Source organism: Streptomyces sp. NPDC050528, assembly GCF_044457795.1.
In the GTDB taxonomy this organism is placed as follows: Bacteria; Actinomycetota; Actinomycetes; order Streptomycetales; family Streptomycetaceae; genus Streptomyces.
This window is the reverse complement of the sequence record NZ_JBITHH010000006.1, coordinates 1-57,671: the sequence shown is the minus strand read 5'-3', so window position 1 is coordinate 57,671 and position 57,671 is coordinate 1. Positions and strand designations below refer to the sequence as shown.

Annotated in this window: 49 protein-coding genes and 1 pseudogene; 19 read left to right on the top strand and 31 right to left on the bottom strand. The window is 71.3% G+C overall.

The window, feature by feature from the left end; translation table 11 throughout:
• Positions 1-111: 111 nt before the first annotated feature.
• Positions 112-1,857, bottom strand: a complete 1,746-nt coding sequence (gene treZ / locus ACIBK4_RS21825; RefSeq protein ID WP_398996557.1) for a malto-oligosyltrehalose trehalohydrolase — start codon at positions 1,855-1,857, stop codon at positions 112-114.
• Between the two features lie 173 nt (positions 1,858-2,030).
• Between treZ and ACIBK4_RS21820 the strand changes: the two genes are divergently transcribed.
• The 3 genes from ACIBK4_RS21820 (at position 2,031) to ACIBK4_RS21810 (ending at position 4,647) form a co-directional block, all read left to right on the top strand.
• On the top strand, positions 2,031-2,582 hold the full coding sequence (locus tag ACIBK4_RS21820) for an FHA domain-containing protein (RefSeq protein ID WP_398996555.1): 552 nt from the start codon (positions 2,031-2,033) through the stop codon (positions 2,580-2,582).
• A gap of 161 nt (positions 2,583-2,743) precedes the next feature.
• The gene (locus ACIBK4_RS21815; protein WP_398996552.1) at positions 2,744-4,225 is read left to right on the top strand and encodes a M14 family zinc carboxypeptidase; all 1,482 of its coding nucleotides are present in this window, start codon (positions 2,744-2,746) and stop codon (positions 4,223-4,225) included.
• Positions 4,222-4,647: an SSI family serine proteinase inhibitor gene (locus ACIBK4_RS21810; protein ID WP_398996550.1), complete on the top strand. Its 426-nt coding sequence runs from the start codon at positions 4,222-4,224 to the stop codon at positions 4,645-4,647. The genes ACIBK4_RS21815 and ACIBK4_RS21810 overlap by 4 nt, the downstream gene beginning before the upstream one ends.
• Before the next feature lie 13 nt (positions 4,648-4,660).
• Here the strand turns inward: ACIBK4_RS21810 and ACIBK4_RS21805 are convergent, their stop codons facing one another.
• The gene (locus ACIBK4_RS21805; RefSeq protein ID WP_398996548.1) at positions 4,661-5,953 is read right to left on the bottom strand and encodes a M14 family zinc carboxypeptidase; all 1,293 of its coding nucleotides are present in this window, start codon (positions 5,951-5,953) and stop codon (positions 4,661-4,663) included.
• A 509-nt stretch (positions 5,954-6,462) separates the two neighbouring features.
• Here ACIBK4_RS21805 and ACIBK4_RS21800 point away from each other — a divergent pair.
• Positions 6,463-7,557: a cytochrome P450 gene (locus ACIBK4_RS21800; protein WP_398996546.1), complete on the top strand. Its 1,095-nt coding sequence runs from the start codon at positions 6,463-6,465 to the stop codon at positions 7,555-7,557.
• Here the strand turns inward: ACIBK4_RS21800 and treY are convergent.
• Positions 7,554-9,911 (bottom strand): malto-oligosyltrehalose synthase, encoded by a 2,358-nt coding sequence (gene treY / locus ACIBK4_RS21795; protein WP_398996544.1) that lies wholly within the window; start codon positions 9,909-9,911, stop codon positions 7,554-7,556. The two genes, ACIBK4_RS21800 and treY, sit on opposite strands and share 4 nt — an antisense overlap.
• Before the next feature lie 91 nt (positions 9,912-10,002).
• The gene (gene glgX, locus ACIBK4_RS21790) at positions 10,003-12,120 is read right to left on the bottom strand and encodes a glycogen debranching protein GlgX (protein ID WP_398996542.1); all 2,118 of its coding nucleotides are present in this window, start codon (positions 12,118-12,120) and stop codon (positions 10,003-10,005) included.
• A 198-nt stretch (positions 12,121-12,318) separates the two neighbouring features.
• Between glgX and ACIBK4_RS21785 the strand changes: the two genes are divergently transcribed.
• The 4 genes from ACIBK4_RS21785 to ACIBK4_RS21770 all read left to right on the top strand — a co-directional run bounded on the left by ACIBK4_RS21785 (position 12,319) and on the right by ACIBK4_RS21770 (position 16,711).
• Entirely contained in the window at positions 12,319-13,128 is an 810-nt protein-coding gene (locus ACIBK4_RS21785; protein WP_398996540.1) for a Tat pathway signal sequence domain protein, read from the top strand.
• Between the two features lie 73 nt (positions 13,129-13,201).
• Positions 13,202-14,518 carry a copper amine oxidase gene (locus ACIBK4_RS21780; RefSeq protein ID WP_398996538.1) on the top strand — a complete coding sequence of 439 codons (1,317 nt, stop codon included), beginning with the start codon at positions 13,202-13,204 and terminating at the stop codon, positions 14,516-14,518.
• 104 nt (positions 14,519-14,622) lie between these two features.
• Positions 14,623-15,864, top strand: a complete 1,242-nt coding sequence (locus ACIBK4_RS21775) for an SAV2148 family HEPN domain-containing protein (RefSeq protein WP_398996536.1) — start codon at positions 14,623-14,625, stop codon at positions 15,862-15,864.
• Positions 15,865-15,988: 124 nt separating this feature from the next.
• On the top strand, positions 15,989-16,711 hold the full coding sequence (locus tag ACIBK4_RS21770; RefSeq protein ID WP_398996534.1) for a 3'-5' exonuclease: 723 nt from the start codon (positions 15,989-15,991) through the stop codon (positions 16,709-16,711).
• 145 nt (positions 16,712-16,856) lie between these two features.
• On the opposite strand, the gene ACIBK4_RS21765 is transcribed toward ACIBK4_RS21770, so the two are convergent.
• Positions 16,857-17,720: a phosphotransferase enzyme family protein gene (locus tag ACIBK4_RS21765; RefSeq protein ID WP_398996532.1), complete on the bottom strand. Its 864-nt coding sequence runs from the start codon at positions 17,718-17,720 to the stop codon at positions 16,857-16,859.
• Between the two features lie 174 nt (positions 17,721-17,894).
• On the opposite strand from ACIBK4_RS21765, the gene ACIBK4_RS21760 reads away from it, so the two are divergent.
• From ACIBK4_RS21760 to erm, 4 genes are all read left to right on the top strand, one after another.
• Positions 17,895-18,830, top strand: coding sequence for a carbohydrate ABC transporter permease (locus tag ACIBK4_RS21760; RefSeq protein ID WP_398996530.1), 936 nt, complete (start codon positions 17,895-17,897; stop codon positions 18,828-18,830).
• 20 nt (positions 18,831-18,850) lie between these two features.
• Positions 18,851-19,684 (top strand): carbohydrate ABC transporter permease, encoded by an 834-nt coding sequence (locus tag ACIBK4_RS21755; RefSeq protein WP_398996528.1) that lies wholly within the window; start codon positions 18,851-18,853, stop codon positions 19,682-19,684.
• Complete coding sequence (locus tag ACIBK4_RS21750; protein WP_398996526.1) at positions 19,684-20,967, top strand: ABC transporter substrate-binding protein; 1,284 nt, start codon at positions 19,684-19,686, stop codon at positions 20,965-20,967. The genes ACIBK4_RS21755 and ACIBK4_RS21750 overlap by 1 nt, the downstream gene beginning before the upstream one ends.
• Positions 20,968-21,382: 415 nt before the next feature.
• Positions 21,383-22,162 (top strand): ErmE/ErmH/ErmO/ErmR family 23S rRNA (adenine(2058)-N(6))-methyltransferase, encoded by a 780-nt coding sequence (gene erm / locus ACIBK4_RS21745; protein WP_398996524.1) that lies wholly within the window; start codon positions 21,383-21,385, stop codon positions 22,160-22,162.
• Positions 22,163-22,183: 21 nt separating this feature from the next.
• Here the strand turns inward: erm and ACIBK4_RS21740 are convergent, their stop codons facing one another.
• Together ACIBK4_RS21740 and ACIBK4_RS21735 are read right to left on the bottom strand one after the other, a co-directional pair.
• Positions 22,184-22,441 carry an aldo/keto reductase gene (locus ACIBK4_RS21740; protein WP_398997287.1) on the bottom strand — a complete coding sequence of 86 codons (258 nt, stop codon included), beginning with the start codon at positions 22,439-22,441 and terminating at the stop codon, positions 22,184-22,186.
• 35 nt (positions 22,442-22,476) lie between these two features.
• On the bottom strand, positions 22,477-23,340 hold the full coding sequence (locus tag ACIBK4_RS21735; RefSeq protein WP_398996522.1) for a helix-turn-helix transcriptional regulator: 864 nt from the start codon (positions 23,338-23,340) through the stop codon (positions 22,477-22,479).
• Positions 23,341-23,527: 187 nt separating this feature from the next.
• On the opposite strand from ACIBK4_RS21735, the gene ACIBK4_RS21730 reads away from it, so the two are divergent.
• Entirely contained in the window at positions 23,528-24,289 is a 762-nt protein-coding gene (locus ACIBK4_RS21730) for an SDR family oxidoreductase (RefSeq protein ID WP_398996520.1), read from the top strand.
• 85 nt (positions 24,290-24,374) lie between these two features.
• Here the strand turns inward: ACIBK4_RS21730 and ACIBK4_RS21725 are convergent, their stop codons facing one another.
• Positions 24,375-26,621: an MMPL family transporter gene (locus tag ACIBK4_RS21725; protein WP_398996518.1), complete on the bottom strand. Its 2,247-nt coding sequence runs from the start codon at positions 26,619-26,621 to the stop codon at positions 24,375-24,377.
• A gap of 266 nt (positions 26,622-26,887) precedes the next feature.
• Between ACIBK4_RS21725 and ACIBK4_RS21720 the strand changes: the two genes are divergently transcribed.
• From ACIBK4_RS21720 to ACIBK4_RS21695, 6 genes are all read left to right on the top strand, one after another.
• Entirely contained in the window at positions 26,888-27,436 is a 549-nt protein-coding gene (locus tag ACIBK4_RS21720) for a DUF1697 domain-containing protein (protein ID WP_398996516.1), read from the top strand.
• A gap of 93 nt (positions 27,437-27,529) precedes the next feature.
• The gene (locus ACIBK4_RS21715) at positions 27,530-28,552 is read left to right on the top strand and encodes a ketopantoate reductase family protein (protein WP_398996514.1); all 1,023 of its coding nucleotides are present in this window, start codon (positions 27,530-27,532) and stop codon (positions 28,550-28,552) included.
• A gap of 25 nt (positions 28,553-28,577) precedes the next feature.
• Entirely contained in the window at positions 28,578-29,201 is a 624-nt protein-coding gene (locus tag ACIBK4_RS21710; protein ID WP_398996512.1) for a TIGR03086 family metal-binding protein, read from the top strand.
• Between the two features lie 55 nt (positions 29,202-29,256).
• Complete coding sequence (locus ACIBK4_RS21705) at positions 29,257-29,904, top strand: DsbA family protein (RefSeq protein ID WP_398996510.1); 648 nt, start codon at positions 29,257-29,259, stop codon at positions 29,902-29,904.
• 236 nt (positions 29,905-30,140) lie between these two features.
• The gene (locus tag ACIBK4_RS21700) at positions 30,141-31,637 is read left to right on the top strand and encodes a hypothetical protein (protein WP_398996508.1); all 1,497 of its coding nucleotides are present in this window, start codon (positions 30,141-30,143) and stop codon (positions 31,635-31,637) included.
• Between the two features lie 26 nt (positions 31,638-31,663).
• Positions 31,664-31,987 (top strand): hypothetical protein, encoded by a 324-nt coding sequence (locus ACIBK4_RS21695; RefSeq protein ID WP_398996506.1) that lies wholly within the window; start codon positions 31,664-31,666, stop codon positions 31,985-31,987.
• Positions 31,988-32,063: 76 nt separating this feature from the next.
• On the opposite strand, the gene ACIBK4_RS21690 is transcribed toward ACIBK4_RS21695, so the two are convergent.
• From ACIBK4_RS21690 to ACIBK4_RS21580, 23 genes and pseudogenes are all read right to left on the bottom strand, one after another.
• Complete coding sequence (locus ACIBK4_RS21690; protein WP_398996504.1) at positions 32,064-33,401, bottom strand: protein kinase; 1,338 nt, start codon at positions 33,399-33,401, stop codon at positions 32,064-32,066.
• A complete protein-coding gene (locus ACIBK4_RS21685) occupies positions 33,402-34,334 on the bottom strand; it encodes a PP2C family serine/threonine-protein phosphatase (protein ID WP_398996502.1) in 933 nt (310 codons plus the stop codon).
• A complete protein-coding gene (locus ACIBK4_RS21680; protein ID WP_366430176.1) occupies positions 34,328-34,996 on the bottom strand; it encodes a tellurium resistance protein in 669 nt (222 codons plus the stop codon). Before ACIBK4_RS21680 ends, ACIBK4_RS21685 begins: the two co-directional genes overlap by 7 nt.
• Before the next feature lie 52 nt (positions 34,997-35,048).
• Positions 35,049-35,174, bottom strand: coding sequence for a hypothetical protein (locus ACIBK4_RS21675; protein WP_398996500.1), 126 nt, complete (start codon positions 35,172-35,174; stop codon positions 35,049-35,051).
• A complete protein-coding gene (locus ACIBK4_RS21670; protein ID WP_398996498.1) occupies positions 35,171-36,775 on the bottom strand; it encodes a hypothetical protein in 1,605 nt (534 codons plus the stop codon). The genes ACIBK4_RS21675 and ACIBK4_RS21670 overlap by 4 nt, the downstream gene beginning before the upstream one ends.
• Positions 36,772-39,504, bottom strand: a complete 2,733-nt coding sequence (locus ACIBK4_RS21665) for a GTPase-associated protein 1-related protein (RefSeq protein WP_398996496.1) — start codon at positions 39,502-39,504, stop codon at positions 36,772-36,774. Before ACIBK4_RS21665 ends, ACIBK4_RS21670 begins: the two co-directional genes overlap by 4 nt.
• Positions 39,501-40,754 (bottom strand): hypothetical protein, encoded by a 1,254-nt coding sequence (locus ACIBK4_RS21660; protein ID WP_398996494.1) that lies wholly within the window; start codon positions 40,752-40,754, stop codon positions 39,501-39,503. Before ACIBK4_RS21660 ends, ACIBK4_RS21665 begins: the two co-directional genes overlap by 4 nt.
• A 3-nt stretch (positions 40,755-40,757) precedes the next feature.
• Complete coding sequence (locus ACIBK4_RS21655) at positions 40,758-42,923, bottom strand: hypothetical protein (protein ID WP_398996492.1); 2,166 nt, start codon at positions 42,921-42,923, stop codon at positions 40,758-40,760.
• Positions 42,924-43,027: 104 nt separating this feature from the next.
• Positions 43,028-43,768, bottom strand: a complete 741-nt coding sequence (locus ACIBK4_RS21650; RefSeq protein WP_398996490.1) for a sirohydrochlorin chelatase — start codon at positions 43,766-43,768, stop codon at positions 43,028-43,030.
• A gap of 10 nt (positions 43,769-43,778) precedes the next feature.
• Positions 43,779-44,690, bottom strand: a complete 912-nt coding sequence (locus ACIBK4_RS21645; protein WP_398996488.1) for an ABC transporter permease — start codon at positions 44,688-44,690, stop codon at positions 43,779-43,781.
• A complete protein-coding gene (locus ACIBK4_RS21640; protein WP_398996486.1) occupies positions 44,677-45,483 on the bottom strand; it encodes an ABC transporter ATP-binding protein in 807 nt (268 codons plus the stop codon). The genes ACIBK4_RS21645 and ACIBK4_RS21640 overlap by 14 nt, the downstream gene beginning before the upstream one ends.
• A 13-nt stretch (positions 45,484-45,496) precedes the next feature.
• Entirely contained in the window at positions 45,497-46,609 is a 1,113-nt protein-coding gene (locus tag ACIBK4_RS21635; RefSeq protein ID WP_398996484.1) for an aliphatic sulfonate ABC transporter substrate-binding protein, read from the bottom strand.
• Positions 46,610-46,845: 236 nt separating this feature from the next.
• Entirely contained in the window at positions 46,846-48,174 is a 1,329-nt protein-coding gene (locus tag ACIBK4_RS21630) for a sulfate adenylyltransferase subunit 1 (RefSeq protein ID WP_398996481.1), read from the bottom strand.
• Positions 48,175-48,176: 2 nt separating this feature from the next.
• Positions 48,177-49,115, bottom strand: a complete 939-nt coding sequence (gene cysD, locus ACIBK4_RS21625) for a sulfate adenylyltransferase subunit CysD (RefSeq protein WP_398996479.1) — start codon at positions 49,113-49,115, stop codon at positions 48,177-48,179.
• Positions 49,112-49,675 (bottom strand): adenylyl-sulfate kinase, encoded by a 564-nt coding sequence (gene cysC, locus ACIBK4_RS21620; protein ID WP_398996477.1) that lies wholly within the window; start codon positions 49,673-49,675, stop codon positions 49,112-49,114. The genes cysD and cysC overlap by 4 nt, the downstream gene beginning before the upstream one ends.
• Positions 49,672-50,382, bottom strand: a complete 711-nt coding sequence (locus ACIBK4_RS21615) for a phosphoadenylyl-sulfate reductase (protein ID WP_398996475.1) — start codon at positions 50,380-50,382, stop codon at positions 49,672-49,674. The genes cysC and ACIBK4_RS21615 overlap by 4 nt, the downstream gene beginning before the upstream one ends.
• Positions 50,379-50,558, bottom strand: a complete 180-nt coding sequence (locus tag ACIBK4_RS21610) for a hypothetical protein (RefSeq protein ID WP_033281522.1) — start codon at positions 50,556-50,558, stop codon at positions 50,379-50,381. Before ACIBK4_RS21610 ends, ACIBK4_RS21615 begins: the two co-directional genes overlap by 4 nt.
• Positions 50,555-52,252 (bottom strand): nitrite/sulfite reductase, encoded by a 1,698-nt coding sequence (locus ACIBK4_RS21605; RefSeq protein WP_398996472.1) that lies wholly within the window; start codon positions 52,250-52,252, stop codon positions 50,555-50,557. The genes ACIBK4_RS21610 and ACIBK4_RS21605 overlap by 4 nt, the downstream gene beginning before the upstream one ends.
• Before the next feature lie 129 nt (positions 52,253-52,381).
• Positions 52,382-52,465 carry a putative leader peptide gene (locus ACIBK4_RS21600; protein WP_309500612.1) on the bottom strand — a complete coding sequence of 28 codons (84 nt, stop codon included), beginning with the start codon at positions 52,463-52,465 and terminating at the stop codon, positions 52,382-52,384.
• A gap of 127 nt (positions 52,466-52,592) precedes the next feature.
• A complete protein-coding gene (locus ACIBK4_RS21595) occupies positions 52,593-53,165 on the bottom strand; it encodes a GNAT family N-acetyltransferase (protein WP_398996470.1) in 573 nt (190 codons plus the stop codon).
• Between the two features lie 45 nt (positions 53,166-53,210).
• Complete coding sequence (locus ACIBK4_RS21590) at positions 53,211-54,470, bottom strand: hypothetical protein (protein WP_398996468.1); 1,260 nt, start codon at positions 54,468-54,470, stop codon at positions 53,211-53,213.
• 168 nt (positions 54,471-54,638) lie between these two features.
• Positions 54,639-55,928, bottom strand: a complete 1,290-nt coding sequence (locus ACIBK4_RS21585) for a GAF domain-containing protein (RefSeq protein WP_398996466.1) — start codon at positions 55,926-55,928, stop codon at positions 54,639-54,641.
• A gap of 205 nt (positions 55,929-56,133) precedes the next feature.
• Positions 56,134-57,561: pseudogene (locus tag ACIBK4_RS21580) on the bottom strand (acyl-CoA dehydrogenase family protein); the annotation flags it as partial.
• Positions 57,562-57,671: the final 110 nt, after the last annotated feature.

Genomic DNA, 57,671 nt, shown 5'->3' with positions numbered 1-57,671 from the left:
CGCGTAAACGTTCGCGCAAGCGTTTACGCGAACGCAAGCGTTTACGCCGACCGTCCGCAAACGTTCGCGCAAGCGTTTACGCCGTCGGCTCGCGAACGATTGCGCAAGCGTTTACGCCTGCGCCAGCACCACGCACGACTCCCCGGGCAGCCGCAGCAACCCGTCCGCCCCCGGCACCTCCACCGGCTCCCACGCGGCCAGGATCTCCGCCGGGCGCGTGCCCAACGGGATCGCGGCCGGTTCCTTGCCGAGGTTCACGGCGACGCGTACGTCTCCGCGGCGCAGGGCGAGCCAGCGGGCGTCCTCGTCGTAGGCCACCTTCGTGTCGGTGAGGTCGGGGTCGGTGAGGTCGGGTTCCTGGTGGCGGAGGGCGATGAGCCGGCGGTACCAGGCCAGCACGCGCGCGTGGGGCTCGGTCTGCGGCTCGGTCCAGTCGAGGCAGGAGCGGTCGCGGGTCGCCGGGTCCTGCGGGTCGGGCACGTCCTCCGCGGCCCAGCCGTGCGACGTGAACTCCCGCCGCCTGCCCTGCCGTACGGCCTCCGCGAGGTCCGGGTCGGTGTGGTCGGTGAAGAACTGCCAGGGCGTGCCCGCGGCCCACTCCTCGCCCATGAACAGCATCGGTGTGAAGGGTCCGGTCAGGGTCAGCGCGGCGGCGCAGGCCAGCAGGCCGGGGGAGAGGGAGGCCGAAAGGCGGTCCCCCTGGGCGCGGTTGCCGACCTGGTCGTGGGTCTGGCTGTAGCCGAGCAGGCGGTGCGCGGCCACGCGCGTGCGGTCGAGGCGGCGGCCGTGATGCCGGTCCCGGAAGCTCGAATAGGTGCCGTCGTGGAAGTAGCCGCCGGTCAGGGTCTTGGCGATCGCGGAGAGCGGGGCCCGTGCGAAGTCCGCGTAGTAGCCCTGCGATTCACCGGTCACCGCCGTGTGCAGGGCGTGATGGAAGTCGTCGTTCCACTGCGCGTGCAGCCCCAGACCGCCCTCCGCGCGGGAGGTCACCACGCGCGGGTCGTTCAGGTCGGACTCGGCGACCAGGAACAGCGGCCGGCCCGATTCGGCGGCCAACGCGTCGACGGCGGACGACAGTTCCTCCAGGAAGTGGCACGCGCGCGTGTCCTGCAGCGCGTGCACCGCGTCCAGCCGCAGCCCGTCGATCCGGTACTCGCGCAGCCACGCCAGCGCGCTGCCCAGGAGGAACGCGCGCACCTCGTCCGAGCCGGGCGCGTCCAGGTTGACCGCGCTGCCCCAGGGGGTCTGATGCGTGTCCGTGAAGTAGGGCCCGAACACGGGCAGGTAATTCCCGGACGGGCCAAGGTGGTTGTGCACCACGTCGAGCACGACGCCCAGGCCCAGTTCATGGGCCCGGTCGACGAACCGCTTGAGTCCCTCGGGGCCGCCGTAGGGCTCGTGCACGGCCCACAGGGAGACGCCCTCGTAGCCCCAGCCGTGGCGACCCGGGAACGGGCACAGGGGCATCAACTCGACGTGTGTGACGCCCAGTTCGACGAGATGGCCGAGCCGGTCGGCGGCCGCGTCCAGGGTGCCCTCGGGGGTGTACGTGCCGACGTGCAGCTCGTAGAGCACCGCTCCGGGCAGCGGGCGTCCGGTCCACGCGGCCCGCCACGTGTACCGCTCGTGGTCGACGACCGCGCTCAGCCCGTCCGGGCCGTCCGGTTGCCGACGCGAGCGCGGGTCGGGCCGTGGCGGGCCGTCGTCCACCGCGAACCCGTACCGCGTGCCGTCGCTCGCGTCCGCCTCGCCGCTCCACCACCCCACGCGCTCGGGATCGCGCTCCAACGCGCGCGTGGCGCCCTCGCAATGGAGCGTCACTCGGTCTGCCTCTGGTGCCCACACCTCGAACTGCACGGACGGTTCCCCTTCGTCTGCTCACCGGGATGTAGCCCGTCCATCGTGCTTCAAACGAGATCAATCCGCTTTTGAATCCACCCCTTTGACGCAGGTGTCGTCATCTTCGCGCGCGTGCGGGCGGTTTCCGCGTCTTCTGGACACCCGGGGTTCACTGCCCGACAATCACGAGCGTGACGTCGTCCTTCGAGTTCCACACGTACCCCGCGCGGCTGTCCGACGTGGAGCGCGACAAGGCGCTCAAGGTCCTCCACGACGGCGTCGCCATGGGGCGGCTGTCCCACGACACGTTCATCCGGCGCATGGAGCTGGCGCTCGCCGCCCGCCGGTCCGAGGACCTCGTGCCGCTCACCGCCGACCTGCCGACCGAAAACCGCCTCTCCAGGCTGCTGTTCGGCTCCGTGGAGGCCGTCTCCGGCTTCACCGTACGGCTGCGCAGGGCGTGGCAGGCCGAGCGGCTCCCCAAGCTGCTGCTGCCCCACCCGGGCAACGGATACCCGCTGCGCATCGGCCGGGACCCCGCCAACGGGCTGCGCCTGACCCACGAGACGGTGTCCCGAGTGCACGCCGAACTCAGCCGCCAGGGCGGTCTGTGGGTGCTGCGCGACCTCGGTTCGACCAACGGCACGACGGTGAACGGCCGACGGGTCATCGGCGCGGCCGTCGTCCGCGAGGGCGACCAGATCGGCTTCGGACGGATGACGTTCCGGCTCGCCGGCACCTGAGCCGGACCGGGTCACGCGTCACCTCTGGCCTGGGCATTACCCGATGTGGCGATCTTGGGTGTGCGTGAAATCCCTTTGCGTACGGCGGTGTTGACGTACCCCGCAGGCCGTGACTGACTGTGCGTACACCATGCACATCAGGTGAACCGACGGCACCATATTTGTGGAGGTGTGCCCTGCCGCCACTCCTCCGCTACCCGTCCGTGGACGAGTTGGCCGCCCAGGCCGCCGCGCTCGTCGCCCGCCGCCCCCAGGACGCCCGGCTGCGCCGCGTCGGCACCTCTCGTGCCGGTACGCCCCTGTGGCTGCTCTCCGTGGGCCACGGCAGCCGCCAGGCCCTCGTGGTCGCCGGACCGCACGCCAACGAGCCCGTGGGCGGCGCGACGGTGCTGCGGCTGGCCGAACGGGTCCTCGTCGACCCCCGGTTGAGCGAGGGCGCCGACGCCACCTGGAACCTGCTCCTGTGCCTCGACCCCGACGGCTCGCGCCGCAACGAGGGCTGGCTGCCCGGCCCGTACAGCCTCGGCCGGTACTTCCGGAACTTCTTCCGCCCCGGCTTCCTGGAACAGCCCGAGTGGCTGCCGGACGGCGCGGCCGGGGCCCGACTCCCGGAGACCCGCGCCCTGTTGGAGGTCCAGGACGAACTGAGGCCGTTCCTCCAGTGCTCCCTGCACGGCGTCGACGTGGGCGGCGGCTTCGTGGAACTGACCCGCGACCTCCCCGGCCTCGCCCGCCGCGTCGCCCACACCGCGACCCGCCTCGGCATCCCGCGCGAACTCGGCCCCTACGACACCCTGTACTGGCCGAGCCTCGGCCCCGCCGTCTACCGCATCCCGCCCCCGCGCCCGGGCGACCTCGTCGCGGCCATCACCGAGGCCGCCGTCGAGTCCACCTGGTACCACCCGCACCGGCACGGCACGATCACGGCGGTCGTGGAGGCCCCGATGTGGGGCGTGGCCGGCGTGGAGAACGGCGCACCGCCCGCCGACGCGGACGCGTTCCTCCGCACGGTGAGCCACACCCTGCGCCACGACTCCCGCATCCTGGAACAACTCCTCGCGCGGATACGGCCGTTCGTGCAAGGCGCGACCGAGGCGGGGACGGGCGTCGGGCTGATGGACGCCTGGCCGCGGCCCGCGGCCGCATCGGTGGTACCGCCCGCGCGGGACACCGCCGACACCCGCCCCCGCACCCTCGTCGTGCCCGACGCGGCGCGGCTGCTCGCCCCGGTCGACGACTATTTACTGGTCTGTCCCGGGCTCGCCGACGCGTGGGATCCCGATGTCGACGCCGGCGCCGCCCGCCCTCTTCCGCTGCTCAACACCGCCCACCTGGCCGCCCTGCGCATCGCGGGGCGGCGGTTGGCGCTGCGCACGGCGGGGCTGCTGTACCAGCTCGTGATCGCCTCCGGGCGTGATCAGGCCGATGTGCTCCCGGAGTTGGACCGGCTGATCGACGAGTGGTGCGCCGACTACCGCGACGGCTGCGGGGCCCGCTGGATCTCGGTCGCGCGCCAGGTCGAGTACCAGTCGCGCGTGGTGCTCAGCGCGTTCGAACTGGCCCGCCGGCACGCGCCCGTGCGCTCCCGTTCGGGTGAGCCGGGCTGGGGTACGGAGACCGTGGTGCCGATGCACCGGGAATGACCTACACCTTCAGAACGACTGTGCTCCGGAGTGCCCTGCTTCCGGCGGCACTTGTGTTCCTCGCCGCCGGACAGGCTCCCGCCCAGGCCGCCGCTCCCCACCACGGCATCCAGGGCGACTGGCTCTACCTCACCGTCACCCGGGGCGACAGCCGGTCCAGTGACACGCGCGGGACGCTGCTTCTGTGCGACCCGCCCCAGGGGCACGCCCACGCGGCCGAGGCCTGTGCCGAACTGGGAGCGGCGGGCGGCGACATCGACGCCGTCCCGGCCAAGGGCGTCATGTGCCCGATGATCTACGCCCCGGTGACCGCCCACGCGCGCGGGGAGTGGAAGGGCCGTCCGGTCGACTACAGGAGGACGTTCTCCAACGGGTGCGCCATGGCGGCGCACACGGGAGAGGTCTTCGCGCTGGACACCTGAGGCGCGGCCGGCGTCAGGCCGAGCGTTGGGCACGCGCGCGGGAGACGTCTCCGCATCCGTCCGCCGACTCGCGCGCGTACAGCGCGGCCGCCACGACCGTGCGGGCCTGATGCTCGACCTGGTGCTCCAGGGGCACCCAGCGGGCCCGGAAGCGTTCCGTGAAGGCGTCGCTCCAGGACGCCACGAGGTGTTCGAGCAGGGGCGCCGCACGGTCGTCGGTCTCCCGCAGGACCCGCAGCAGCATCGCCGCGGCCCGCAACGGCAACCGGCGCCCGAACGCGTCCACGCTGCCGACGTACGCCATCGTCGTGTCGGCCGGCGGTGTGTGCATCCAGTCGGCGGCCAGGCCGGGCACCAGCTCCAGCGCCCACTTCGCGGCCCGCAGCAGCGGTGTGTCGACGCCCTGGAGGCGCGGCAGCGCGTCGGCGAGCACCCACTCCACCTCGCGCGTGTCCCGCAGCAGCCGGCGCGCGAGCCGCCGTATCGCCGCCGCCGGGGCGGGATGCGGGGCCGGGTCGTCCACCAGGTCGCTGGCCCACATCGGCACCTCCACGACCGCCGTCAGGCCGCCGTAGCGGTGCGCGTGGTACCAGGTGCTGTGCCGGGCGTCGTCCGGCATGCTCGGGTACGCCGCGTCCGCGCCGGGCGCCGGCATCACATGCACCCCGGGGCCCGAGGCGGGCCAGCCCGCCGCGTCCGAGGCGCCCGTCTCCACTGGGATGCGCAGCTCCGCCGCCGACTTGGCGAAGGGCTCGGCCAGCCCCGGTATGTCCTTCGTCAACTGCACCCAGCTGCCGCCCAGATCGGTCCCGTGCAGCGTGACCTGGAGGTAGGGCCGCAGCTCGTCGATCACCCGGGTCAACGCACGCGTCTCGGGCGGCAGTTGATCGGGCGGCAGTACGGACGGCGCCCACTCCGGCTGCTCGGGCCCGGCCGGCCGGTAGAAGCCCAGGTGGTAGTCGAGCAGACTGCGCGGCGCCGGCGTGACATGCAGACTCGCCCCGTCCGGATCCGCGCAGAGCAGGAAGTGCCAGGAGGTGTCCGACCTCAACTCCCTTTCCCGTACGACCCGTTCGGCCAGGGCGAGGAGAGTGGAGCCGCCCGTCGGCTCGTTGGCGTGGGCGCCCGCGACCACCAGTACGGCGCGGTGGGCGTGCCCCACGGACAGCAGATGGAGTGGTCTGCCCGCGCGGGAGACACCCACCTGCCTCAGGGTGCACAGTGCAGGCCGATGCGCGGCCAACGCCCTTGCGGACGAGACCAGTTCGGTCACACTGGGGTATCGCAACTCCGGCAGGAGACTCACCCCCGACTAGTCAGCCCCGGCTTCGCAACGGCAGTACCCCACGGCCTCTGTGAACTGTCAAGAAGACCATGGGGGAGGCTACCGGGGGCGCCCAGGCGCTTTTACCGGCAGCCGGTAGGGGCGTTGGTGCCAGCAGGGGGCAAGGGTTTTCCAGGGGGTTTCGCGGGGCCGGACGGTCACGGCAGGTGACGTCCCCTGCGGGCACACGCGCGTACCCCCGCACCGGGGACACCGACACCGCGCCACGTCACCGCACGCCCGCCGGCCGGACCGCACCCCGGGTCCGTACGCGGGTGCGAGCCGGTGTCCGGGACAGTCGTACGGCGTGCGGCCGGGCCGCGTACGCCGTACGACCACGGGATGCCTGCTTCACCCGTACGGCCGTACGAGGGCTGCGTCCCGCGCGGTGCGGTGGTGGGCTGGGGGCAGCCGCGTGTGCGCATGGCGCGGACGACCGGCCGCGCGCCCCACGGCGCGGGGCGGAGCGACGACCACGGGAGCGGACGGCGGTGCTGTGTCTCACGGACGTGCTCGTCACGCGGACCGCGGGCACCCCGGCCCGCCCACCGGGCCCGCCGAGCCTGCGGACGGCCGAACGGGACCCGTATCCGCTCTACCGCACCCTCCGCACACACCACCCGCTCGTGTACGACGAGCCCTTCGGCGCCTGGCTCGTCAGCCGCTACGACGACGTCCGCGCCGCGCTCGCCGACCCCCGGCTCGTCCCCGTGCCCGGCGAGGGGACGTCGGAGGCCGATCAACGCCTCGAAGGGGCGCTGCGCGGGCCCGCGTCGGCCGCCCTGACCGCCGCCGTCGAACGCGGCGCCCATGTCCTCGCCCGCCGGCTGGCCGCCCGTGAACAGGCCGATCTGGTGGCCGAGTTCTGCGACTGGCTGCCCACCGCCACGGCCGTGGCCGCGCTCGGACTGCCGTACGAGGAGACCGCGCGCGTGCACCGCTGGTGTCGCACGGGACTCGGCCCCTCCGGGGGCGGGCGTGCCGAACTGGGCGTCTTCCTGCGGCCGTTGACGGCCCGCCGTCGTGCGCATCCAGGCGGTGACCTGCTGTCCGTCCTGTGCGCCGAGCGGTCCGACGAGACCGTCACGGGGCTGGTGGGCACGCTGCTCGGCGCGGCGGGGGAGACCACCGCGCGGGCGCTCGCTTCGTTCCTCGCCAACCTCCTCGACCACCCGGGTCAGTTGGCGGTCCTCCGTGACCGTCCCGACCTCACGGCCGGTGCCTGGGCGGAGTCGCTGCGCCGCGATCCGCCGCTGCATGTCGTGCTGCGCCGGGCCGTCGAGCCCGTCGGCGCGATCCCGGCCGGGGCCACCGTCGCCTGTCTTCTCGGCGCCGCCGGCCGCGACCCGGAGCGCTTCACCGACCCCGACCGCTACGACGCCTTCCGCCCCGACCCGGCCCCGCTCGCCCACGGCACCGGGCGCCACACCTCCTCCGACGCCCTGCTCGCCCGTCTCACGGCCGAACACGGTCTCCGAGCCCTGCTGGCCGCCCTGCCGGGTCTTCGCCGCGCAGAGGGCGCCCGGGCGGCGCCCGAGGACCTGGTACGGCGCTCGCCCAAGATCCTCAGGGTCCACACCCGCTAGGCGCTCTCGTCCACCCGCTCCAACAGTGCCACCGGCGCTTCCCCGAAAACGTCCGCCACGCGTGCGTGCCCCGTGAACTCCCGCTCCGGAGCCAGCACATCGGCCCATCGCCCCGGCGGCAGCGCCAGCACCGTGTCGCGCCAGCCGCCCGCCTCCGCGAGCCGCGCCGACAGCCGGGTCACCGCCGTGACCGCACTCCCGGAGCGCGCGAACGCCACACAGTGCGCCGCCGCCGGACCCTCCGCCGTCAGCGGGGCGTACGTCGCCGCGTCCCCGAAGACCTCGGGGCGACGGGCCCGCAGCCGGAGCGCGGCGGCCGTGAGCGCGCCCTTGTCGCCGGGTTGCGGCGGCGGGAAGGGCACCGGGCGGCGGTTGTCCGGGTCGACCAGGGCCCGGTACTCGGTCTCCGTGCCCTGATAGAGGTCCGGTACGCCGGGCATCGTCAGCTGGACCAGGGCGGCACCCAGCATGTTGGCCCGGATGTGCGGCTCCAGCGCCGTCCGCAACGCGGCCACGCGCTCACCCGGCGCCCCGCACGGACCCGCCGCGACGAACGCCGCCACCGCCTCCTCGTACGGCGGCTCCTGCTCCGTCCAGCTCGTGTACAGGCCCGCCTCGCGCACATGCTTCAACAGGGCCTCCTGGACGCGCTCGGCGTCCGCCGGGCCGAGCCCGAACACCGTCTGCCAGGCCGCCCACGCCAGTTGCGCGTCCGGCACGCCCTCCCCGGTGCGGGTCACCTCGGCCAGCACGTCCGCCCACCGCTCCGGCACTTCGGTGAGCACGGCCAGCGCGGCCCGTACGTCGGCACTGCGCTTGGTGTCGTGGGTCGACAACACCGTGCCCATGGCGGGCCAGTCGCGCTGCACGCGCGCGCAGTACGCGTGGAAGTCCTCCGGGGACACGGCGGGATCGCCCGGGTTCCCGCCCACCTCGGTCGCCGACAGCAGCGGCACATAGCGGTAGAAGGCCGTGTCCTCAACGGACTTGGCCCGCAGCGCGGACGCGGTCTGCGCGAACCGCGTACGGAACTCGACCTGTTCGGGCCCGTCCCCGTACCGCCCCAGCAGCAGCTCCCGTACGACGTCGACGGCGCCCGCCTCCTCCGGGACGACGAACGCCTGCCGGGCCTCGGCCGCCGCCTCCTCGGTGACGACGGCAGCGGTGTCGCCCGAGGTGTACGGCCGGTACACCTCCAGGCGGACCAGCAACTCCAGCAGCGCGGTGCGCAGCGCCCAGGGAGCCCGGTCGCGCAACGCGGGCTCCGGGGACGTGGCGCACAGCCGGACCGCGACCCGGGTCAACCGGTCCATCTCGGCGACGAGTTCGTGCGTGAGCACCTTGTACGCCGCCCGCCGTACCGTCGCCTCCCACTGGCCGCCCCGGTCGGTCTGGGGGGCCGCGAACCTCCGGTACTGGCCCAGGAGTTCACCGACCCCCGCCGGGTCCGTGAACAGCCCGTCGACCTGCCTCAGGGCGTCGTAGCCGGTGGTGCCCGCGACGGGCCAGGACGCCGGCAGGGGCTCCCCGTCCGCGAGGATCTTCTCGACGACCGTCCAGCGGCCCCCGGTGGCCTCGTGCAGCCGCGCCAGGTAGTCGTCGGGGTCGGCGAGGCCGTCGGGGTGGTCGACGCGCAGGCCGTCGACGACGCCCTCGTGCAGCAGGTGCAGCATCTTCGCGTGCGTGGCGTCGAAGACCTCCGGGTCCTCGACACGCACCCCGATCAGCTCCGAAATGCTGAAGAACCGCCGGTAGTTGAGCTCGGTGCGGGCCAGCCGCCACCACACGGGGCGGTACCACTGCGCGTCCAGGAGTCGCGGCAACGGCAGCTCCGCGGTGCCCTCACGCAGCGGGAAGACGTGGTCGTAGTAGCGCAGCACGTCACCGTCGACCTCCAGGTGCTCCAGCTCCGCGCCGACCGGACCGCCCAGCACCGGGAGCAGCAATTGCCCGCCCTGGGCCTCCCAGTCGATGTCGAACCAGCGCGCGTACGGCGACTTGGGGCCCTCTCGGAGGACCTCCCACAGGGCGTGGTTGTGGCGCGGGGCCATCGCCATGTGGTTGGGCACGATGTCGACCACCAGGCCGAGACCGTGCTCCCGCGCGGTGCGCGAGAGGGCCCGCAGGCCGTCCTCGCCGCCGAGTTCGTCCCGTACGCGCGCGTGGTCCACGACGTCGTAGCCGTGCGTCGAGCCCGGGACGGACTCCAGGACGGGGGACAGGTGCAGGTGCGAGACGCCGAGCGACGCCAGGTACGGCACGGCCGCAGCTGCCGCCGTGAACGGGAACTCGGGCTGCAGCTGCAGCCGGTAGGTGGCCGTGGGCACTGCCGGGTCGGGTCGCTCAGGTGTCATGCAGACCTACGTACCCGCCCGGCCGTCTTTCGTGTCATCCACTCCGGCATCCGGTCCGCCGATCGGCCGACCGGGGTGCCCGCCCCTCTTTCTAGGTCGGCCGTTGCAGCACCGTCATGCTGCGGTCCACCAAGGTCAGCCGGTCACCGGCCTTCACCTTCGCGCCCGTGCCCGCCGGCACTCCCTCAGGGCGGCCCGTGTCCACGATCACCTCCCACTGGCGGCCGTGATTGACCGGCACGACGAATTCCAGCGTCTCCGGGGAGGCGTTGAACATCATCAGGAAGGAGTCGTCGGCGATCCGCTCCCCGCGCGGACCGGGCTCCGAGATGGCGTTGCCGTTCAGGAACACCGACAGCGCGGACGCCTGCGCCGAGTCCCAGTCCCGCTGGGTCATCTCCTTGCCCTCCGGGGTGAACCAGGCGATGTCCGACAGCTCGTCGTGGGTGCCCTCCACGGGCCGCCCGTGGAAGAACCGCCGGCGCCTGAACACCGGATGCTCCTTGCGCAGCCACACCAACGCGCGCGTGAAGGCCGGCAGGCCGGCCGACTCGGCGTCGTCCTCGGGCCACTTGACCCAGGCCAGCTCGCTGTCCTGGCAGTACGCGTTGTTGTTGCCCTTCTGGGTGCGCGCGAACTCATCCCCGTGGCTGATCATCGGCACGCCCTGGGACAGCATCAGCGTGGCGACGAAGTTGCGCATCTGCCGCGCGCGCAGCTCCAGGACGGCCGGGTCGTCGGTCTCGCCCTCGGCCCCGCAGTTCCAGGACCGGTTGTGGCTCTCGCCGTCCCGGTTGTCCTCGCCGTTGGCCTGGTTGCGTTTGTCGTTGTACGACACCAGGTCGTTCAGCGTGAACCCGTCGTGGCAGGTCACGAAGTTGATGGACGCCAAAGGACGACGGCCGTCGTCCTGGTAGAGGTCGGACGAGCCGGTCAGCCGGGACGCGAACTCCGCGAGCGCGCGTCCCTCGCCCCGCCACATGTCCCGTACGGTGTCGCGGTACTTGCCGTTCCACTCGGTCCACAGGGGCGGGAAGTTGCCCACCTGGTAGCCGCCCTCGCCGACGTCCCAGGGCTCCGCGATCAGCTTCACCTGCGAGACCACCGGGTCCTGCTGGACGAGGTCGAAGAACGACGACAGCCGGTCCACTTCGTGGAACTGCCGGGCCAGGGTGGCCGCGAGGTCGAAGCGGAAGCCGTCGACATGCATCTCGGTGACCCAGTAGCGCAGCGAGTCCATGATCAGCTGGAGCACGTGCGGGGACCGCATGAGCAGCGAATTGCCCGTCCCCGTGGTGTCCATGTAGTAGCGGGGGTCCTCCGTCAGCCGGTAGTACGAGGGGTTGTCGAGGCCCTTGAAGGACAGCGTCGGCCCCAGGTGGTTGCCCTCGGCGGTGTGGTTGTAGACGACGTCCAGGATGACCTCGATACCGGCCTCGTGCAGCGCCCGTACCGCCGACTTGAACTCCAGGACCTGCTGGCCGCGGTCGCCCCAGGAGGCGTACGCGTTGTGCGGGGCGAAGAAACCGATCGTGTTGTAGCCCCAGTAGTTGTTCAGCCCCATGTCGACCAGCCGGTGGTCGTTCACGAACTGGTGCACCGGCATCAGCTCCAGGGCGGTCACCCCCAGCTCCACCAGGTGCTCGATGACCGCCGGATGCGCGAGCGCCGCGTAGGTGCCGCGCAACTCCTCCGGCAGTCCCGGGTGTTGCATCGTGAGGCCCTTGACGTGGGCCTCGTAGAGCACGGTTTCGTGGTAGCCGCGCCGGGGCAGCCGGTCGTCGCCCCAGTCGAAGTACGGGTTGACCACGACGGACGTCATGGTGTGCGGCGCCGAGTCCAGGTCGTTGCGCTTGTCGGGCGCGTCGAAGTGGTAGCCGTACACCTCCTCGCCCCAGGCGATCGATCCGCTGACCGCCTTCGCATACGGGTCGAGCAGCAGCTTCGCGGAATTGCACCGCTGGCCGCGCTCGGGGGCGTACGGGCCGTGCACACGGAAGCCGTACCGCTGCCCGGGCATGATGCCGGGCACGTACGCGTGCCGCACGAACGCGTCGCTCTCCCGCAGTTCCACCGCCGTCTCCGAGCCGTCGTCGTGCAGCAGACACAGCTCTACTCGGTCCGCGGCCTCCGTGAAGACCGCGAAGTTGGTGCCGGCGCCGTCGTACGTGGCACCGAGTGGATACGCCTCTCCAGGCCAGACCTGCATGGTCACGACTCTTTCAGCCGGGCCCCGCCACCGGGGCGCCTTGGCCATGAGTCTCCCCGAAAGTGAGGGAACCACCTATGACTTACGTCCCTCTTACCAAATGACCAGTGGATACGACGTATGCCGTATCCCGAACCAAGTGGGACACACACCACTCCCAGCGGTCCGGGGAAGGACCCAGGGGGAGTAGGGGGAAAAGTGCGAAGGACAGTGCACCGCCACCTGGGCAAAGTGGTGGCGGGTACGGCCATAGCGGTGGCCGGGACCGCCGTGATGGTCGCCGTCACCCTGCCGGGTACGGCGGGGGCCGACGAGTCGGGCGGCACCGGAAAGATCGCCGGATCCGCTCAGCAACAGGCGGCGGACGGACAGGGCGCGGCACCCGGAGTGGTGCAACAGGCCCCCGCCGAAGGCGAGAAGGGCACGGGCCGTGACCCGCTCACCGACGACGAGACCAAGCGCGTCGAGCGGATCGCCGTGAACCAGCAGTTCCTCAACTCCAGTGAGAACGTGGACGGCAAGCGCGGCCCGCAGCGCCTCGACGTGGAACTCGCCGACCCCGAGACCGGCGAGCTGGACAACCCGAACGCACCCCGCCGCGCGGACGTGACGTTCTACGACTACAAGGACGACACGGTCGTCACCAAGACCGTCAACCTCGACACCGGCAAGGTCGAACAGACCGGCACCCAGCACGGGGTGCAGCCGCCGGCGAGCCACGCCGAGAACGTCGAGGCGGCCGAGCTGCTGCTCGCCAGCCCGCTCGGCGCGGGCCTGAAGGCCGACTACAAGGACGCCACCGGCAACGAACTCACCTCGCCCGACCAGCTGTTGCTGATGGCCATGGTCTACAAGGCCACTCCTGGACGGCAGTCCGGCGACCTCGACCAGTGCGGCGACCACCGCTGCGTACGGCTGTTCCCGAAGGTGAAGAACGGGCCGTGGATCGACGCCCGTGACTTCGTCGTCGACCTGAGCGCCCGCAAGGTCGGCAAGCTCACCGGCTGAACAGACCGCGCCCACCGCACAGTTCTTCGTCCACTGTCCCAACTTGCTTCTCCTGTAAGGGAGTCACTTCTTCATGCGCGTCAACAGAATCAGCCGTGCCCGCAGGCGGGGGGCCGTCGGGCTCGCGCTCGCCACCCTGGCCGCCGGTGCCACGGCCGGCGCGGGACCGGCCGTGGCCCAGCCGAAGGCCGCCCCGGCGGCCGCCGCACCCGGCTGCAGCGCCGCCTACACCATCGAGCAGAAGCTCTCCACCGGCACCACCTGGCGGATGTGCTGGCACTACGAGCGCGAGGCCGGCCTCGTCCTGGAGAACATCTCCTACCAGCCGCCCGGCCAGGCCACCCCCATCAAGGTGCTCGCCGACGCCAAGCTCGCCCAGATCCACGTCCCGTACGACGACGGCAAGAACGAATACAGCGACCTCACCCAGTACGGCTTCGGCACCGGCCTGATGAACATGCAGCCCGGCGAATGCCCCGGCGGCACCATCAAGACCGTCAAGGTCCCCGATGCCATCGACCCGGCCCACCCGAACGTCAAGGGCCTCTGTACGACGACCCGTTCACGCGGCCACGCCTTCCGCATGCAGGGCGACAGCGCCAACAAGGTCTTCCAGACCCAGGGCAAGGACTTCCTCGTCTACACGGTCAACCAGGTCGGCTGGTACGAGTACATCACCGAGTGGCGTTTCCAGGACGACGGCACCATCAACATGAACGTCGGTGCCACCGGCAGCCTTTCGCCCTATGACTACGACGCGGGCGACGGCCGCGGCTGGCCGCTCGGCAAGGGCGCCACCGCGTACGCGACGAGCCACCAGCACGACGTCTTCTGGAAGTTGGACTTCGCGCTCGACGGCTCCTCCAAGGGCCGCGTCGAGCAGTACGACTCCGCGGTCACCACGCACGGGGCCAACACCCCCACGAACAAGACCACGTTGACCAAGGTCACCAAGGAACTCGCGGGCGACGCCAAGAACATGCGCTGGTGGCGCGTCGTCAGCGCGACCGGTAAGAACAAGGACAACCACGCCCGGTCCTACGAGATAGTCCCCGGCCCCACCACCAAGTACCCGGGCCGCAGCTTCACCCAGCACGACGTGTACTTCACCGAGTACAACAAGTGCGAGCAGTTCGCCAGCGACAACCTGCCCAACTGCGGTGCCGGGCACCCGAAGCAGGTCGACAAGTGGGTCAACGGACAGACCCTCACCCACCCCGTGGTCTGGGTGAACGTCGGCTTCCACCACATCGCCCGCGACGAGGACCAGCAGCCGATGCCGGTCCACTGGCAGGGATTCTCCATCGCCCCGCGCGACGTCACCGCCATGAATCCGCTCACTCCGCCCGCGCTCGCCAACCAGAACGGCAATGTGAACGGCGGAAGTTGAGAAATGACCCTGTCCATCCGGCTGCACCGCCGACCGGTCCCGGAGTACCCTTCCTTGATCGTTGAGACTGGGGAGAGCTCGGGGGAGCGGAAGGCGGTGCACGGGTGGGCTCGGGAGGGCTGGAGTTGCCCCCTGGTGACGAGGGTCACGAGGGGAACTCCGCAGAAGTCCCGCCCGGCGCGGTGTCCCTGGCACGTCCGATGGACGCGGCTGGTTCCATCGGTCCGGAGCTGGACTGGGACGCCGACGCCTGGCGCGAGGTGCGTACGCGCGCCCAACGAGCCGGCCGCGCCTACATCTGGCTGAACCTCGTCGAACAGCGGCTGCGCGCCGTCGTGGCCGCCGTCCTGCGTCCGATCTACGAACCCGTCCACGGCGACGAATGGGTGGTCGCCGCGGCCGGGCCGGCCGGCCAGGAGTGGGTGCAGCGCGCGGTCGCCGTCCGCGAAGTCAGCCGCCGCAAGGGCTACTTGCTCGACCCGGCCGATGACAACGTCCTCAGCTTCCTGACCCTGCCGCAGCTGCGCGAGCTGATGGTGCAGCACTGGCCGTGCTTCGAGCCGTACTTCGACGAGCGCCGCGACGTCGAACTCGCCCTGGACGAGCTGGAGGTGACCCGCAACGTCGTCTCCCGCAACCGCGCCCTGTCCGAGGCCGTCCTCAACCAGGCCGAGCGGGCCTCCGCGAAACTCCTGGAGACCCTCGGCGCCGGCAGCGACGTGCCCTCGGCGCGCCGACTGCCCGTCGACGCGGTCGAGGAACTCATCGGCGACCGCTTCGCGGACGTGGTCGCCGTGCACCCCGACCGGGTGCGCCTGATGCGGCAGTTCCCGGCCGAGGACATCTTCGGCGGGGCCCGCCGCGTCGACGCCATCGGCATCGGCCTCAACCTCCTCGTGCAGAACTTCTCCGGCCGCCGCCTGGTCCGCCTCGCCGAGTCGGGTTGCCGGGTACGGCTGCTGTTCCTCAACCCCGCCTCCAGCGCGGTGAAGCGGCGCGAGCGCGAACTCGGCATCAAGCGGGGCGAGTTGAGCCGCGCCGTCGAGATGAACATCCTGCACATGCGGCGGGTGCGGTCCCGGCTGCGCGACCCCGCGGCCTTCGAGATCCAGGTCTTCGACGAGACCCCCCGCTTCACGGCGTACCTCGTCGACGGCGACGGCTCGGACGGCATAGCCGTCGTGCAGTCCTATCTGCGCCGCAGCCGCGGCATGGAGGCGCCGGTGCTGGTGCTGCGGAACGGCAGCCGGTTGGTGAAGTCGGACGAAATGGATGACAGCGCACTTTTCCCCACATATCGCGACGAGTTCGAGCAGATGTGGGCGGACTCGCGACCGGTGTCCTGACTCGTCCTACGGCCGCTACCGGGGTCCGCCCCGGCGGTAAGCGGAACGCGGTCGTCGGATTGTCAGTGGCTCATGCGATCGTGGAGACCACTGGGGGAAAGCACCACCGAGAAGGGGGGCCGTCATGGCCTGGCACCAGGAGCTGCTCATCGGCTTCGACCTGGAGACGACGGGGACCGAGCCGCGCGAGGCGCGCATCGTCACGGGCGCGGTCATCGAGGTCAAGGGCGGACGGCCGATAGGCCGCAAGGAGTGGCTGGCCGATCCGGGCGTGGAGATCCCGGCGGACGCCGTCGCGGTCCACGGCATCACGAACGAACGGGCCACCACCGAGGGCCGCCCCGCCGACCAGGTCGCCGAGTCGATCGCGGACGTCCTCGTCACGTACTGGAAGACGGGCGTCCCGGTCGTCGCCTACAACGCCGCCTTCGACCTCACCCTGCTCTCCGCCGAGCTGCACCGGCACGGACTCCCGTCCCTGCGCGACCGGTTGGGCGGCACCGACCCCGCCCCGGTCATCGACCCGTACACGATCGACCGCTCCGTGGACCGCTACCGCCGCGGCAAGCGCAACCTCGAAGCGGTCTGCCAGGAGTACGGCGTGGTCCTCGACGCCGCCCACGACGCCTCCGCCGACGCCCTCGCCGCCGCCCGCCTGGCCGGCGCGATAGCCGACCGCCACCCCAAGGTCGCCGCCCTCGGCCCCGCCGAACTCCACCGCCGCCAGATCGAGTGGTACGCGGAATGGGCCGCCGACTTCCAGAGCTTCCTGCGCCGCAAGGGCGACCAGGACGCGGTGGTGGACGGCACGTGGCCACTCCGTGAGTTGACGGACGAGACGGTCTGACCCCGGCGACTCCGGAAGCGCCCCAAGGGGCAGCGCCCCAAAGGGGCGCGGGGCTGTATCGATGTGCGGCTCCGCCGCGTGGACGCGACCAGCCACAACGAACTGGTAGTCGCCCAATACCAGTCAGCCCCTGTTCATCAGGCGCTCAGAACGGAAACCACCGCACCGTCTCATCCCCGTCCCGCAAAGACGCCACCCGCCGCCGAAACTCCACCAGCGCCTCAGGGTTGCTCGGCGCATGCTGAGCAACCCACGCACAGCTGGCCGTCTCCCGGGCACCCCGCAGCACCCCACACCCGTCCCACTCCCGCACATCCCACCCGTACGCCTCGACGAACGCGTCATAGGCCCGGGCCGGAAAGGCATACCGGTCGCGGGAAAGAGCCATCACCACAAGATCATGCTCACGCAGATCCGAGGAGAAGGTCTCCAGATCGACCAGCACCGGCCCGTCCGGCCCGACATGCACATTGCGAGGCAGCGCATCGCCGTGGATAGGGCCGGGCGGCAGGTGCGGGGTGAGCGCGGCCGCCGCAGCCGCGAACCCGTCCCGCCGCTCCCGCAGATACGCCGCGTCAGCCGGATCGATCGCGTCACCCGCAAGCCGCAACCACCGCTCCACCCCGCCCAGCAACTCGCGGGGCGGAAGCCCGAACGAAGGGGAGGGAAGGGCATGGACGAGGCGTAGCAGTTCGGCCAAATCCCGGGACTCGGCAGGACGTACGGATTCGGCCAGCCGGTGCCACACCGTCACCGGGTGCCCCTCGACCAGCCGCGCTTCCGACTCCGCGGCCCGCACCGCGGGCACCCCCGCGTCGGCCAGCCACAGCGCGACATCCAGCTCGCGCCGAGCCCGGTCGAGGAGTTCCGCGTCACGGCCCACCTTGACGACCAGGTCACCCGCGGCGAACACCGCGTTCTCGCCGAGGGCGAGGAGCCGTGCGTCCCGCGCCGCGCCGGGCAGTACGTCCGCCGCGGCCAGTACGTCCCGGGCCCGTGCCTCGTCCATCGTCGTCCGCCTCCGTGTGGTCCCTGTGCGTGTGCGGACGGCGTCGGGTTCCCGCCATCCGACGGCCAGTGTCGCATTCGCACAGGTGGGACGGCATGCGAGGTGCCTTGACGCGGTACGACGTGTTCACGACCATGACGGGGCCCGACCGGGCCGCGCAAAGGGGCTGATTCCATGACATTGGTGACGGAGGCGAGGAGGCCGTCGAGCCGCGCGCCGAGCCGGGACCGCCGGCGACGAGCTCCCGACCACGCGGCCTGGTTCCTGGTCCTACCCGCGCTCATCCCGATCCTCGTGCTCAGCGTCGGCCCCCTCCTCTACGGAATCCTGCTGGCCTTCACCGACTCACAGTCGGGCCGCACGGCGCCCACCCAGTGGATCGGCGGTCTCAACTTCCGGGACCTGCTGCACGACACGCTGTTCTGGGAGTCGTTCCGGATCGGCCTGGTGTGGGCGGTCGGCGTGACCGTCCCGCAGTTCCTGCTCGCCCTCGGCCTGGCCCTGCTCCTCAACCAGGATCTACGGATGCGCTGGCTCGCCCGGGCGCTGGCGATCGTCCCGTGGGCGATGCCCGAGGTCGTCGTCGGCATCATGTGGCGGATCGTCTACAACCCGGACGCGGGCATCCTCAACGAGACCCTGCACGACCTCGGCCTCGGCAACGGCCGGGACTGGCTCAGCAGCCTGACGACCGCGCTGCCCGCCGTGATCGTCGTCGGCGTCTGGGCCGGCATGCCCCAGACGACGGTCGCCCTGCTCGCCGGCCTGCAGAACACCCCGCGCGAACTCCACGAGGCGGCTGCGGTCGACGGCGCCGGAGCCTGGCGCCGCTTCCGCACGGTCACCTGGCCCGCCCTCAGACCGGTCGCGCTGGCGATCACGGCCCTCAACCTGATCTGGAACTTCAACTCGTTCGCCCTGGTCTACGTCCTGACCAACGGCGGACCCGGCGGCCGCACCCGGCTGCCCATGCTCTTCGCCTACGAAGAGGCGTTCCGCTACGGCCAGTTCGGCTACGCGGCGGCGATGGGATGCGTGATGGTCGCGGTGATCTCGGTGCTCCTCGCCGTCTTCCTCGTAGGCCGTCTGAGGGGAGGGGACGACTCATGAGGACCGGCAACACATCAGGGATGAGGACAAGCACCGGCGCCCGCGCAGGCCAGTACGTCGCCCTGCTCGCGTACCTCGTCTTCCTCGCCTTCCCCCTCCTCTGGCTGATCTCCACCGCGTTCAAGTCCCCACGAGAGCTGGGCAGTCTGCATCCCACCTGGATCCCGAGGCACCCCACCCTCGCCAACTTCCGCCAGGCCTTCGACGAACAGCCCCTGCTGCACGCCGCGTTGAACTCCCTGATCGCGGCGCTCGGGGCCGCGCTGATCGCCGTGGTGATCGCGACACCGATGGCATGGGTGATGGCCCGGCGCCGCACGCTGCTCGCGCGGGCCGCGACCGGGTGGGTGGTGGTCAGCCAGGCGTTCCCGTTCGTGCTGGTGATCATCCCGCTGTTCCTGGTGCTGAAGAACCTGCGGCTGATCGACTCCCTGGCCGGGCTGGTGCTGGTCTACGTGGTGTGGTCACTGCCGTTCGCGCTGTGGATGCTCGTCGGCTATGTCCGGGCGGTACCACCGGAGTTGGAGGAAGCGGCGGCGGTCGACGGAGCCGGGAGGCTCCGCACGCTGGTCTCGGTCACGGCGCCCCTCCTCGCGCCCGGGATCGTGGCGACGGCGCTCTTCGCGTTCGTCACCGCGTGGAACGAGTTCTTCTTCGCCCTGGTCCTGCTCAAGACCCCGGAGAAACAGACCCTCCCGGTGGTCCTCACCCACTTCATCGGCGCGGAGGGCGTAGCCGACCTGGGCCCACTGGCCGCAGCCGCGTTCCTCGCGACCCTGCCCTCCCTCGTCGTCTTCGCGCTGATCCAACGGCGCATCACCGGAGGCATGTTGACCGGGGCGGTGAAGAGCTGATGCGACCGCGCTGGATCCTCGCCCTGATCCTGACCCTGCTCCTCGCCGGCTGCACGAGCGGCGGCGGGAACGGCTCCGCGAACGGCCGGATCACCCTCCGTTTCCAATCCCTGGCCTGGCAGGACGAGTCCGTCACCGCCAACAAGGAACTGGTCAAGGAGTGGAACGCGACCCACCCGGACGTCAAGGTCGAGTACGTCCAGGGCAGTTGGGACAGCGTCCACGACCAACTCCTCACCTCCTTCGAGGGCGGCGAGGCACCCGACATCATCCACGACGCCTCCGACGACCTCGCGGACTTCGCCTACGGCGGCTACCTCGCCGACCTCCGCGACCTGCTGCCCTCCAGCCTCAAGTCGGAAATCCCGCAACGCAGTTGGGACACGACGACGTTCGGGGACGGCGTCTACGGCGTGCCGTTCCTCCAGGAACCGCGGGTACTCATCGCCAACGCCACCTGGCTGAAGAAGGCGCACGTACGCATCCCGACCCCCGAACACCCGTGGACCTGGCCCGAGTTCAGGGACATCACCCGGCGGCTGAGCGGCAACGGCAAGTACGGCGTGGCCTGGCCGCTCAAGGAGCCGGTGTCCGCGACGCTCAACCTGTCGCTGTCGGCGGGCGGCGAGCTGTTCCACCGGGGCGCTGACGGCAAGGTGACCGTCCGCTTCGGCAAGGCCGACGAGGTCGTCCCCCGGACGATCCACGACCAGGCGAACGTGGACCACAGCGCCTCACCCACGACCCTCGGCAGCGGCGGTTCGGACACGCTCCCCGGCTTCTTCGGCGGCAAATACGCGATGATCCCGCTCGGCTTCTCCTACCGCCAACAGATCGTCCAACAGGCCCCCAAGGGCTTCGACTGGCAGGTCCTGCCCGCCCCCGCCGGAGCCAACGGCCTCACCCAGGGCGTCAGCCCACAGACCCTCTCCATCGCCGAGGACAGCCCCCACAAAAAGGAAGCCGCCGAGTTCATCGCCTTCCTCCTCCAGCCCAAGAACATGGTCCGCCTGGCCCTGGGCGACTGGATGCTCCCGACCGGCACGCAGGCTCTCAAGTCCCCGGCCCTGCACACCACGAAGGACGACTGGGCGACGGGTACGGCACTGGCTCCCGACCTGGTCTCGGCCCCCGCACAGTCGGTACGCGGCTACCCCGAGTGGAAGGACAAGGTGGCAACCCCGGCCTTCCAGGAGTACTACAGCGGAGCAATCACCCTCGCCGAACTACGCCAACGCCTGGAGCGGGACGGCAACTTGGTACTGGCGAGATACCAACGCTGAGAGGCGCCCTTCAGAGGAGCGTCCCAAAGGGGCGCGGGGCTGTATCGATGTGCGGCTCCGCCGCGCGGGCGCGACCAGCCCCCACAGGCGGGCGCGCACTCGCCAACCAACCGCACCCCCTCCCCGGATGGCGCCCACACCACAAAAATCCCGTTGCCCCACCCCACCCAAACCCCCTAGCGTCCCCCACATGTCAGCCGCGAACGCGATCACGAACTCCGGTCTCAACCGGAGCTGCACGCATGCGATCCGCATCCGCCGCAGCCCCGGTGCCTTGACCGGCCCGGGCGCACACGCACACGCCCGCTGACACCCCCGCCAACTCGCCACGCGCGACCCGCGGTTCCTCCTGTCACTTCCGGTCAGGGCCTTCGTCTGCCCGTACGCCCGTCACGGAAGACAAGGACCGCAGGCCATGGCCCGCCCCACCCCCGTTTCCCGCACGCTCTCGCAGAACTTCCTGGCCGACCAAGCCACCGCCGAATACGTGGCCCGCCTGGCCGTCCCGCACGGACACCCCGTACCGCTCCTCCTCGAAGTAGGCGCGGGAAAAGGCGCGTTGACCGCGAAACTCGCCCCCCACTGCCACGAACTGCACGCCCACGAGATCGACCCCCGCCTCGTACCGAAACTCCGCACCCGCTTCTCCACGACACCCCAAGTACGCGTCGTCGCCGGTGACTTCATGGACACCCGGCCCCCACGCACCCCCTTCGCCGTCGCCGGAAACGTCCCCTTCTCCCGCACCGCCGACATCGTCGACTGGTGCCTGCGCGCCCCCACCCTCACCGACGCCACCCTCCTCACCCAGCTCGAATACGCCCGCAAACGCACCGGGGACTACGGGAGTTGGACCCTGCTGACGATCCGCAGCTGGCCCCGCTACGCGTGGCGGCTGGTCGGTCGCGTCGACCGGCGCCGGTTCAGTCCCGTGCCGCGCGTCGACGCCGGGATCGTACGGATCGAACGGCGTCGGACCCCGCTGCTCGAACCGGCCGAGCTGTGCGACTGGCGGCATCTGGTCGAGCTGGGCTTCTCGGGGGTCGGCGGCTCCCTGCACGCCTCGCTGCGCCGGGCCCACCCGAGGCGCCGCGTGGACACCGCGTTCCGTGCGGCGCGCCTCGATCCCCGCGTCCTGGTGGGCGAGGTGTCCCCGGACCACTGGCTACGGCTGCACCGGGAGCTGACGTCGTAGAAAACAGGAGTGCGGGGTTGCTCAGGCGTCCGGTGTCAGGGCGTCGATCGTCCCGACCTCCTCGGCGGTCAGGTGGATCGTCCCGGAGGCGATGTTCTCCTGGAGGTGGATGGGGCTGGTGGTGCCCGGGATCGGCAGGGTCGCCGGTGAGTGGTGCAGGTGCCAGGCCAGGGCGGTCTGCTGGACCGTGGTGTTGTGGCGGTGCGCCGTCATGGCGGCGATGTCGACGACGGCGCGGGCGGCCTCGAACTGTTCGACGGCGACGTTGGACAGGCCGATGCCGGGCGGCCCGGAGTCGGGGGAGGCCCGGAGAGTCAGGAGTGGTGGGCGTCCGCCGGGCCGTCCGGGGCCGCGTCGGCGGGCTCGGGGTGGGAGAGGGCGGCGAGGAGCCGTAGTTTCTCGTCGCTGTCGCTGTTCTTGTCCGGGTAGTAGACGACGAGGATGACGTCGTCGACGGGGAGTTTGTCGCGGTGGAGGCGTAGGTCACCGACGACGGGGTGGTGGACCGTGGTCGTGCCGCCGTCGAGACCGCGGACGTCATGGCGGGCCCACAGGGTGCGGAACCGCTGGCTGGACAGGGCGAGTTCGCCGACGAGCTCGACGAACCGGGGGTTGTCGGTGTCGTCCCCGATGGTGGTGCGCAGGGCGGCGATGAAATCGGCGGTGGCCCTCGTCCAGTCCTGCTGGAAGGCCTGTTCCTCGGGATCGAGGAGGAGGGAACGCAGCCGGTTCTGGCCGGGCCGCAGCCGCGGGGAGAGCGCGACGGCCATGGAGTTGGAGGCCAGGACGTCGAACGCGCGCCCCTCGACGAACGCGGGGATCTGGAGGTGGGCGAGCAGCTCGTGCACCCGCGCCGGTACGTGCTCCGGCCGCATACGACGCGGTGTCCTGGGCCGGGTCGCCGCGAGGCCGAGCAGATACGTCCGCTCGATGTCGTCGAGCCGCAGGACGCGCGCGAGGGAGGCGAGCACCTGGGGCGAGGGGTTCTTGTCGCGTCCCCGTTCCAGGCGCAGGTAGTAGTCGGGGCTGATGCCGGCGAGCAGGGCGACTTCCTCGCGGCGCAGGCCGGGCACGCGGCGGTTGCCGCCGGGCGGCAGTCCCGCCTGCGCCGGGGAGACCAGCTCGCGCCGGGCACGGAGGTAGCTGCCGAGCCGGTTGCCGGATTCCTCGTCCTTCATACCGACACCGTAATGCGGTGCGCGTGGCTCAGAGAGGGCCCTGTCAGGACCAGGGAAGACGGGGGTCCTGTCACGCCCGGCGCATACCGCCAAGACTGCGGTGACACCGTTCTGGAAGAGGCAGAGAACATCGCTGTCCGCGTCGGGCTCGAACGCCGTCGGCGCTCTCAACTGAAGGGAAGATCCCGTGGATCTCTCCAACCGCACCGTTCTCGTCGTCGGCGGCACCTCGGGCATCGGACGGGAGCTGGCCCGCCGGTTCACCGCGGCGGGCAGCACCGTGGCCGTCGGCGGCCGTAGCCCCGAGGCGCTCTCGGAACTCGCCGGGGAAGGGTTCGGCACGTTCGCCGTCGACGTCACGGACGGCGCCTCCGTCGCGGCCGCTCGTGATGCCGTGCTCGCCCGTTACCCCGAACTGGACACCGTGGTGACCATGTCGGGGGTCATGCTCCTGGAGGACCTGCGCGACCCCGCGCACTTCGAGGCGGCGGAGACGACGATCGACACCAACCTGCTCGGCACCATCCGCGTCGTCGACGCCTTCACCCCCCACCTGGTCCGGCGGGGCGCCGGCACCTTCATCACCGTCACCTCCGGAATCGCCTTCCTGCCGTTCCCGCCCATGCCCGGTTACGCCGCCTCGAAGGCCGGGGTGCACGCCTACTCGGAGGCACTGCGCGCGCAGCTCGACGGCACCGGTGTCGACGTCGTCGAGCTCGTCCCCCCGGCCGTCGCCGTGGCGGGCCAGAAAAAGGTGAACCCGAACGCGCTGCCCCTCGACGACTTCGCCACCGAGGTCATGCAGCTGCTCTCCGAGAACCCCACCCCGCGCGAAGTCCTCGTGAAGGGCGTCCTCATGCACCGCTGGGCCGAGCGCGACGGCACCTACGACGACCTCGTCGCGCGGCGCTCGCAGGCCCTGTCCATGCTGCCCGGCCGCGCAGGCTGACATCCTGCACGTGCCGAAGGTCCGCCGAGTCGAGCGACTCGGCGGACCTCTTCGCGCGTACCAACAGGCCCTTGGCCAACGGGAGTTACACCCGCACGCGCTCACCCTCGTCCGTCACCGTGGGCGGTGTGATCTCCTCAGGGGACTCGTCGTGCGTGAGGTCCGGGAGGCGGTGGAGCCACTTCGGGAAGTACCAGTTGCGCTCGCCGAGCAGGGCCATCACCGCGGGCAGCAGGACACCCCGGATGACCGTGGCGTCGATGAGGACCGCCGCCGCGAGGCCCACGCCCATCTGCTTCATGGACTGCATGGACAGCGTGCCGAAGATCGCGAAGACGGCGACCATGATGACGGCGGCGCTGGTGACGACACCGGCGGTGGTGACCACCCCGTGCTGGATCGCGTCCTGCGTCGACCGGCCCCGCAGCCGCGCCTCGCGGATCCGGGAGACGACGAACACGTGGTAGTCCATCGACAGGCCGAACAGGATCACGAAGAGGAACAGCGGCAGCCAGGTGACGATCGCGCCGACCCCCTCCGCGCCCACCAGTGAGGCGCCCCAGCCGTGTTGGAAGACGGCGACGAGGATGCCGTAAGCGGCGCCCACGGAAAGGAGGTTGAGGACGATCGAGGTGATCGCGACCGTGAGCGAGCGGAACGAGAGCAGCATCAGCAGGAAGGCGAAGACCACCACGAACGCGAACACCGGGACGACGGAGCCCAGGAGTTGGTCGTTGAAGTCCTTCGATCCCGCGACGTTTCCGGTGATCGGCGCCTGGACGCCGTCGACCTTGCCGAGGGTGGCGGGGCGTACCTCGTCGCGCAGTTTCTCCAGGCTCTTCGCGGCCTTGTCCTGGTCCGAGCCGCCGACGAGCGGGACGTAGACGAAGGCGACGTTCTGCGCGTCGTGCAGCTTGATGTCGACCGGGCCGCGCGAGGCACCCGAACTGACCGCCCGCGCCTTGAAGTCGGCCAACGCCTGCTTGACGTCAGGTGCGTTGATGTCCTTGGCCTTGACGACCACCTCGGCCGGATCGGAGCCGCCGGGGAAGGCGTCGTTGACGCGGTTGTAAGTCCCCACGATCGGGAGGGAGTTGCCGAACTCCTGGTCCAGGGTGAGGTTTTCGGTCTTCATGCCGACGGCCGGAGCGGCGATCGCGAGCAGCGCGCCGGCCGCGACGAGCACGGAGACGAGGGGCTTGGCGAGGACGCGCTTCAGTACGGCGGTCCAGAACCGGCTCTCCCCATTGCCCCGGCGACCACGCCGGCGCAGGAACGGGATACGGCCCTTCTCGACCCGCTCGCCCAACAGCGAGAGCAGCGCGGGCAGTACGGTCACCGAGCCGACCATGGCGACCGCGACGACCATCAGCGAGGCCAGGCCCATCGCCTCGAACTCGGCGAGCCCGGTGAACAGCATGCCCGCCATCGCCACGCACACCGTGACACCGGAGACGATGATCGCGCGGCCACTGGTCGCGGCGGCGATCCGCAGCGCGGCCCCGGCATCCCGGCCGGCCTCGCGCTCCTCGCGTTCGCGGCGCAGATAGAACAGGCAGTAGTCGACGCCCACGGCCAACCCCACGAGCAGCATGACCGAGTTGGCGGTGTCGCTCATCGGCTGGATGTGGCTGACCAGACCCATCAGGCCCATCGTCGCGATGATCGCCGTGAGGGCCAGCGCCACCGGCAGCAGCGCCGCCACCAGCGCGCCGAAGGCGATCAGCAGGATGCCGAAGGCCACGGGTACGGCGGAGTACTCGGCCTTCTTGAAGTCGTTGCCGAACGCGTCGGAGTACTGCTTCGCCATGCTCGCGCTGCCGATCTCCTCGATCCGCAGCGAGCCGTGGTCCTTCTGCACCCCGGCGACGGCCTTCAGCACCGGCTCCACCCGGTCGCCGGCGGTGTCCGCGTCGCCGCGCATGTCGAACTGGACGAGCGCGCTCCGGCCGTCCTTCGAGATCGTCTTCGTGTCGTACGGCGAGGTCACGTCCGTGACCCGGCCGGTCCCCTCGACGGCCTTGACGACCGCGGTGACCGTGGAGCGGAACTCGCTGTCGGTGGACGTGACCGACGCGTCCTTCGACTGGATCAGGATGGTCTCACCGGCTGGTTCCTTGATCCCGGCGTCGTCGATGATCGTGGCGGCGGTGTGCGTCTCGCCCTTCAGCTGGTCGCTCTCGTCGACGTCGACACGGCCCGCAGCCGAACCGATCCCCATCGCCAGCACCACGAACAGCACCCAGATGCCGACCGCGGCCCAGCGGTGCCGGGCGCTCCAGCCGCCGGCCCGGGCGGCGAGCCCCCGTACCCGCGAATCTCCGTTCCCCATGACGGGCTTGCCCCCTTGTGCACGGTGACAGCCCCCTGCCGCCACCTCATGGTTCGAAGGTATGTGCGGGATAAGAGCGTCTCCTCGTGCTGACCGGTGAAGTACCGGGCGCCCGGCTCCTCCGCACGGACCGCAGCTCCTCACCACTGGGGAGGACGGCGGGCCCTTACATCTATCGGGGCGGCTCGGGGGTGGTGATCAGGGTGCGGGAGGTGTCGGTCCGTGCCCACCCGCCCGGGGCGGGAGGGCCGCTTTATGGTGTGCGGATGACGACGACGTATGCGGCGCTCCTGCGCGGAATCAACGTGGGCGGCAACAAGAAACTCCCGATGGCCGAGCTGCGCACGCTCCTCGAAGGCCTCGGACACGACGGCGTCCGCACGTATCTGCAGAGCGGCCAGGCCGTGTTCGCGAGCGGCCGCGGCGACGAGGAGTCCCTCGCGGCGGAACTCGCGCGGGCGATCGAGAAGCGGTTCGGCTTCACGGTCGACGTCATCGTCCGCGACCACGCCTACCTCAAGGCGATCGCCGACAACTGCCCTTTCCCGGCCGCCGAGTTGGAGGGCAAGCAGCTCCACGTCACCTACTACTCGGCGCCGGTCGCCGAGGACCGTTTCGCGGACATCGACCAAGTCGCGTACCTGCCCGAGGAGTTCCGCCTCGGGGACCGCGCCCTGTACCTCTACGCCCCCGACGGCCTCGGCCGCTCCAAGCTCGCCGCGGAACTCTCCCGGCCGCGGCTCAACAAGGGGCTGATCGCGACGTCCCGCAACTGGAACACGGTCCTCAAACTCGTGGAGCTGACCGGGAGTTGAGCGCGATCTCGGCGCGGCGCCCGCGAGCGGCCCGGTGGAGAGTTAACGAGATTGTCAATGGCAGCTACACGTAGCTGTGCGAGGCTCCTGGGTATGCGCTACATCATCATCGGAGCAGGGGCGGTCGGCGGGACCATCGGTGGTCGGCTGGCCGGGGCGGGGTGCGAGGTCGTACTGGTCGCACGGGGTGCGCAGCGGGCGGCGCTGGCCGAGCACGGGCTGCGGCTCAAGGTGCCGGAGGGGGAGTCGACGTATCGCTTGCCGGTCGTCGAAGGGCCCGCCGAACTGGGCGAGTTGAGGACCGACGACGTGCTCGTGCTCGCCGTCAAGACGCAGGACAGCGAGGCCGCGCTCGCGGTCTGGGGTCCGGTGCCGGTCGCCGGCGGCGGTACGGCCGCCGAGCGGCTGCCGGTCGTCTGCGCGCAGAACGGGGTGGAGAGCCAGCGACTGGCGCTGCGCCGCTTCCGGCGGGTCTACGGCGTCTGCGTCTGGCTGCCCGCGACCTTCGTCGAGCCGGGTGTGGTCGCCGCCGAGGGCACCCCGCTCACCGGCATGCTGCACCTCGGCCGCCACCCGCACGGCACGGACGAGACCGCCCGGCTGATCGCCGCCGATCTGGAGAAGGCGAGGTTCGAGGCGCCGGTCGTGCCGGACGTGGCGCGCTGGCAGTACGCCAAGCTGCTCAGCAACCTCGTCAACGCGATCGAGGCGGTCGTCGAGGTGCTCGACACCGAGGACCACCTGGCGTTCTACGGGCGGGTGCGGGACGAGGGCGTGGCCGTGCTCGACACGGCCGGTATCGCGTACGCGAGCCCCGAGGAGGAGAAGGCGGTGCGCGGCGACAGGATCCGGCTGGTGGAGATCGACGGCACCCCGCGCGGCGGCGGCTCCTCCTGGCAGTCGCTCAGCCGGGGCACCGGCACCATCGAGGCCGACTACCTCAACGGCGAGATCGCGCTGTTGGGCCGCCTGTACGGCGTACCTACACCGCTCAACGATCTGCTGCAACGGCTCGCGAACGAGTTCGCGCGCGAGCGCAGGGCGCCCAGGTCGCTGCCGTTCGGCGAGCTGCTCCGCCTCGCCGACGAGGCTGTCGCGTTTGTTCAAGAGTCCTGACGACCGGCTCCCTAGCGTGGGAGCCATGAGCAACCACGACGAGCACCCGCACCCGAACGACCTGCACCCCTACATGATCGAATGCGCCGCCGAGGCGGCCCGCGTCGCGCGCGGCGTCACCTCGGCACAGCTCGACGACCCCACGCACTGCCCCGACTGGGACGTCCGCACGATGGTCAATCACTGGGTCCTCTACACCTCGCACGGCCTGGAGCACCGTGCGCTGCGCAAGCAGCTCTCCGAGGAGCTGACCGCGCGCGACTTCACCGCCGATCCGGACTGGGCACAGGCCTACGCCGCCCAGCTGGACCGGGCCGTCGCCGCCTGGGCCGACCCGGCGGTGTGGGAGGGAGAGGTCGACCTCGGCATGGCGAAGATGCCCGCCGACGAACTCGCCTCGATGATCATCAAGGAGCTGGCGGTGCACGGCTGGGACGTCGCCACGGCCACCGGTCAGACGTACCGCGTCTCGGAGGGCGCGGCCCGCCTGGTCCTCGCCGTGGTCGAGAAGCACGGCGACCTCTACCGCCAGTACGACGGCTTCGCCGACCCGGTGCCGGTGGCGGCCGATGCCCCCGTCTTCGACCGCGCCCTCGCGGCCGGCGGGCGGAATCCTCGGCAACAGGCCCTGGGCAAAGTGGACCAGTGAGAGAGTGCCGTATTGGGTCGAGCGCTCGGCCTAATCGACGGTTAGCGTGGTCCGTATGAGTCACGACAACCCGGTCCGCGTCGACTTCTACTTCGACCCCGCCTGCCCCTTCGCGTGGATCACCTCCCGCTGGCTGCTGGAGGTCGAGCGCGAGCGCCCGCTCGACCTCCGCTTCCACGCGATGAGCCTCTACCTCCACAACATCGGCAACGAACTCCCCGACTGGTACCGCGAGTTGGTCGACAAGTCGATCGGCCCGGTACGCGTCGCCGTCGCCGCCGCGGCACAGCAGGGCGACAAGGTCCTGCGCGACCTCTACACCGCCTTCGGCGTCCGCATCCACGAGCGGCGCCACGACGACTTCGACGCCGTCATCGCCGAGTCCCTCGCCGAACTCGGCCTCCCCGCCGAACTGGCCGACGCCGCCCACGATCCGTCGTACGACGACGCCGTGCGCCGCAGTCACGAGGCGGGCGTCGAGGAGGAGTCGGGCGGGTATGTGGGGACACCGACCCTGCACGTGGACGGAACGGTGTGGTTCGGGCCGGTGCTGCGGGCCATTCCGCGCGGTGCGAAGGCGGCCGAACTCTTCGACAGTTTCCGGGTGTTGGCCACGTACCCCGACTTCTTCGAGCTGAAGCGGGCCCGTACCGGAGGGCTGTCCTTCGGCTCCGAGGACCGACCCGGTGTGACGGGGGAGTGACAAGAACGCCGGACGAGGCGCAGTACAGAAAGCGGCCCCCCGTAAAGGCACCTGCCTGCCGGGGGCCGCTGCGCGGACGGTCGTCCGGGGTCCGACATCACAGGGGAGTGCCGGAAACCGGACGACCCCCGCACGCCCTGCGACCGTCACCCCGCCGACTCGCCTAACTCCGGGACAAAACAGGCTTGTTGTCCCTAGGGTGAAGTGCGCGAGTTCGGACGGAAGGGCAGGTCACCGTGGCGGGGAGAGTCCTACCGTCGTTGCCGCAGTACCGCAAGGACGGGGTGACCCGACGGCTGTGCGCGTCGGTCCATCTCGACGAGGAGTTCGCCCGCGAGGTCGACGAGGAGCTCACCGGGGACCGGTTCAACGCCCTGGGCCTCACGCTCGGCATCAACCTGGTCGCGCTCGCCCGGCACGCGCGCGTCGCCGTGCTGCGCCGTGCGGCCCTGGACCGCCAACTCGCCTGGCTCGGCGCGGCGTTCGGCGCCTCGCTGCTGGTGGCGCTCTGGGGACTCGCGAACGGCCTCGGCTCGGTCGCCCTGGTGGGCCTCTACGGTCCCGTCATCGTCCTCGGCGCCTCGTGGTGGCTCGTCCACCATGCGGAGGCCCAGGCCCGCGAGGCGGCGCAGGAGGTGTTCCGCAACCCCGACAAGGTGGAGGAACTGGCCCCACCGGTGGACGCGGCGGCGGAGGCCTGGCTGCAGGAGCACGCGAACAAGCGGGCCAACGTGCTGCCGTACGCCGACGCGGCGGCCCTCACCAACCCGTTCGTCGGCAGCGGCAGGAAGATCAAGGAAGTCGTCTGGCAGCCGATCGACGTCAGCAAGCCGGCCGACGCGCCGCAAGGCGGCAAACTCACCATCCGCCCCTTCGACGCCGTCGAGCTCCACACCTATGTGGCCAAGGAGATGGAGGCCCTCTCCGGCCTCGACGGACTGCGCACCAAGAACCGGCTCTACGTCCTCGGCAGCAACGCCTTCATGCTGCCGGAACTGCTGCCCGACCGCACCGCGCGCCCCCTTCCGAAGATCCCCAGCCAACTGGTGCAGGCCGGTGTGCAGAGCCCGGGCGCCGGGATGCGGACCCATCTGTGCCTGGAGCGGGTCGGAGACGGCGGGCGGATCATCGTCTCCATGTACCTGCGGGCGATCCTCAGCGGGCCCAGCCTCACCTGGGAGGTCGCCGCGTACGCGATCCCGCCGCTGAGCGGGCGTTTCCACCTGGTGGACCGCCTGCCCGTGACCCCTTCCAAGCGCTGGTGGAGCCTCTTCCGGTACGCCAACGCGCGTACCTGGCCCGAACTCCGGGGCGCCGTCGGGCGGTTGCGGGCGCTGCGCCGAGCGCGGCGGAACCGCGAGAAGTTCATGGCGGAGCGGCGGCGGGAGATCCAGGACCACCACGTCATCCAGGACGTCGGTGCGACCGACAGCCTGCGCGAGCGGATCGGGGACTGGGCCGAGGCGGGCTACGCGGAGCGCATCGACTCCCAGGACTTCCTCTTCCGGCTCCAGGGCGGTGTGCTCGTCGCCACCGAGAAGTTCCTCAAGGCCCACCATGTCGACACCAGTTCCTTCGACAAGGCACAGGCCAACATCAGCACACAGACCTACAACATCTCCGGGGACATCACGGGCAACAGCAACTTCGGCAACCACGGCCAGATCAACATGAACGGGCAGCAGGGACAGGGGGGTTCGGGGCAGGGCGGGGCACCACAGCCCCCGCCGTGAACCGGGCACGGAACAGGAGCGGGCACATGAGCACGTACAATTTCAACGGCAACATCAGTGGGCCGTCCAACTTCGGGGACCACGGCCGGATCGAGATCAACAACGGCACGGACGCGGCCGACGTGGTGCGCATCGCCGAACAGCTCGTCGACCGGCTGCGCGGTGAGAACCCCACCCTCGTCCCCCAAGCGCAGGTCATCCAGGGCGAGTTGGTCCAGGCAGGCGAAGAGGGCCGCGCCGCCAACCGGGGCCGGATCCGCGCCGCGCTGGAGACCATCACCATCGGCGTCGGGGCCGGCACCGGCGGGATCGCCCTCGTCGAGCAGCTGAAGCACGCGCTCGGGCTGTGAGGCGGTAGGGCGCCCCGCCTCAACAGGGCGCCCCGCCTCAACAGGGCGCCCCGCCTCAACAGGGCGCCCCGGGGCCTCACTTGGCCTTGACCACCGCCCGCGCCCCGCCCCCGAGGTCCAGTTCGAGCCCCGCCCGCAGCGGCACCGTTTGACCCGGCCCGACCTGCTGCGAGGTGCCGTCGGATCGCGTGCCCGTCCAGGTCTGCCGGGAGCGGTTGGCGATGCCGAACCGGCCCGGTTTCGAGGGGTGTTCGACCAGTTCGGCGACCAGGCTCGCGTCCGAGCAGTCGTGCCGGGTCGGCTCCGGCTGGAGGTGGTGGGCCTGGACCCGGGCCGCCCGGCCCAGCCGGATGTGGTGCTCGGCGCGCGGCGGGGGAGTGGTCACCACCAGGCGCGGCGGCAGGACGAGTTGGGTGCCGCAGCCCCAACAGGCGCGCGGCGGCGGGTTCTCACCCGGCTCCGTCATGTTCTGCCGGCCGCACGAGGCGCACTCCACGACCGAGTCCAGTACGGCCCGCAGCGCGTCCCGCCACTCCGTCTCGCGGACCCGGGCCGTCGGATCGTGCAGCCCGACCGTGAACTGGCGCCGGAACAGGTCCTGGAGCTTCCCCGCCGCCGCGCTCCAGGTGGCCAGCACGGTCGCGTGCTCCATCGGGTCCGGCGCGTTCGCGTCGTCGGCCGGGTCGAAGACGAACAACGGACTCTTGCCGTACAGCTTGCGCTCGGCCGCCTCGTCGAGACAGTGGATGCCCAACTCCCGCTTGCCCTTCAGCGGGTGATGGTTCATCAGGAACATGAACAGGAGCACGGCGAGGGAGTGCAGGTCGGACTGGGTGCCGGGGCGGGCGCCCGGCTCGGCGCGGACCAGTTCCGGGGCCATGAACTCCATCGTCCCGGAGATGCCGCTGACGTCCCCCTCCACCACCGCGTTGTCGTTGTCGCAGACCAGCACGGCACCCGTGTCCGGGTCGAAGAAGATGTTGCCCCAGGAGATGTCCCGGTAGGCGATGCCCCGCGAGTGCAGCGCCTGGTACGCCTCCACCGTGTACAGGCACGCCGTCAGCAACGCGCGCGGTGAGGTGCGCAGTTGACGCCGGAACAGCGCGGGCAGCCCCTTGAAGTGGTCCGGGCGCAGCCCCATCAGGTACCCGAACGAGCCCTTGTACGCGGGGACATACGCCTCGGGCCACAGGAACCGGTCGTCGTCGAAGTCCCGGTCGACCAACTCCCGTACGATCGCCTCCTGTTCGCCGGTCGCACACGTCGGGTAGTACCACTTCAGGGCCTTGTCCCCGCCCGGTGTCCTGGCCCGGTACACCTCGCCCTGGCCGCCCGCGCCCAGCATGTCGACGATCTGGATCTCTTCGCCGTTCTGCGCGGTCAGCCGCGTACCGCTGTCGAGCATGCCGCTCATCTATGTCTCCGTGTTCCGTTCCGTATCCATGGGCGGGGTGTCCTGCGCGGGGTCCGGGGCCTCCGGCGGGCCGTCCGGCGGTCCGCCCGTCACCGTCGACACGTGCCGCAGCGCCGCCGTCAGCGTCGTGTCGTCGCCCGAGTACTTCGAGGCCTGCTCCAGCCACTGGGGGAGCACCTCGCGCACCCCCGCGCTGCCCTCCGACGCCAGCCGGCCGTCCAGGCCCTCGACGAACTGCCGGTAGCCGTCGGCCGAGGCGAAGCTCTTCGACAGGCCGTCCGTCGACAGGACGACCAGGCGCGGGGTGCGGGACTGGTCGAACACCGGGGCCCAGTGCATCCGCACCGCGCTCCACGCCTCCCGGCCGCACAGCGACTCCGTCTCGTCGCCGAGATCCTCCTCGGCGGGCGCCAGTGGCCGGCTCAGCGTGCCGTCGTGCTCGACCACCGCGATGTCGCCGTCGCCGATCTGCCAGGCCACGAACAGCCACGGCGTGAGGACCGCGCCGATCAACGTCGTGCCGTAGAGCAGGAGTTTCTCGCTCTGGCGTGGTTCCGGTGCGCCCGTGTCGGCGACCGGGCGGTGGCGGTCCCAGTGGCCGAGGGCCGCCTCGCGCCAGTCCTGGACGAGGGCGCGCGGGAAGTCGTCCCGGGCATAGGTCATCAGCCGGGCGAGTCGGCCCGGTTCATGGCAGTCGACGGCCGCGCGGGCGAACAGTTCGGCCCGGCCGACGAACCGGTCCACGGCGATGCGCGCGCCGATCTCGCTGCGGGCATGGGCGGCCGAGCCGTGTCCGTCGGCCACCGCCAGCAGCAGCGGGTCAGCGCCGGAACCGGTGCCCTGGCACGTGAACCAGTCCTGGTTGCGCTTCTTTCCGACGCCCTGCACGCTCCCGGACAGCGTCTCCCACCGTCGTACCCCGAGCGTCACCACACGTCGTCGTCATCGTCGTCGTCGATGACCGGCGGAGCGTACGGCTGCTTGGTGAGGGTCGGCGCGTTCGCGTCGCCCGCGACGGGCTGCGAGGCCGCCTTCACCGCCGCCGTCGACGCCCAACGGATCGCCGCCGCGAGCTGTTTGGGGCTGTTGGCGTCGAGCGGCTGCAGCTCGGGGTTGCCCAGGAACTCCTGGAGCACACTGCGGTCCGCGTCGTGGCCGATCGCGATCGCGACCCGGACCGCCTTGCGGCCCCACGGTGTCGCGTCGATCGCCTTGAGGCCCGCCCGCCAGTCGTCGGTGGGTCCGCCGTCCGACACCAGCGCCAGCACCGGCTTCAGCGCGCGCTGCGGCATCGGCGGGCTCTGCAGCTCGCGCGAGACCACGTGCAGGGCCTCGCCGAGGTTGGTCATGCCGTCCACCTCGACGTCCTGCCAGGTGAAGTCGTCGACGGGGACGGGGGTTTGGTGGTGCCACTGGGCCGTGGTGGAGAACGTGACCGTCCGCAGCAGCAGTTGGGCCGCCGGGTTGTCGTGCGCCACTGACCGCATCTCCGGAATCGCTTCTCTGATCGCGTAGTTGAGCCGGGCGATCTTCTCACCCTGCATCGAGTACGAGCAGTCGAGCAGCCAGATGAAGTGGACCGGCCGGTTCGCCATGGGCCCGCCGGGAATGTCGCTCACTCCGTGTCCTTTCTGTGAGGTGGGGAGGCTATGAGAGGGGGAGGAACAGAGAGGCCACGTAGGCCACGGTGGCCGCCGTGAGCACCAGAGAGGTGACGAACAGGCCTGCCAGCAGCCTGCGTCCGTGCGCGATCGGTGGGGTCACCTTCGTCATGCCGGGGTGTACCTCTTCTCCGGTTCGGCGCCGGGCGCGCTGAGCGCGGCGGTCTTCAGTCCGGAGGCGGCGAGCAGCCACAACACCGGTTCCGCGGCCCGGCGTTGCTCGCTCTCCAGCGGTCCGGTGCCGGTGGCCGCGTGCGCGCTCACCGCCCAGTAGCGGGCCTCCTTGAAGTCGTGCCCGAGGGCCCGGACGAGTCCGCCGAGGCCGATCTCCGCCAGCCAGGAATCGACCCGCGCGCCCGGCACCGGCAGGGTGACCAGCTGGTCCAGGACGTCCCGCTTGGTGACGACGGTGGCCACGGACAGCCGCCCGCGCCGCCGTCCGGTCAGCGCGTTCAGCTCGCCCGTGAGCCGCTGGTACGTCTCCCACGGGCCCTGCGTCGAGGGGCGGGCCGCACCGGCCCGTTCGGCGTCCTCGGTGCCGAGCCGCCCGCGCACCTTGAGGTCGGCCAGTACGTCGGCGACCAGGACGACACCGTCCGTGTGCTCCAAGTACTTCTGGGCGCGCACCCGTTCGGCGTCGCTCACCGACTCGCCCATCGGGTCGTAGAGGTACAGCAGTCGGCGTCGTCGGCCGCGGGTCACCGTCAGCATCAGGGCGCGCGGCTGGCCGCCGGTCGTGGCGTGGGCCCAACCGGTGCTGTTCAGCTCCTGGTTGAGGTCGTTGAAGGTGCGGCGGTCGTCGGCGGAGGCGTACTCCACGCTCAGATCGCCGTGCCGGGCCCAGGCGTGCAGACCCTCGACCATGGCCGCCATCAGCATCGTCTTCCCGGAAGAGGTGCCGCCGACCAGCGGGGCGTGCACGACCCGGGTGGCGCCCACCGTCTCGGGCAGCACCCGGTCGCAGTGCGGACAGAGCGCCGTGAGCTTGCCGCGCCCCGCGAGCCGGGTCGTGGGCAGCCGCTGCCCGCACACACAGGCGTGCCCCAGCACGCCGTACCGTCCGGGCCGTAGCGCACTGTGCTGTTTCCGGCAGCCCGGGCAGCGGTGCACGGCCAGCGGGACCGGCCGATAGCAGCCCGGATAGGGACACTTGACGCGGATGCCGCGCGTCAGCGCCCAGCCGCGCTCCACCCCGCGCAGCACCGGGACCGCCGTCGCGCAGCCCAGCCACACCAGGCCGACCAGCAGCCCGAGGAACAGCAGGGACACACCGAGCAGGACGGTGGCGAGGACCGCGCCGAGCAGCGCGCCCACGAAGGTGCCGGGCGCCACGAGGACGACGTACCCGATGCGGTTGATCGGCGCCCGGCCGCGACGGCCCGACGGGTGACGGCCGCGGAACAGGTTCCGTACGGTCCGGTGCAGCCACGGATCGGAGAACGCCGTCCACACGACCCGCAAGCCGTAGACGCCGGCCGACCACGCGTCGACCCACAACTGCCGCCAGTAGTAACCGAGATGGGCCGGTTCGGCGCCCGGGCCGACGAGCGGGACCCGCTGGTCGGCGCGGCCCGTCTGCCACGGTCCGAGACCGCGCCACACGGCCCCCACACCGATCCTGAGGAACGTCCACAGCGTCCGGCCCAGGCACAGCCCGACCGCGATGATCCCGGTCCAGACGGCCAGCATCACCACCGGCGACATGACGGTCATCGGCGGCCTCCCTCGGTCGGCGGTTCTACGTCCCCGGGCCACACGTCGGCCTGGTCGGCGCGCCGTCCACGGCCGGACAGCCGTCCCGCGAGACGCCCCAGGGCGCCGGGCCGGTTCCAGGCGCGATAGGCGTCGAGTTTGCCCCGCCCGGCGCGGCCGAGGACCGTCTCGACCTCGGTCTGGTCCTCGGCGGGCAGCGCCCGCACGATCGGCCGCAGCACCCTCGTGAGCAGGGCGTTGCGGGTCTCGTCCCAGGCCGGATGGGTTCCCGGGAACTGGCTCCAGTCGCTGAACCGGGCGGCGACATACGCCGGCGACGTCCGCAGCCGGTCGCCCACCCGGTCGGAACGGCCCGCCTTTTCGTACGTCGCGAGGAGCCGAGGTTCACCCGAACGAGCGAGGGCGTACAGCTCGGTGGTCGGCACCGGTTCCGCGAGGAGCCGCGCCGCGAGGGCCCGGAAAGCCCGCTCGACGACCGGGTCCGGCACCGGCTCGGCGGCACCGGCCTTCAGACTCAGCACCCTGGTGACCCACTCCTCGCCCTCACCCTCGGTGCCCAACAGCCCGGCCAGCTCCAGGAGAAGCAGCGCCGCCCGCTGCCCGGACCGCAGCTCCGTGCTGAAGCAGCGCAGCAGATCGACCGCGAGCGCCGGTACGTCACGGTCGTCCGGGGGCGCGGCGAGGGCCGCCTCGATCAACAGGTCCCGGGTGCCGGCCGCGCGGTGGGTGTCGGAGCCCAGCTCGTTCAGCAGCAGGCTCGCCTCCAGGCCCGTCGGCAACTCGCCGGGCCAGGTGAGACGCAGGGCGGTTTGCAGCACCGAAGGGTCGGTGAGCGACGAGACACTCGCGACGCGGAGCACCTCGTGGAACTGCGCGAGCCGGTCACGTGCCCCGACCGGCGTCACACACATCCGCAGATGCGGAAACCCGGGTTGCAGCCCGACGGGAAGCCCGGACCCCGCCAACGCCCGTGCCACGGCCGCCGGTTCGGCGGCGGCCAGCGCATTGAGCGACCCGAACAACGCCACCCGCAACCCGGGATGGGCGTGCACCGCGTCGAGCACCGCGGGCGGGCAGCCCACGGCGGTACGGGTGTCGCGCCGACGGTCCTCGGGCGCGGGTTGCCCGGGCGCGGGCGGTGCGGCCACGGGGTCGGTGTACTGGTCCCGGCCCGGCTGTCCCGGTGCGCGGAGATCCCGTGACCGGCTCCGGTCGCCGTCCGGCTCGGGCGTCCCCGTCGGGTCGCCCGCAGTGTCGCTCACCAGCTCCCGGGCCAACCGCCCGGCCAGCTCGGGGAGTTGGTCCTGACAGTCGATGTCGAGCAGATCGGCGACCCGCAGCAGCGCGAGCGGCCGGCCTGCGGGCGACTCCGCCGGGTCCGCGAGGCCGGCCCGCAGGGCGGGGGCGAGATCGCGGGCCAGGTCGTCATGGGCACGCGGAGTCAGCGAACCGGCGCGCAGCATGGGCACCGGACCCTTGCCGAGCACCGCCGACGCCAGCACCCGCGCGGCGAGCGGCGCCGACACCGCGGCCGGTACCTGCCCGTCGAGCCGGGCCAACAGGGCGGCGAGCGCGGCCTGTTCGTCGTCCGCCGGGTCCGGGGCGGGCGGCGAGGCGTGTTCGTCGCGCGCCGACCCTCGGGCACCCTGCGCCGACCCTGTGCCCTGCGCCGAACCCCAAGTGGTCGGCGAGGAGCATGCGTTGCCCGCCGAACCCGCAGCCGACGAGCTTGTCAGCGGCCCCGCGCACAACCCGGCGACCAGCGCCGTCAGCGTCTCGTCCGGCAGCGCGCCCGCGTGCTCCGCCGCCCAACGGGCCGCCGCAGCACGGGCGTCCGGGCGCAGATCGACGCCCGCGATCAGCGCGGTGGCCGCCAACTGGCCGATGTCCTCAGGTGCGTTGCGGAACAGGTCGGGCCGGCCCGCGCGCCAGATGCGGGCGCACACCTCGGCCCAGGTGTCGGTGACCGGCCCGGACGGCTGCTGCTGTCCGGTGCAGTCGTGGACGCGGTAGCGGTGGTCGTGGGCCACCGACTCCGAGGACGGCAGCGCGCCGACGAGCTGCTGGCGGGCCTGTTGGGGGCGGCGGGTGTAGGTCGTGAACGTGAGCCGGTGCGCCTGTTCGCGGGGCAGGACCGCGCAGGCGAGCGCGATCCACTGGGCCACGTCGGCGCTGTCGTGCTCCACCACCACGATCTGCCCGGCACCGGGATCGGCCGCGACCGCCCGCAGATCGGCGAAGAACGGCGCGAGCCACCCGGCCCGGGACACCGCGAACGCGACCAGCGCGTCCTTGCGCAGCAGCCCGGACGGCTCGATCCGGTCGAGCGGCGCGGGCCTGCCGTCCGGGGGCGTCGCGTCCGCCCAACGCGGGGACTCCCAGGCGGTGATGGGCAGCACGCCGTCCGGCAGCCGGGTACCGGCCGGCAGATGGACCGCGTGCGCGTGGAAGTTGCCCCACCGCCCGCTGTAGTCGGCGCCGATGTACACGGATCGGCTCAACAGCCGCCCGCCGTCGGAGAGTTCGCTGAAACTGAACGCCTTCGGGAAACCCTTGAGCTGCTCGGCGTCCGGCCGGGCCGGGCAGTCGCGCGGCGGCTCGTACCCGATGAGCTGCTCGGCCTCCCGCAACAGCCCCTGCGGAACGCCCGCGCTGACCGCGGTGAAGCGGAACCCGGAGCCGTCGGGACCGGGCGGCGCCGAGGTGTAGTGCAGCTGGGCCAGGGTCACTTGACTCGCCCCTTCCCGGCGGTACGGACCGGCAGCACCCCGCGCAGCGCCAGCAGCCACAGCAGCGGATCCTCCACCCGCACCGGCTGCGGCCCCGACTTCGGTACGTCGGCGGGTGCGTCGGCGGGCGGCGGCGCACCGAGCGCCGAGAGCCCGAACATCGACAACCGGTCGAAGTCCAGCTCCAGTTGGCGCATCAGCGCCCCCGAGTCCCAGTCCGCCATCAGTGAGCGGATCTCCTCGTGCACGGTCAGCCGGTCGTCCTCGTCGTACGTGCCCTCCGGATGCGGGGCGTTGCGCAGCACCGGCGAGTGCGCGTCGAGCAGCGGCTTCAGCATGTCCGTCTTCGTCACCGCCACCGCGATCGGCGTGCTCACCCGGCCGCGCGAACCGCCCTTGCCGTGGGCGCGCAACTGGGCCGCCAGATCCGCTGCGATCTGCTGCGGCGGTGTCTCCACCATGGGCAGCGGCGGACCGTCCTGGAGCGGCAACCGGTCGCGCACGGAACCGAGTTGGAGCGGGTCCACGAGCAGGATGATGCCGTCGGCCGCGCTGAGATAGCGCGTGTACCGGTCCATCGCCTCGGCGCCCGCGAGGTCCTCGCCCGCCGCGTCGAAGAAGACCAGCGTGGTGTGCCGGGTGCCGTTGCCGAGTCTGCTGCGGCGGGGCACGCTGAGCCGGTACAGCAGCGGGTCGTTGAAGCCGAGCGCCGCCGGACGGGTCGCGTCGGGCAGCCGCAGCCGCTCGTACAGGTCCTCCGCCATCTCCCGGTCCCGCTGCTGCGTGGACTGCCCCATCGCGGCCAGCGAGGCGTGATAGGCCTGCCCGACCCGCTGGTTCAACTCGTTGACCAGCACGGACACATACGTACTTTTACCGGAGGCCTTCGCGCCGACCAGCGCGATGATCCGGCTGTCCTGGTCGCAGTAGTCGCTGGGCAGATCGCTGTGGCACGACGCGCAGACCCGGACCGTGGTCGTCACCCCGCAGTCCGGGCACGGCACGCTGCTGCCGGAGCCGGGGCGCAGCCCGGACGCCAGCGCGCCCATCCCGCGTGCCGGGGCGAACACCGGCCCTCGCAGCAGGGCCGCCGGATTCATGCCGGGACCCACGAACCCGGCCCAGACGTCGTCCCGTTCGGGCCCGCAGGGCGTGCCGCCGCGGACCCCGCTCGGGGTCATCAGACACCGGTAGGGCAGCTTGGCCGCCGAGGTACGGGCGAAGCAGTAGGGGCAGATGACGGTCGTCATGGCTCAGCGCACCACCAGGGTCGCGGGGGACGGTTCTTCGAGTCGTACGGAGGCCGCGTGCTCGCCCAGCAGAAAACCGCGCAAGGTGTACGGCGCCGGGCAGGGCGCGGCCGGCAACTCCTGCTCCACCGTGCCGAGTCGGAGCAGATCGGTGCCGGGGATGCGCACCAGGGTCGTGCCGTCGGCCGCACTGCGCGGCCGGAGCGTGCCGCTGCGCGCGACGCACACGAACTCGGGGGCGTCGTCGTGCTCCCCGCCCTCCGGCGCGGACAGGGTGACCCGCAGCAGGGTGCGCCCCTTCCCGAGCAACCGGCGTGGCGCGCGCACCAGTTGATACCCGATCGCCGTGTCCGGCGGCAGCAGCACCTCGGCCGCGTCCGGTACGACCACGACGGCGCCCGGTACTTGGGGAGCGGCGGCGACCCGGATCCGTACGGCCCGCGGTCCCACCGGCAGCCGCAGCCCGCCCCGGCGATAGGCGTGCGCGGTGACACTGCGCTCCCCGGCGTCCCAACTCACCCTGAGATGAGGGGTGTCACCGGGCCAGTCCAACGACACCTCGGCCTCCCCGCCCGGCAGTCGCCGCGCCGCGAGCCCGGTCACCGGACGCAGTACCTCGACATCGACGACGGGACCGGCCAGCGCCCGCTCCCCGAGCACGGCGACGGCGGCGACCCGGACGTGCAGGCCGGGCGGCGGACACAACGCCCCGTCCCGCTCCGGCCAGTCGAGCCCCACCGGCAGGTCCCGCGTGTGCAGTTCGGCGCCGGGGGCCGGGACCTCGCCGGGCCACTCCACCAGCCGTACGTCCGCGTCCTCGGCGCCGGTCCAGGCGAACCGGACGGTGTCGCCCTCGGGTTGGGCGGCGAGGGTGCGGACGGGGGAGGGCCAGGGGTGGACGGTGCGGGTGGCACGGACGCCGGGGGAGGAGACCGGCTGTCCGCCGGGGGCGCGGTAGTGGCAGACGACGCGGAGGGTGTGCCGGCCGGGTGCGAGGCCCGTGACGGTGAACCCCTCGGTGAGGAGGGTGAGTTGCTCGCCCGCGCCGTCCGGCCCGGTGCGCACGACCGTCACGTCCGTGGCACCCGGGGGCCGCTTCCAGGTGCCCTCGATCCGCTCCGGGCCGTCCGTCAGGGTGAGCGCGTCCACCTCCGGGGTGACGAGCACCTGGTGCGAGACGAGCGGCGGACCGTCCACGAGTCCGTCGCGCAGGGGGAGAGCGGCGTAGCGGACGGTGCTCCCGAGCACCAACGCCTCGTCGCGCGCGGACACTTCCCGCACGGTCGGCACACCCCGCTCGTCGCGGTAGAGGCACAGCAGCCGCCAGCCACCGTCCGAGTCCGCCTCGTCCCACGTCAACCGCACATGGTCCAGGCCGAGTTCGGCGGTCAGCGCCGCCGGCTCACCGCCCCGGGGCCGGTGCACCCGCACCAGCCCGCGCAACGCCCGCCGGTCGTCGCCGATGTCCCGCAGCGCCCGCAGATACTCCGCACCGGCGGTCTCCGCGTCCCGGTCGTCCTCGGCCCGGCGCGCCGCGAGCAGCGCCCCGTCGACCACGGCGAACCGTGCGGCCAACTCGGTCCGCAGCGACCGTAGAGCGGGGTCGTCGGTGCCGTCCGGCAGTCGGGCCAGCAGGGTGCGGACCCGGTGCAGCCGGTGCTGCTCCCACGCCCCGGCGAGGGACTCGGCGGCCTGCCGCTCACGCTTGTCGAGGAGGGGCCGCAGGCGGGCCGCCGCCACGAGCCCGGCGACCTCGTCGGCGTGCACCCCCAACTGGGCCGCCGTCTGCGGACGTTCCTTCACCGGCCGGTCCTGCAACAGCCCGATCAACTGGTACAGCACGACCCTGCGCACCGCCTGCGGATCACGCCGGGCCACGTCGGCCAACAGCCGGGCGAGTCCGGCGGCCGGGGTCGGGGCGCGGGCGAGATCCTCCAGGAACGGAAGGTCCACCCGACGGCGCCCGCGCCCGCCGGACGGCACGTACACCCCGTCGAGGACGCCCAGCCCACCGGTCCAGGGCAGCAGCAGCGCCTCGCCCAAGTGCCGTAGGCCGAGCCTGTGTTGGGCGGCGACGAGCTCGCCGTAGGACGCGACGAGGGGGCTCAGTGGCAGCCCGGACAGTGCCCGGGGCAGCCCCAAGTGATGCCCGAAGTCCCGACCCGCCACGTGTACTGCTCCCCCGAATAGCTACGCGAGGAACCATCCCAGCAGATCCGGGGGCCGGGGGCGACCCTTTTCGGGAATCGGGGCAGGTGGGGACCTGAAACGCGCTATGCGCCGACGGTCGCCAGGGCAGGTGTCAGGGCCGTGTCGTAGCGCTCCAGGACGACCCGCGCCACCTCCGGAGCCGGGCCCAGTACGTCGGCGAGGACGTCGGCCTCCGCCGCGCCCCGGGCGATGCGGTCGGGCAGGAAGCCGGGGGCGAGGACGTACGGCGCGACCGCGACGCGTGCGCAGCCCAGGGCCCGGAGCTCACGGACCGCGTCCTCGGTGCGGGGCAGGGCCGCGGAGGCGAACGCGGGGCGCACCGCGCGCCAACCCGTCTGCCACCAGTCCCGTGCGATGCCGGAGATCACCGCGATCGCCTCCGGGTCGGTGGAGCCCGCCGAGGCCAGCACGATCCCGGTCGAGGACTTGTCGGCGGGCGTCAACCCGGCCTCGTAGAGCCGTCGTTCGAGGGCACGCACCAACAGGGGCGACGGACCCAGCACCTCCGCCTGCGTGATCCGCAGCCGCGGCGGCGCGTCCCGCAGGACGGCCGGGATGTCCGCCTTCGCGTGGAACGCGCGGGTCAGCAGCAGCGGGAGGGCCACCACGTCCCGTACGCCCTCCGCCGCCAATGACTCCAACACCCCTTGCACGGAAGGGATGTTGAAGTCCAGGAAGCCGACCTCCACGCGCAGCCCGGGCCGTCGCGACCGTACCCGCCGGACGAGGGCGTGGACGGTCGCGGCGTGCCGCGGGTCGCGGCTGCCGTGGGCGATGACGAGGAGGACCGGCCTCTGGTGCATGGGACTCAGCTCAGCTCTTCACCAGCAGACCGCGGCTGCGCAGCACCCACCGCTCCAGCGGGCTGAAGATCAGCAGGTCGATGGCGATACCGACGAACAGGATCAGGATGATGGCCTCGAACACCATGGCCATGTCGCTGTTGGTGCGGGCGTTCTCCAGCAACTGGCCCAGCCCCACGCCGAGATCGGGGAAGCTCGCGATGATCTCCGCCGCCATCAGCGAGCGCCACGAGAACGCCCAGCCCTGCTTGAGGCCCGCCACATAGCCGGGGAGTGCCGCGGGCAGGGTGACGTGCCAGATGCCCTTGAGGCCGGTCGCGCCCATCGTGCGGCCCGCCCGCAGGAACAGCGGCGGCACCTGGTCGACGCCGGACACCAGGCCGTTGGCGATCGAGGGGACCGCGCCGAGCAGGATCACCGTGTACATCATCGAGTTGTTCAGACCCAGCCAGATCACGGCCGGCGGCACCCACGCCACCGACGGCAGCGACTGCAGACCGGACAGGATCGGGCCGATCGCCGCGCGCACGAACTTCACCCGCGCCACCAGCAGCCCCAGCGGGGTGCCGATCAGCAGCGCGAAGAAGAAGCCCAGCAGACCGCGCGAGACGCTGGTCCAGATGTAGCCGAGCAGATCGCCTTCCAGCCAGGCGTTCTTGAACGCGCTGCCGACGGCGCCCGGCGAGGGCAGCTTGGTCGGGTCGTCGACGATCGGGGTGAGGGCGAACCAGACCGCGATGACCACGGCGAGCGCGATGATCGGCGGAAGGATCTTGTTGGTGAAGGTCTGACGGAGGGGCGTGCGGGTGGTGAGGACGATGTCCAGGGCGTCCAGACCCGCCTCCACGGAGACGATCTGTCCCAGCGTGCCCGCCGCCAGTTTCCCGGTCGAGTCCGTCGTCTTCGTCTCACTGCTGGCCATGACGGCGGATCTCCCCACGCAGTACATCGGTGATCTCAAGGGACAGTTCGGCCACGGGCGCGTCCTCGATGCGGCGCGGCTGCGGAATGTCGACCGTCCACTCGCGGGCGATCCGGCCGGGCCGCGAGGACAGCAGGATGACCCGCTGCGCGAGCCGTACCGCCTCGCGCACGTTGTGCGTGACGAACAGGACGGACAGGCCCGTCTCGCCCCAGATACGGGTGAGTTCGTCGTGCAGGACGTCCCGCGTGATGGCGTCCAGGGCCGCGAACGGCTCGTCCATCAGCAGGATGCGGCTCTCCTGGGCGAGCGCGCGGGCCAGGGCGACACGCTGGCGCATACCGCCGGACAGCTCGTGCACCCGCTTGCCGTACGCGCCCTGCAGCCGGACCAGTCCGAGGAGCTCCTCGGTCCTGCCGCGCCGCTCCTCCTTCGGAACTCCCCTGAGTTTCAGGGCGAGTTCGATGTTCTTGCCCGCGGTGAGCCAGGGGAACAGGGCGTGTTCCTGGAACATCAGCGCGGGACGGCCGTCCGTCGTGATGGACCCGGCGGTGGGCTTGTCGAGGCCCGCCACCAGGTTCAGCAGGGTGGACTTGCCGCAGCCCGAGGCCCCCAGGAGGGTGACGAACTCGCCGGGCGCGACATCGATGCTGATGTCGTCGAGGACGAGCTGCCGCCCGCCCGGCGTCGCGAAGGACTTCGAGACATGCTCAAGGCGTGCCGCGTGCTCGACCGACGCGGTGGTCTCCTTGGCGAGGGTCGTGGCCATGGTCGTCACCTCCTGGGAAGTCATCGGGATCCCTCGGTCAGCTCGTGCCGAGGCCGGCGGCGTCGACGGCGCTGTCGCCGTCCGCCTTGAGGACCTTGTTGAGGAGCGTCAGGTCGTAGATGCCCTTCAGGTCGGGCTTCTCCAGCAGGCCGGCCTTGACCGCGTGCTCCGCCTCGGTGTTGAGGGTGGAGGCCAGCGGGTCGTTGGTGAACTGGATCGAACTCCACGCCGGATCAAGGACGTTGGCGGGCAGCGCCTTGCCGGAGTCGGCCTCCAGCTGCTTGTTCGCCGCGGCCTTCGCCTCCGTCGGGTTGGCGTTGATCCACTTGTTGGCCGCGACCGAGCCCTTCAGGACCGCCTCGACGACCTTCGGGTGCGCCTTGAGGAACTTCTGCGACACGATGATGTTCGTGATCACGAACTTCTTGTCGGGCCACAGCGACGACTCGTCCAGGAGCGTCTTGCCGCCCTCGGCGACCAGCTTCGACGCGGTCGGCTCCGGCACCCAGGCGCCGTCGATCGAACCGGCCTTGAAGGCGTCCGGGGTGATCTTGTTGTCGGTGCGGACGACGGTCACGTCACCCTTGCCGCTCTGCGCGTCGACCTTCCAGCCCTGGTCCGCGATCCAGTTGAGGAACGCCACGTCCTGCGTGTTGCCCAGCTGAGGCGTCGCGATCTTCTTGCCCTTGACGTCCGCGAGCGACTTGATCTTCTTCGGGTTGACGACCAGCTTCACACCACCGGACGCCGAACCACCGATGATCTTCAGGCTCTTGCCGTCGGACTTGGTGTAACCGTTGATCGCCGGGGAGGGGCCGATCCAGCCGATGTCGATGGAGTTCGAGTTGAGCGCCTCGATCTCGGACGGGCCCGCGTTGAAGGTCGCGTATTCCGCCTTGGTGGCGCCCAATTCCTTCTGGAACAGGCCCTGTTCACGGCCGACCAGCGCGGTCGCGTGCGTCAGGTTGCCGAAGTAGCCGATCTTCACGGAGGCGAGACCCTCGATCTTCGAGGACCCGGCGGCCACCTTCTCCTTGGAGTTGGTGCTCTTGGAGTCCGACCCGTAACCGCAGGCGGCGAGGGTGAGCAGAGGGAGCGCGGCGAACACGGCTATGCCGCGACGCAAGTAGGTCGAGCGGTTGGCAGGCACGGGAGGTGTTCCTCTCGTTGGCCCGGCGGTCACGGTCTCAGGTCGTGGCCGGGAGGTCGGCAGGTCTTCGTTTTCGTCGCGTCCGGGACGTCGGGTGGGGGGACTGGGCGCGCAAGCGGTGCGCGTACGTCAGCACGCACATCGCGCCACCCCGCCCTGCCCGCTGCCGAGGGCGCCGCTGCCGACGCGGCCGCCCTCCTTCGCGAACGTGGAGTAGAAATCAGTCGAGTTCATGGTCAGAAGTCCCAACCGTCTTCGTCCGACGCGTCCTTGACCGGCTCCGGCGCCGCGAACGACTCGCCGACCATGCCGGCGGTGAGCGTGGTGCCGTCCGCCGGGTCGATCAGGATGAACGAGCCCGTACGGCGCGAGTCCGCGTACGAGTCGACCGGCAGCGGCTCCGCGGTGCGGATCTTCACCCGGCCGATGTCGTTGGCGACGAGCTGTCCCGGATGCGGGTGCAGGGACAGGTCGTCGAGCGTGAGCCGGGACGGGATGTCCTTCACGATCGCCTTGACCGTGCGGGTGCCGTGCTTCAGGAGCACCCGGTGGCCCACGGTCAGCGGCGCGTCGGCGACATGGCAGACGGTCGCCTCGATGTCCTGTGTGGTCGCCGGGGCGTCCTTGCTGGGCACGATGAGATCGCCGCGCGAGACGTCGATGTCGTCCTCCAGCAGGACCGTCACCGACTGCGTGGTCCACGCGGTCCGCACCGGCTTGCCGAGCAGGTCGATGCCGGAGATCTTCGTGGTGTTCCCGGAGGGCAGGACCGTCACGGGGTCGCCGACGCGGAAGCTGCCGGCCGCGATCTGACCCGCGTACCCCCGGTAGTCCGGGAGGTCGGCGCTCTGCGGCCGGATCACGTACTGCACGGGCAGCCGCGCGTGGCAGTGGCTCAGGTCGTGGGCGACCGGCACCGACTCCAGGTGCTCCAGGAAGGTCGGCCCGCCGTACCAGTCCATGTTCGCGGACGGCTCCACCACGTTGTCCCCGGCCAGCGCCGAGATCGGGATCGCGGTGATCTCCGGGACGCCCAACTCACTGGCGTACGCGGTGAATTCCTCGGCGATCGCGGCGAACACGGTCTCCTGGTACTCGACCAGGTCCATCTTGTTGACCGCGAGCACCACATGCGGAACGCGCAGCAGCGCCGCGATCGCCGCGTGCCGCCGGGTCTGCTCGACGACACCGTTGCGGGCGTCGACGAGGATCACCGTCAGCTCGGCCGTGGAGGCACCCGTCACCATGTTGCGGGTGTACTGCACGTGACCGGGCGTGTCGGCGAGGATGAACCGGCGCCGGGGGGTGGCGAAGTAGCGGTACGCCACGTCGATGGTGATGCCCTGCTCGCGCTCGGCCCGCAGGCCGTCGGTGAGCAGCGCGAGGTCGGGCGCGTCCTGGCCGCGGTCGGCCGACACCCGTTGTACGGCTTCGAGTTGGTCGGTCAGCACCGACTTGGAGTCGTGCAACAGCCGTCCTACGAGCGTGGACTTGCCGTCGTCGACCGAACCGGCCGTCGCGAACCGCAGGAGGGTCGTCTCGGTGAGTTCCGTGATGGTGCTCATGGTTAGAAGTACCCCTCGCGCTTGCGGTCTTCCATCGCGGCCTCGGACAGCTTGTCGTCGGCACGCGTGGCGCCGCGCTCGGTCAACCGGGAGGCCGCGATCTCGGTGATGACCTGCTCCAGCGTCACCGCGTCGGAGTCGACGGCACCGGTGCACGACATGTCACCGACGGTCCGGTACCGGATGAGCCGCTTCTCCACGGTCTCGTCCGCCTTCGGCCCGCCCCACTCACCGGCGGTCAGCCACATGCCACCACGTGCGAACACCTCACGCTCGTGCGCGAAGTAGATGTCCGGCAGCTCGATGCCCTCGCGGGCGATGTACTGCCAGACGTCCAGCTCGGTCCAGTTCGACAGCGGGAACACGCGCACGTGCTCACCGGCCGCGTGCCGCCCGTTGTACAGATTCCACAGTTCGGGCCGCTGCCGTCGCGGGTCCCACTGCGAGAACTCGTCGCGGAGGCTGAACACCCGCTCCTTGGCGCGGGCCTTCTCTTCATCCCTACGACCCCCACCGAAGACCGCGTCGAACTTCTCGCTCTGGATCTTCTCGGTGAGCGGCAACGTCTGGAGCGGGTTGCGGGTCCCGTCGGGGCGTTCGCGCAGCACACCGCGGTCGATGTAGTCCTGCACGGAGGCCACATGCAGCCGCAGCCCATGCTTCTCGACCGTGCGGTCCCGGTACTCCAGGACCTCGGGGAAGTTGTGCCCGGTGTCCACGTGCAGCAGCGTGAACGGCACCGGCGCGGGCGCGAACGCCTTCAGTGCCAGATGCAGCATGACGATCGAGTCCTTGCCGCCGGAGAAGAGAATCACCGGCCGCTCGAACTCACCCGCCACCTCACGGAAGATGTGCACCGCCTCGGACTCAAGAGCGTCCAGGTGCGAGAGGGCGTACGGCGTGTCCGTACCGTCCTCGGCCTTGGCAACGGTCGTCGTCATGCCAGTCCCCTCTCGGTGAGCAGCGCGTGGAGTGCCGCCGCCGACTCCTGCACGGTCTGGTCCTGCGACTCGATCCGCAGGTCCGGCGACTCGGGCTCCTCGTACGGGTCGTCGACCCCGGTGAGCCCGGTGAGTTCACCGGCGGCCTGCTTGGCGTAGAGCCCCTTCACATCGCGTACGGAGCACACGTCGACCGGGGTCGCCACATGCACCTCGACGTAGGCGGCGCCGCTCTCCTGGTGGCGCTTGCGGACGGCCTCGCGGCTGTCGGCGTAGGGCGCGATGACCGGGACGAGCGCCAACACGCCGTTGCGGGCGAGCAGTTCGGCGAGGAAGCCGATGCGCTGCACGTTGGTGTGCCGGTCCTCGCGGCTGAAGCCGAGGCCCGCCGAGATGAACTCGCGGATCTCGTCGCCGTCGAGCACCTCGACGAGGCGGCCCTCCTCGCGCAGCCGGCCGGCCAGCTCGTACGCGATGGTGGTCTTGCCGGCACTCGGCAGTCCGGTGAGCCAGACGGTGGCTCCGGTCGTCACGTGCGACTCCTTGTCGGTGATGGTCATTCGTGCAGCCCGCACTCGGTCTTGCCGCGGCCCGCCCAGCGGCCGGCGCGCGCGTCCTCGCCCTCCAGCACCCGGCGGGTGCAGGGCGCGCAGCCGACGGACGCGTAGCCGTCCATCAGCAACGGGTTGGTGAGCACGCCGTGTTCGGCGACGTACGCGTCCACGTCGTCCTGGGTCCAGCGGGCGATGGGCGAGATCTTGACCTTCTGGCGCTTCTCGTCCCAGCTGACGACCGGGGTGTTCGCCCGGGTCGGGGACTCGTCGCGGCGCAGCCCGGTCGCCCAGGCCGCGTACTTGGTCAGGCCCTGCTCCAGGGGCTGCACCTTGCGCAGCTTGCAGCACAGGTCCGGGTCGCGGTCGTGCAGTCGGGGCCCGTACTCGGCGTCCTGCTCGGCGACGGTCTGGCGCGGGGTGAGCGTGATGACGTTGACGTCCATCACGGCCTCGACCGCGTCACGGGTGCCGATGGTCTCGGGGAAGTGGTAGCCGGTGTCCAGGAACACCACGTCGACACCGGGCATCGCGCGGGAGGCGAGGTGGGCGACCACCGCGTCCTCCATCGAAGAGGTCACACAGAACTGCTTGCCGAAGGTCTTCACCGCCCACTGGAGGATCTCCAGCGCGGAGGCGTCCTCCAGGTCGCGGCCCGCCTGCTCGGCCAGGGCTTTCAAGTCGTCGGTGGGGCGCGCTTTCTGAGTCGTCGTCATATCTCGTCTCCCCCTGCGTCGGTCTGCCGAAGGCCTCGGGCGAGGAGCCCGAGGAACTTCAGCTGAAAGGCCCGATTGCATGCCGCGCATTCCCACGCGCCATGACCCTGCTCGCTGGGACGCAGGTCCTCGTCGCCGCAGTAGGGGCAGTAGAAGGGGGCGGCCCGCTCGCTCACGACAGTGACTCCTCGCTGGCGCGCGTGGCCCACGTGGCGAAGCGCTCGCCGTCCTCGCGCTCCTGCTGGAACCGGGTGAGGACCCGCTCGACGTAGTCGGGCAGTTCCTCCGAAGTGACCTTCAGGCCACGGACCTTGCGGCCGAAGCCGGCCTCCAGACCGAGGGCGCCGCCGAGGTGCACCTGGAAGCCCTCGACCTGCTCGCCCTGGTCGTTGAGGACCAACTGGCCCTTGAGACCGATGTCCGCGACCTGGATACGGGCGCAGGCGTTCGGGCAGCCGTTGATGTTGATGGTGATCGGCTCGTCGAACTCCGGGATGCGGCGCTCCAGTTCGTCGATGAGCGTGATGCCGCGCTGCTTGGTCTCGACGATCGCGAGCTTGCAGTACTCGATGCCGGTGCAGGCCATGGTGCCGCGCCGGAAGGAGGAGGGCTTGGCGGTGAGGCCGAGCGCTTCGAGACCTTCGACCAGGGAGTCGATCCGGTCCTCCGCCACATCGAGCACGATCATCTTCTGCTCGACCGTGGTGCGCAGCCGGCCCGAGCCGTGCGCCTGGGCGAGTTCGGCGATCTTCGTGAGCGTGGTGCCGTCGACGCGGCCGACGCGCGGGGCGAAACCCACGTAGAAGAGGCCGTCCTGCTGGCGGTGGACGCCGACGTGGTCGCGCCAGCGGGCGACCGGCTGGGCGGGGGCGGGGCCGTCGACGAGCTTGCGCTTGAGGTACTCGTCCTCCAGGACCTGGCGGAACTTCTCCTGGCCCCAGTCCGCGACGAGGAACTTCAGCCGGGCACGGGTGCGCAGCCGCCGGTAGCCGTAGTCGCGGAAGATGCCGATCACGCCGGCCCAGACGTCCGGGACCTCGTCCAGCGGGACCCAGGCGCCGAGCCGGACGCCGATCTTCGGGTTGGTGGAGAGACCGCCGCCGACCCACAGGTCGAAGCCGGGGCCGTGCTCGGGGTGGTTCACGCCGACGAACGCGATGTCGTTGATCTCGTGGGCGACGTCGAGGAGCGGGGAGCCGGAGATCGCCGTCTTGAACTTGCGCGGCAGGTTGGAGAATTCCTTGGTGCCGATGTAGCGGCTGTGGATCTCGTCGATCGCCGGAGTGCCGTCGATGATCTCGTCCTCGGCGATGCCCGCGACGGGCGAGCCGAGGATCACGCGGGGCGTGTCGCCGCAGGCCTCGGTGGTGGAGAGACCGACCGCCTCCAGGCGGTTCCAGATCTCGGGCACGTCTTCGATGCGGATCCAGTGGTACTGCACGTTCTGCCGGTCGGTGAGGTCGGCCGTGCCGCGCGCGAACTCCTGCGAGATCTCGCCGATCACCCGGAGCTGGTCCGTGGTGAGCCGGCCGCCGTCGATGCGGACGCGCAGCATGAAGTACTTGTCGTCCAGCTCCTCCGGCTCCAGGATCGCGGTCTTGCCGCCGTCGATCCCGGGCTTGCGCTGGGTGTACAGCCCCCACCAGCGCATACGGCCGCGGAGGTCGTTCGGGTCGATCGAGTCGAACCCGCGCTTGGAGTAGATCGTCTCAATGCGTGTCCGCACATTGAGACCGTCGTCGTCCTTCTTGAACTGCTCGTTGCCGTTCAGGGGGGTGAAGTGTCCGGCGGCCCACTGACCCTCACCGCGGTGACGGCTCACCTTGCGGCGGGGCGCTGCGGCGGCAGGGTTCTCGGGGGTGGCGGCCATGGTTCTACGTCCTCCGGGACAGGCGGGTGATCGGCTCTGACCTGCGCGTACGGGCGCATGCGGGCATACGCGCGCGTCTTTGCGCAGTATGAGGCAGATACGGGGAAAACCGGCGGTGCTGCGGCTCGGCTAGCCCGCCGGACAGATGGCGCTGGACATGCGGCCGAGGTCGACGTGCCGCCGACTCACCAAGGCAATTCCAGTTCCGGACATGACGGAAGCGTGTCACGGCGTTCTGGACACAGTCCAGCTTCGTCCGCCATGCGGACACCCTGGTCCCGCTATGTGAGACGAGGGTGTCGTCGGTCACAAGCTGCGCACGCTGTCTTGTCGGCGCAGGTCAGGCAGGGTAGGCCCCCGGCCAGGGGCCCGGCGTGGTCACCAGTGTCACTTCCTCGACCTGCGTGTCGTAGAGCTTGAAGCCCCGGCGCTGGTAGTTGTCCATCGCGTGCACCCCGTCCAGGCTGCAGGTATGCACCCACACGCGGCTGGTCGGCGCCCGCCCCGGCCAGCGGTCCGCGAGGTCCCAGGCGCGGGCGGTGCCGTAGGAGAGGAGGTGGCCGCCGAGGCGGCGGCCGCGGAAGGCGGGGAGCAGGCCGAAGTAGGCGATCTCGACGACGCCGTCGTCATGCGCGTCCAGTTCCAGGTACCCGGCGGGCGTGCCCCGGTCGTACACGACCCAGGTCTCCGTGCCCGGCCGGTCCAGGTACTCCTGCCACTGCGCGAACGTCCAGCCGAGCCGGTCGATCCAGAGGATGTCCCCGCCCACGGACGTGTACAGAAAGCGGCTGAACTCGGGGGAGGGCACTTCGGCGCGGACGACCCGCACGTCTCCGTCCGGTGTGATGGCCGGGAGGAGGTCGCGAGGGTCGGTCTGCTCCAGGAACCAGGTCGTCACGGGGGTGTTCGTCATGCCCGTCAGGGAATCATCCGGTCCGGGGATCTGTCGATCGGATGATCAACCCAGCGAGCTGTCGATCGAGTTCAGCGGCAGGGCGAACAGCATCCGCCCGGACACCGACCAGACCTCGCCGGTCTCCTGCCAGTAGGAGAGGGAGTCGGTCCCCGCGCTCCAGCACTGGTGCGTCTCGTCGGCCCCGCACTCGGTGGCCTTGGCGCCCTGCGTGTCCTGGCGCCACATCGAACCCCGGCCGCCGTCCGTCCCGGCCGCGCCGCCCACGTACCAGGCGGACCCGTTCGCGAGCACGCCCCCGGCGCCGCCGACCTTCGTCGTGTACGCCTCCTCGGGCACCGCGCGGCCCGCCGAGTCGGTGGCGAGCAGTCCCGTGCGCGCGGGATCTCCGCTGAAGGGGTAGCGCCACAGCCGCTTCGCCCCGCTCGCGACCAGGCTGTCCGGCACCGTGCTCCGGTCCAGGGACAGACCGACCGGCCGTACGGCCGCCTTGTCGCCGCTCAGCCGGTACGAGCCGATCGCGGGCAGCACATACCGGTACCCGGCCGCCGACCAGCCGTCCCGCACCCGGCCGACCGCGCCGGCCGTCACCGTGGTGCGCTGGATGCGGTTCATGTCGTACACGTACAGCGCGTCGCGGGTCCCGCTCGTCGTGGTGACCAGGAGCTTGTCCTGGTACCAGACCATGCCGGAGATCGTGGAGACGAGCCCGCGGTAGTCGCGTCCGCCGTCCGTCGGTACCGCCAACAGGGCCCAGGTGTACGTGAGATGGGCGGTGTCGGCCGCGTTCACGAAGGCGACCTTGGCCAGGCCGCGGGTGGTCGCGCTCCAGCCGGAGAGGATCACCCGGTTCGAGCCCCACCAGCCGTCCTCGTCGGCGTCGCCCGAGGTGGTCACCGAGCGCGGCGTCCAGGCCGGGTCGGCCGCGTCGCCGCTGTCCCAGCAGTACGCGCGCGTGGCCGCCGGTTCGACGGGCAGTGCCGACTTCTCGTCGGTCGTGCAGTCGGCCGCGTCGCGCAGGGTGTGGTCGGCGCTCTTCAGGACGGTGTCGACGCCGACCGGGCGTCCCATCGCCGAGGAGAGCCGGTCCAGGGACTGCTGTGGCTCCAGGTGCTCCCGCAGCTGCAACGCGCCGAGGTCGGAGGCCGAGGTGAGAGGCTTCAGCGCCCCGGGATCGGAACCGACCGTCGCCTGCGAGGCGCTGATCATCGTCGCGGCCGCGGTGAGGCCGAGCGCGGCCCCGGTCAGCACGGCGCGCAGCGCCCTGCCCCGCTTGCGCCGGCGGTGTCGCCCACGTGCACTCATAGTGTCCTCCCGAGGCGAGCCAACTGCGCCTGGTGATCCGTGCGTTGACCAGGGAGCAGGTGGGGTGGCCCGTAGAGGGATGCTACGGCAGTCATGCCCCCCTCATGGCTAAGACCCTGCAAATATGCGGAAGATGCAGCCGGACGCGCATTTTGCGCCACCTGTCCGCTACGGCGTCCGGACCTGCCCGCGCCCCCGGCTCACCCCCGGTGCGGTCGAGTGCGGCAGCAGCTCGCGCGGGTCGTCCGGCAGCAGCACCTCGACCTCCGCGTCCTCGCGGAAGCGGTAGGGCCGGTGCTCCAGGAGCGCCCCGAGATAGCGCCGTACCCGCGACATCTCGGCCCGCACCGTCACCGTGCGGGCGGGGTCGCCGAACATGTCCTCGGCCAGGGCGGCGGCGCTGCGGCCGGTGCGGTGCAGGGCCAGGAGGTAGAGCAACTCGGCGTGCCGCGGGCTCAGTTCATGGGTCCAGGCGCCCGCGCTGCCGGAGACCGTCACCGACCAGCGGCGCGGCAGCGCCAGGTCGAGGACGATCCGGGCGGCGACGCCGGGCACCGGTTCGTCGGCGACGCGGATCAACCAGCCCCCGGCCAGCGGCTCCAGGGAGCACAGCCCGAGCGACGGTACCCAACGACGGCCCCCGGAGGGCGACTTGGGCAGCGCGATCCGCCGCACGTACGGCATTCCGGTGACCGCCGCGGTCCAGCCGTCCCGGTCCACCACCAGGGCCCGGCCGCCGATGCGGGGCAGGATCGGCGCCGCCACCGCGCGCAGCCGCTCCAGCGAGGTCAGGTGCAGTTCGCGCAGCCGGGCCTCGGCGAGTTTGGCCACCGAGTCGACCCAGGCGAGGGTGGCCGGGTGCATGGTCTCCAGCGGGCCGCTGACATCGACGACACCGATCAGCCGGCCGTCCCTGGGGTCGGTGATCGGGGCGCCCGCGCAGGTGAACGAGGCCAGCGCACGCGAGAGATGCTCGCCGGCGAAGACCTGCACGGGCCGCCGTACGACCGCCGGGGTGCCCACGCCGTTGGTGCCGATGACGTCCTCGCGCCAGTCGGTGCCGACCTCGATGCCGACCTCGTCGGCCTTGCGGAGAACGGCGGCGCTGCCCTCCCGCCACAGCGCGCGGCCCTCGTCGTCGGCGACCAGCACGATGTGGTGGGCGGCGTCCGCGACCGACACCAGACCCTCCCGCAGTACCGGCAGGACGTGTCTCAACGGGCTTGTGCCGCGCCGCCGTTCGACCTCCTCGCGGGAGAGCAGCCCGGTGCGCAGATCGTGGTCGGGGTGGGTCCCGCCGCGTAACGCGCGCTCCCAGGACTCCTCGATCACCGGGCGCGGAGCGGTGCGGGCGCGCTGTCCGGAGTGCGTGGAGTGCCGGGCGTCGCTCAGCATCCGGGCCGTCCGCGCCGCGTCGACGGTGGTGCGCTGCGGCAGTCCGGCCGGCGGGTTCGCCATGGGTCCTTCTCTCCGGTCCCGTATCGACTGTTGGTCTCATAGTGCCGCTCCGCGGTGACGGAGGGAGACAGTCCGGACACAGAAAGAGCCAAGTTGCAACCCTCTGCAACCCTGGTGAACGGCCGTACGGTGTCTGAAACTTGTCCCACGCTGCGAGGGTGGTGCCGTGTCGGCGCAGCACCACCCTCGCGTTGTGCCGGTGTGTTCAGGCCGTCGGCCGGGCCCGTTCGGCGATCGACGTCAGGTCCAGGCTCGGCGGCAGGGTGCCGAAGGCGGCACCCCAGTCACCGCCCAGCCGCGAGGCGCAGAACGCGTCGGCGACCTCCGGCGGCGCGTGCTGCACGAGCAGCGCCCCTTGCAGCACCAGCGCCATCCGCTCGACCACGCGCCGGGCGCGGCCCTCGATGCCGTCCAGGTCGGCGAACTCGGCGAGCAGGTTCTTCATCGCCCCGTCCAGCCGGTGATCGGCGCCGCGCACCCGGCCGACCTCGATCAGGAAGGCGTTCAGCGCCTGTGGCTCGCGCCGCAACGCCCGCAGGACGTCGAGGGCCTGGATGTTTCCCGCGCCCTCCCAGATCGAGTTGAGCGGTGACTCCCGTACCAGGCGCGGCAGTCCGGACTCCTCGACGTATCCGTTGCCGCCCAGGCACTCGGCCGCCTCGACCGCGACCGGTGAACAGCGTTTGGTCACCCAGTACTTGGCGGCCGGCACCGCCAACCGCAGGAGGGCCAGCTCCTGTTCGCCACCGTCGTCGTAGGCCGCCGCGAGCCGCAGTGCGAGGGTGGTCGCCGCCTCCGACTCCAGGGCGAGGTCGGCCAGCACGTTGCGCATCAGCGGCTTGTCCATGAGCGTGCCGCCGAACGCCTCGCGGTGGGCGGCGTGATGGACGGCCTGCGCGACGGCCTGCCGCATCAGACCGGCCGAGCCGAGGACACAGTCGAGCCGGGTCGCCGCGACCATCCCGATGATGGTCCGCACCCCGGCCCCCTCGTCGCCGACCCGGCGCGCCCAGGTCCCGTCGAACTCGACCTCGGCGGAGGCGTTCGAGCGGTTGCCCAGCTTGTCCTTGAGGCGCTGGAGGAGGAACACGTTGCGGGTGCCGTCCGCCAGCACCCGGGGGACCAGGAAGCAGGTCAGCCCACCCGGTGCCTGCGCCAGCACGAGGAAACCGTCGGACATGGGCGCCGAGCAGAACCACTTGTGGCCGGTCAGCTCGTACGTCCCGTCCTCGGCGAGCGGTCGCGCCTCCGTCGTGTTGGCGCGGACGTCGCTGCCGCCCTGCTTCTCCGTCATGCCCATCCCGAAGACGACCCCGGCCTTGAGGTGGGCGGGCCGCAGCTCACGGTCGTAGACCATCGAGGTCAGCCGGGGCTCCCACTCCGCGGCGAGCGCCGGGTCGGCGCGCAGGGCCGGGACCGCCGCGTGGGTCATCGACAGGGGGCAGCAGTTGCCCGCCTCGACCTGCGTCCAGACGAGGAAACCGGCGGCCCGGCGGACATGCCCGGCGGGGCGGGTCCAGGCGGCGGTCAGTCCGGCGGAGACGCCCTTGCCGAGCAGCCGGTGCCAGGCCGGATGGAACTCGACCTCGTCGATCCGGTGGCCGTAACGGTCGTGGGTGCGCAGGCCCGGGGGGGGGGGGGGGGGGGGGCCAAACCAAAAAACTAAAGCATACAAAAACCCGCGCGCCACCACCACCCTGGCCTTCGACCACAGCACATGCAAACAAACGCCCGGGCTTATGA

Excerpts from the sequence above, each read along its gene's own strand:
- ACIBK4_RS21810 (WP_398996550.1), top strand. The coding sequence starts at position 4,222 with ATGACCTACACCTTCAGAACGACTGTGCTCCGGAGTGCCCTGCTTCCG.
- treY (WP_398996544.1), bottom strand. The coding sequence starts at position 9,911 with ATGACACCTGAGCGACCCGACCCGGCAGTGCCCACGGCCACCTACCGG.
- glgX (WP_398996542.1), bottom strand. The coding sequence starts at position 12,120 with ATGCAGGTCTGGCCTGGAGAGGCGTATCCACTCGGTGCCACGTACGAC.
- ACIBK4_RS21780 (WP_398996538.1), top strand. The coding sequence starts at position 13,202 with ATGCGCGTCAACAGAATCAGCCGTGCCCGCAGGCGGGGGGCCGTCGGG.
- ACIBK4_RS21770 (WP_398996534.1), top strand. The coding sequence starts at position 15,989 with ATGGCCTGGCACCAGGAGCTGCTCATCGGCTTCGACCTGGAGACGACG.
- ACIBK4_RS21765 (WP_398996532.1), bottom strand. The coding sequence starts at position 17,720 with ATGGACGAGGCACGGGCCCGGGACGTACTGGCCGCGGCGGACGTACTG.
- ACIBK4_RS21760 (WP_398996530.1), top strand. The coding sequence starts at position 17,895 with ATGACATTGGTGACGGAGGCGAGGAGGCCGTCGAGCCGCGCGCCGAGC.
- ACIBK4_RS21755 (WP_398996528.1), top strand. The coding sequence starts at position 18,851 with ATGAGGACAAGCACCGGCGCCCGCGCAGGCCAGTACGTCGCCCTGCTC.
- ACIBK4_RS21750 (WP_398996526.1), top strand. The coding sequence starts at position 19,684 with ATGCGACCGCGCTGGATCCTCGCCCTGATCCTGACCCTGCTCCTCGCC.
- erm (WP_398996524.1), top strand. The coding sequence starts at position 21,383 with ATGGCCCGCCCCACCCCCGTTTCCCGCACGCTCTCGCAGAACTTCCTG.
- ACIBK4_RS21735 (WP_398996522.1), bottom strand. The coding sequence starts at position 23,340 with ATGAAGGACGAGGAATCCGGCAACCGGCTCGGCAGCTACCTCCGTGCC.
- ACIBK4_RS21725 (WP_398996518.1), bottom strand. The coding sequence starts at position 26,621 with ATGGGGAACGGAGATTCGCGGGTACGGGGGCTCGCCGCCCGGGCCGGC.
- ACIBK4_RS21720 (WP_398996516.1), top strand. The coding sequence starts at position 26,888 with ATGACGACGACGTATGCGGCGCTCCTGCGCGGAATCAACGTGGGCGGC.
- ACIBK4_RS21715 (WP_398996514.1), top strand. The coding sequence starts at position 27,530 with ATGCGCTACATCATCATCGGAGCAGGGGCGGTCGGCGGGACCATCGGT.
- ACIBK4_RS21710 (WP_398996512.1), top strand. The coding sequence starts at position 28,578 with ATGAGCAACCACGACGAGCACCCGCACCCGAACGACCTGCACCCCTAC.
- ACIBK4_RS21705 (WP_398996510.1), top strand. The coding sequence starts at position 29,257 with ATGAGTCACGACAACCCGGTCCGCGTCGACTTCTACTTCGACCCCGCC.
- ACIBK4_RS21695 (WP_398996506.1), top strand. The coding sequence starts at position 31,664 with ATGAGCACGTACAATTTCAACGGCAACATCAGTGGGCCGTCCAACTTC.
- ACIBK4_RS21690 (WP_398996504.1), bottom strand. The coding sequence starts at position 33,401 with ATGAGCGGCATGCTCGACAGCGGTACGCGGCTGACCGCGCAGAACGGC.
- ACIBK4_RS21680 (WP_366430176.1), bottom strand. The coding sequence starts at position 34,996 with ATGGCGAACCGGCCGGTCCACTTCATCTGGCTGCTCGACTGCTCGTAC.
- ACIBK4_RS21675 (WP_398996500.1), bottom strand. The coding sequence starts at position 35,174 with ATGACGAAGGTGACCCCACCGATCGCGCACGGACGCAGGCTGCTGGCA.
- ACIBK4_RS21670 (WP_398996498.1), bottom strand. The coding sequence starts at position 36,775 with ATGACCGTCATGTCGCCGGTGGTGATGCTGGCCGTCTGGACCGGGATC.
- ACIBK4_RS21660 (WP_398996494.1), bottom strand. The coding sequence starts at position 40,754 with ATGACGACCGTCATCTGCCCCTACTGCTTCGCCCGTACCTCGGCGGCC.
- ACIBK4_RS21650 (WP_398996490.1), bottom strand. The coding sequence starts at position 43,768 with ATGCACCAGAGGCCGGTCCTCCTCGTCATCGCCCACGGCAGCCGCGAC.
- ACIBK4_RS21645 (WP_398996488.1), bottom strand. The coding sequence starts at position 44,690 with ATGGCCAGCAGTGAGACGAAGACGACGGACTCGACCGGGAAACTGGCG.
- ACIBK4_RS21640 (WP_398996486.1), bottom strand. The coding sequence starts at position 45,483 with ATGACTTCCCAGGAGGTGACGACCATGGCCACGACCCTCGCCAAGGAG.
- ACIBK4_RS21630 (WP_398996481.1), bottom strand. The coding sequence starts at position 48,174 with ATGAGCACCATCACGGAACTCACCGAGACGACCCTCCTGCGGTTCGCG.
- cysD (WP_398996479.1), bottom strand. The coding sequence starts at position 49,115 with ATGACGACGACCGTTGCCAAGGCCGAGGACGGTACGGACACGCCGTAC.
- cysC (WP_398996477.1), bottom strand. The coding sequence starts at position 49,675 with ATGACCATCACCGACAAGGAGTCGCACGTGACGACCGGAGCCACCGTC.
- ACIBK4_RS21615 (WP_398996475.1), bottom strand. The coding sequence starts at position 50,382 with ATGACGACGACTCAGAAAGCGCGCCCCACCGACGACTTGAAAGCCCTG.
- ACIBK4_RS21605 (WP_398996472.1), bottom strand. The coding sequence starts at position 52,252 with ATGGCCGCCACCCCCGAGAACCCTGCCGCCGCAGCGCCCCGCCGCAAG.
- ACIBK4_RS21600 (WP_309500612.1), bottom strand. The coding sequence starts at position 52,465 with ATGTCCGGAACTGGAATTGCCTTGGTGAGTCGGCGGCACGTCGACCTC.
- ACIBK4_RS21595 (WP_398996470.1), bottom strand. The coding sequence starts at position 53,165 with ATGACGAACACCCCCGTGACGACCTGGTTCCTGGAGCAGACCGACCCT.
- ACIBK4_RS21590 (WP_398996468.1), bottom strand. The coding sequence starts at position 54,470 with ATGAGTGCACGTGGGCGACACCGCCGGCGCAAGCGGGGCAGGGCGCTG.
- ACIBK4_RS21585 (WP_398996466.1), bottom strand. The coding sequence starts at position 55,928 with ATGGCGAACCCGCCGGCCGGACTGCCGCAGCGCACCACCGTCGACGCG.